Here is a 55,384-nt window from a genome sequence, read left to right as displayed (position 1 = left end):
ATCACCGTCAGGAACGCCGAGGCCAGGCCGACGACGGAAAACAGCGCCATCTGCCGCAGGCCGGGGAACGGCGCCAGTCCCAGCGCCAGGTAGGCAAGCGCGCTGGTCAGCAGCGCCAGCCACAGGCCCGGCAGCAGATGGCGCAACAGCGACCATCGCCGTTCGCTGGCCACGCCCTGCCGTGATGCGAACCAATGGATACCGTAGTCCTCCGCCACGCCCACCAGGCTGGCGCCGAAGATCAACGTCAGCAGGTGGATCTTGCCGAACACCAGCACCGTCACGCTCAGCGCCACCGCGCAGCCGACCAGCAGCGACAGCGCCACCAGCAACAGCGGACGCAGCGAACGGAACGCCAGCCAGACCAGCAGCAGCACCGCCGCCAGCGAGCCCCAGCCGATCGTGTTGACCTCGCGGCTGGCCTGTACGGCGGCCGATTCCGCATGCAGCGGCACGCCGGCCTTCAGTACGCGCAGATCCGGCGTCACCGCGCCGGCTGCGGCGGTCGCCGCATCCAGTGCGTCCCGCAGATGGCGCTCGCCATCCAGACGAAACGCCGAGGTCCGCAACGTGTACTGGAGCACGGCCCAGTGGCGGCCTTCTGCCTGCAGCAGGCCGTCGCCATCCAGCGCCACGCCGGACACCACGGCCTGCGCCTGCCACCATTGCGGCCACAGTCCGAGCGGATCGCTGCGCCAGTCGGTGAGCCGGGGTGCGCCCATCGGGCCATACAGCGCGGCCAGGGCCGACTCGGCCAGCGCATCGGCCGGTGTGCGCAGGAGCATGTCGCGCTGCGCCGGCGTCAGCAGGCGGTCGCGATACGGCGCCAGCGTGTCGCGCGCCTGGACGAACCAGTCCTCCGGCGATCCGGCCGTCGCCAGCATGGCCTGCGCGGCGGGACCGGAGAGCGCGGCCTCGAAGGCTTCGCGCGCCTTCAGCGTGGCTTGGGCATCCTCTGCGCCGAGCAGGACCACGATATCGCGCGCACTGTTCCCGGCGATGCGCCGGGTCGCATCGGCGACCGCGGGATCGCCCGCTTCTTCCGGCAGCAAGGCCAGCACATCGGTGTCGATGCGCGGCGCCTGCCAGAACCGCACGTGGTGCCACACCACGGCGGACAGCACCAGCAGCCACGCCAGCGCGAGCCAACGCCAGCCACGCAGTGGCCGGCCGGGTGCGGCGGGGAGCGCGGACTCACTCAAGCCGGGCCGCCTCGTCACGCGACAGCGTGGCCGGCGCCTCGCTCATGCCGCTGAAACGCAGTCGGGTGAGATCGCCGTTGGCCTCCCGCAGCTCGACCTCGCGCACGTAACGGTCACCCGACAGGCGCACCGACGTGAACGCCTGCGCCAGCTGGCGCGAGCGCGGCACCAGCGTCATCGCCCAGCCGGTCGTCGCCGGCTCGCTTTTCACGTCGAACGCCGAGGTCAATGCCTTCATGTCGCCGCTCATCAGGGCGAACATCATCGCGTTGACGCTGCGCAGTCCGGGCTGCTGTTTGCCGTCCACTTCCACGCGACGGCTGCCGTCGCGCTGGCGGCTGAGGATGCGGTCGCGCGTGATGACGAGTTCGGACGGAAACGGTGCGGTCGTGGTCCAGACCACGCCCTTGTCGCGCGCGAGCAGGAAACGGCCACTCGAGCGCAGCGGATTCCTGAAGCCGGCGACCTGCTTTTCCTGGGCAAAGTCGCCGCGCAACACCGGCACCTGCGCCACCTGGTCGCGCACCTGCAGCAGCGGATCGGCCGCGATGGCCATCGGCACGGCGCCAGCCGCCACCAAGACCAGCACGAACGCGAACAGACCTGCACGGGCCCTCTTCATGGCGCCTGGACTCCCAGCCGTTCCCACAGCACAGGCGGGCACTGATAGCGCATCTCGCCTGAAGCGGCGTCGACCGCCACCTGGATCGTGTGCGCACGCGTCAGCACCTCGTCGCTGGCGGCGTCGCGGATCCGGTAGTCCAGTTTCAGCCGGTTCTCCCACTCGCTGATGCGGGCGGCCACCACCAGCGGCTGCGCGTACCGCAGCGGCCGGATGTACTTCACCCGGGCATCGACGACCGGCCACAGATAACCGGAGGCCTGCATCTGCGGATAGTCGTAGTCGAAGCGCTGCAGCAACGCGCAACGGGCGATCTCCAGGTACTTGAAGTAGTGCCCGTGCCACACCACCTGCATGGCATCGCAATCGTGGAACGCCGGACTGAGCCGGATCTCGATCGCCAGGTCGTCGCGCAGGTCAGTCGGCATAGACATCCCAGCGTTCGTCGCGGATGTCGACCAGCAGCTGCCGCAGCTCGCCGTCCAGCGCACGGTCCTCCTCCACCAGCGCGATGCGCGCCTGCAGGTCGGCGTACATCGTCGCCGGCCCCTCACCGAGGGTGGACTGCAGGCCGACACGCTCGCGCAGCGCCAGCGCCTGGCGCGCGGCGATCAGCATGCCGGCCACGACCTGTTCGGTCAGTTCGATCACGCGCAGGCAGTCGCGTGCGGCAATCGTGCCCATGCTGACCTTGTCCTGGTTGTGGCATTCGGTGGACCGCGAGAACACCGACGCCGGCATCGTCAGCTTCAAGGCTTCGGCGGTCCACGCCGACACGCTGATCTGCAGTGCCTTCAAGCCGTGATTGATCGCCGCACGCGGGCCGGTGGCGCCCGACAGGTTGGCCGGCAGGCCATGGTTGTAGCGCGCGTCCACGATCAGGGCGAGCTGGCGGTCCAGCAGGTCGGCGACATTGGCGACGGTGTTCTTCAGCGAATCCATCGCGAACGCGATGTGGCCCCCGTAGAAATGGCCGCCGTGCAGGATCTGCTCGCGTTCCGGATCGATCAGCGGATTGTCGTTGGCGCTGTTGAGTTCGGTCTCGATCAGCTGGCGCAGGAACGGCAGCGCGTCTTCCAGCACGCCGATCACGTGCGGCGCGCAGCGCAGCGAGTAGCGGTCCTGCAGGCGCTGCTCGTTGCGCGGCGGACGGTCGCTGTGCAGGTCCTCGCGCAGCCGCTGCGCCACCCGCGACTGTCCGGGATGCGGCTTGGCGGCGAACAGCACCGCATCGAAGTGGTGCGCGTTGCCGTCGCTGGCCAGCACGTTGAACGCGGTCAGCCGGGTGGCCAGCCGCGACAGGTACGCCGCACGGTGGAAGGCCAGGCACGCCAGCGCGGTCATGACGGCGGTCCCGTTCATGATCGCCAGCCCTTCCTTCGGACGCAGCGTCAGTGGCGTCATGCCTATCTCGGCCAGCACTTCGCGTGCGGGCCGCTGGCGGCCCTCGTGCAGCACTTCGCGTTCGCCGCACAGCACCGCCGCCACGTAGGACAACGGCGTCAGGTCGCCGCTCGCGCCGACGGAGCCTTCGGCGGGAATCAGGGGCAGCACGTCGTGCCGCAGCAGCGTGGCCAGTCCTTCCAGCAATGGCAGACTGACGCCCGACATGCCGCGTACCAGCGAGGCCAGCCGCGCGGCGAGCACGGCACGCGTTTCGGCCGGGTCCAGGAAGCGGCCCAGTCCGCAGCCGTGGTAGGTGTACAGGTGGTGCGGCAGTTCCGCGACCAGCGCGGGCGGAATGTTGACCGTGCAGGAGTCGCCATAGCCGGTGGTGACGCCGTAGATCACGCCCTCCTCTTCCAGCAACCGGCTGAGGAAATCCGCACCCTTGGCGATCCGCGCGCGGAACGCCGGGTGCGTCGACAGCACCGCGGGTACCTGCCGTCGCGCCAGCGCCACCACGTCCTCGATGCTTAGCGGTGCATCGCCGAAGACGGGCGCCGCGGGGTCATTCATTGCGGGCGTCATGCGTTACCTGATCCCAGAAAGGGTAGAAGTTGAACCAGTCGTACGGGGAGCGGCGGACCTGCTGTTCCATCCATGCCGAGAACTGCGCAGCGTAGCCGGCCAGGGCCGCATCGCGCGAGCCGCGCGGCAGTTCGATGCGCTCGGCGAAGGTGTCGAACTGCACGGCATAGCCGTCGCCCTCGTGCAGGCAGGCCATGACGAACACCGGACAGCGCAGTGCCGCGCCCAGCACGTAGGCCCCGATCGGGAAGCGCGCCTCATGACCGAGAAAGGGGGCGCTGACGCTGCGGCCACCGCGCAGCGGGACGCGGTCGCCGGCGATGGCGACGAACTCCCCGCGCGCCACGCGCTCGGCGAGCTTCACCGCGTCGGCCGGCCCCAGGTCGGTGACCTGCAGCAGTTCGACCCGCGTGGTCTCGTCCAGCTGGCGCATCATCCGGTTGAAGCGCTCGGCGTGCGCCGTATGCACCAGTGCGGTCAGGCGCATGCCCGGCACCTGCTCGGCCATCACCTGGCACAGCTCAAGGCAGCCCAGGTGGCCGGTCACGATCAATCCGCCCTGCCCCGAGCGTACCCGCGCCAGCACGCCGTTGCGTTCCATCCGGACCTTGTCGACCGGATAGCGCTGGCCCAGGGCGAGGATCTTGTCGAGCATCGTTTCGGCGAACATCGCGAAATGGTGCAGGCTCTGCCCCATGCCGGGACGCCGCGCCGGCACGCCCAGATGAGCGTGCGCGCGACGCAGGTACTGCAGCGATGCGCGCCGCGCAGTGCCGTTGAGCAGCCAGTGCGCCAGCACCACCGGATACACGCAGGCGCGGAACGGCCAACGCCCCAGCCAGCGATGCACCGCGCACAGCAGCAGGATGCCGCGCACCGAGGTGGACTCGCCGAGGTCGGCCCAGTGCTGGCTGCGGGCGCTCATGCCGACGCCACCGGTCGACGCGCGAGCAGGCGCGGCAGCCGCCGCAGCATGCCGAAGAACAGGCGCGTGTGCATGCGGGTGATCCGCACGTTGTCGCGCCACAGGTCGAAGTGCGACACGCCGTCGAGCGGATAGGTCACGCGCGTGGGCAGGTTGCGCACCGCCAGGCCGCGCCAGAACAACCTGACCAGCACCTCGGAATCGAAATCCATGCGCCGCCCGAGGGTCTCCTCATCCATCAGGCGCAGCACCGGCGGCAGCGGATACACGCGAAAGCCGCACATCGAATCGCGGATGGCGAACGACAGCGTGTTGATCCACACCCACACGTGGGTCAGGTAGCGACCGTACAGCCGCCCCTTCGGCACACTGTCGTCGTACAGCGGCACGCCGCAGATCACGTCGTCCGGATGCGCACGGGCTTCGGCAAGGAAACGCGGGATGTCGGCCGGATCGTGCTGTCCGTCCGCGTCGATCTGCAGCGCGTGGGTATGGCCGTGCGCGGCGGCGTCGCGGAAACCGGCCAGCACCGCCCCGCCCTTGCCCTGGTTCACCGGCAGCCGCAGCAGGCGCACCTGCGGCGCGTGCAGGGCCGCAAGCCGGTCCAGTTCGCGCGCACAGGCCTCGCCCGAGCCGTCGTCCACCAGCAGGCACGGCATGCCGGTGGCGACCACGCCGGCCACCATCGTGGCGATGGCGTGCTCATGGTCGAACACCGGGATCACCACCAGCGGATGGAACGCGGCGGACGACGGCACGGATTCACTGCTCATCGGCAAACATTACCCGGCCGCTCGCATGCGGACCGTGCACGGAGGTGTAGCGGAACACCAGGGTGCTGCGGTCGGCCAGCCATTCGATCTCCAGCCAAATCACGTCGCCCGGCCGCGCCACGCGCTGGAACTTCAGCGCCTCCATGCGCAGGAAGCGCGGCGGCATGGCGAACACCTCCCGCGCCAGGTGCACCGCCCAGTCCAGCTGTGCGACGCCGGGCAGCACGGCGGCCTGGGTGAAGTGGCCATCGAACACCGCCAGGGAGGGGTCCAGCCGAAGCTCGGCCTGCGCCCGCGCGGCCTCGCGCAGCGTCCAGTTCGCCTCCGGACGCTCCGGCCGGAACAGCGCGGTCAACGCGGTTTCGGTCACCTTGCCCTGCGTATTCGACGGCAGCGCCACCACGAACCGCCAGCGACGGGGCCGCGTCACGGCGTCCTGGGTGTCGGCGAGATGCCGCGACAGCGCCTGCGACAACGCACGACGCGCGGCGGCATCGTCCGGGACCGGCACGCCGTCCGCCATCGCGACGACGGCGGCCAGGGCACTGCGCGCGCCGCCCAGCAACAGAACCCGGGCTTCCCTCACCGCGGGATGCGACTGGAGCCGGCGCTCGAGCGCGTCCAGCGAGACGCGACGCTCTTCCACTTTCACGATGCGGTCGGCACGCCCGAGCAGCCGGAACCCGCCATCGCCGTCCGCCTCGGCGCGATCCTGGCCGCGCCACCACGCCGCATCGGCCAGGTGCGGCGAACGCACTTCCAGCACACCGTCGTGCACGCGCCAGTCGACGCCGGGCAACGGGGTCCATGCCGGCTGCTCGCCATCCCAGCGGCGCCAGGCGATACCGCCGGTTTCACTGCTGCCAAGGATCTCGGTGGGCGGAACGCCAAGCAGGCGCGCGGTGTCGTGCGCCGCGTCCGCGGGCAGCGCACCGCCGGACGAGAACACGGCACGCAACCGCCCGTGCAGCGATGTCCACGGCAACTGCGCCGGCAAGCGCTTCAGGTGGGCCGGACTCGCGACCAGCACCGCATCCTGGCCCTCCATCGCGGCCAGCAGGTCTTCCGGGAAGAAGGCGCGCGGCACGATGGCGCGCCCGGCCGCCAGCGGCCACAGCACGCGGAACAGCAGGCCGTAGATGTGCTGGTGCGAGACGGTGCCGTGCACGGCCACCCCATCGAGGCCAGCACCCAGGGCGGTTTCCAGCGCATGCACTTCGGCATCCAGCTGGCGCAGCCGCTTCTCGATGGCCACCGGCTCGCCCGTGCTGCCCGAGGTGAAGACGATCAGCCGCGTGGCATCCGGGTCGAGCGGATCCAGGGTGGCTGCGGTTTCCGCCGCGTCGTCCGGCGACGGCATATCGCTTTCGGCCCAGTCGCCCGCGAAGCCATCCACATGCGTCCGCAGGCGCATCCGTGTGCCGCTCAGCGCATCGCCCGGCAGCACCACGGTCTTGCCCGCGTGCCATGCGCCGTACAGCGCCGCGGCGAACCGCGCGGCGTCGTCGAAATGGAGCGCCCAGACCTCGCCGGCACGCGCACGGAACGCCGCCCGCCAGCGCAGCATGTCGCGATGGAACGCCGCATGGTCCGCCGTGGCCGCCCCCGCAGACACGAACGCGCGACCGGGCACGGCGCGCACCGCGACGTCAGCGAGTGCGCGCCACTCAGCCATGCCGGTGCCCCGCCTTCACGTGCTGGCGCACCAGCCACTCGCCGCCGAACAACAGGCCAATCAGCCCATAGGCGATCAGGCCGTTGTAGAGCGCCCAGGCGCGGTCCGACATCCACAGCGCCGTGACCAGCGCCAGCGCACCGTTGAACACGAAAAACCCGCACCAGACCTGGGTCACCCGGCGCGTGTAGGCGACGCCGGCCGGCGGCAGGTCCGGCTCCGCGATCCGGGCGATGCGTTCGATCGCCGAGGGCGGAAACACCAGGCTGGTCGCGAACACCGCCAGCATCACCGCGTTGATCAGGGCCGGATAGAGCTTCAGCGGCAACGCTTCGTTGAAGACGGTGGCCAGCAGCGCCAGCAGCGCGGCACCGGCGGCCGCGACCAGCCACACCGGCTGGCGGGTGGCGACGGCACGCAGCAGGCCCAGCGCGAACAGCAGCAGCGCCAGCCAGCGCGGCTCGAAGCGTCCCATCGCCCAGTACACCACAAGCGGGTAGGCCAACGACAACGCCACGAAGATGGCCGCGCCTATCCGGGACACAGGGGCGCGCCCTGCGCTCAGGCGGCTTGTTCGCGGATCAGGCCGTACAGCACGTCCACGATGTCCTGCACCGTGCGCACCGACTTGAACGCATCCGGCTGCAGGCTGCGCCCGAGCAGCGGCTTGAGCTGCACGATCAGGTCCACCGCGTCGATGCTGTCGATGTCGAGGTCGTCGTACAACCGGGCCTCGGGCGTGATGCGTGCGGGCTCGATCTCGAAGCTGTCATGCAGGATCGTGGCGATCCGCTCGAAGAGTTCGTTCTTGGTCATCTTGCCAGTCCTGCCGTCCTGCGCTCAGGCCTTGCCCTGCGAGGCGACGAAATCCGCGAGGGCACGCACGCTGGCGAAGTGCCGGCGGGTTTCCTGCGAGTCTGCGGAGAGCGCCACGCCGTAGCGCTTCTGCAGCGCCAGGCCCAGTTCCAGGGCGTCGATCGAATCCAGCCCCAGTCCCTCCACGAACAGCGGCGCGGTGGTATCGATGTCGTCGGGGGAGATGTCTTCCAGTGACAGCGACGAAATGATCAATTCCTTGATCTCGTGCTCAAGTGCCTGCACGCGATGGATCTCCCGCAAAGTAGTTGGCCAGATGTTCCGTGAGTCGCCGGGCTGCCAGCGCTTCTCCCCCTGCCGATGGATCCGTCCCCGCCATTCCGTTCAGGAACGGGGCGATCGGCAGGTCTTCCTGAACATCGATCACCATGTGGAATCTCACCGGCGGCACACGATACCACTTCTCGCCTTTTCCCAGCGTCGGCGGCGTGCAGGTGATGCGCACCGGCGTGATGTCCAGTTCACCCCGCACGGCGATGTTGGCCGCACCCCGCTGCAGCTTCATTGGCCGCCCCGGCGTGGTCCGCGTGCCTTCGGGGAAGATCACCAGTGCGCCCCCCGCCCGCACGGCGGCGATGCAGTCCTCCACCAGGCCCGGCCCGTCGTCGTTGGCCACATAGCCTGCCGCCCTGACCGTCGCGCGCATGAACGGGTTGCGCGCCACCGCCGACTTCACCACGCAGTCCGCATTGGGCAACAGCGAGATCAACAGCACCACATCGATCAGCGTGGGGTGGTTGGCCAATACCAGCAGGCCCTCGCGGTCCAGCCGCTCGCGCCCCCGGATCTCGTACGTCATCACGCCAAGCCACCGCATCAAGGCGACATGGGCGGCGAAACTCCGCTGCACCAGGCGACGGGACCAGCGCTGACGTCGCGCCGGATCGCGCATCAGCCACAGCATCGGCGGCAGCACCAAAAGACCCAGGACCAGCCCGCCCAGCCCGAACGCCAGGAAGCTCAGGCCCGTGCCCAGCACGCGCCAGGCATGGTCGATGCGGTCACCCATCGCGCCGCCAGTGCCAGTCCAGGTCGTCGCATCGCCATTGCAGCGTCCGATCTCCCGCCAGCAGGAAACGCAGTACCTCAAGGCCATGCGGCAGTGTCGCGGCGGGGCCCGGCTCCGGGTCGTCGCCGCTCCAGGCCAGCCGCAACGTCAGCAACGCCGCGTCCGCCGGACCGATCCTCCAGCACCAGGCGAAGCCCGCATCGGGCTCGTCGGCGAAGTCGGTATAGATGATGGGCAATGGCGCGTCGTACACCACCAGCATCACCTCGTCCGCGCCGTCGGCCAGCAACGCCGCCGCTTCGACGCAGGCGGCCTCCACCGTCGCCATGCCGCCGGCCAAGGCGATGTAGTTGCCGCGTTCGCGACGCAGGATGGAGTACAACGCGGCGATCGCGTTGTGCACCGACAGGCCGAACGTGGTGGGCGACACCGGCTGCCCGGTCGCCAGCGCTTCCAGCAGTTCCATCGAACGGGAGACGTCGCCGTGCCGCGAGGCGAAGATGAGGGGCATGCCGTTCTCCTCCGCGCGCTGGCACCAGCATGCGGTCTGGATCGCCATCCGGCCCAGCCGCTCGATGCGCCTGCGCTGCATGGCCGGTACTTCGGCCAGCGCCGGGGTGTCATCGCCGGTCGGTATCCAGGGCGCGGCCGCCCACGCGCGCCATGCATCCTGGTCCACCAGACCGGGCGCCCATGCGGACCACTCCTTCACTGAAAACGCGATCATCCGCCGTGCGCCGCCTTTCTATGTCCGATGGCGTATTTCAACCGCATGCACTTTCTTCCGCCAGTCGTGAAAATTTTCGTAAGGGATGCTTGCGCATCGGAAACAGGCTGGCTATTATTTCGCTCCTGCCAGCACGTGGGGCCATAGCTCAGCTGGGAGAGCGCCTGCATGGCATGCAGGAGGTCGGCGGTTCGATCCCGCCTGGCTCCACCAACTTCCGGACAATAGGCCGTCCGGAAAGAAAAACCGGCAACAACTTTCGTGCGTCCCCATCGTCTAGAGGCCTAGGACATTACCCTTTCACGGTAGCGACCGGGGTTCGAATCCCCGTGGGGACGCCAATCTTTCAAGGCCCGGGAAACCGGGCCTTTCTTTTGCCCGTCATTCGGCTGGACGGTCGCCTTCGCCCGCATTTACAAGAACCTCACGGGTTGCGGCGTACAAGCTGCCGCAATGCCTGTGCTGTGACCCTCCCGCCAACACGCGGAACAGTCAGTCGGAGTGGTGCCCCTCCCGCGGAGCCGCGACATGACCCACGATGCCCTTGCAGACGAACTGGTCTCGCAACTGCCGCTTCATCGCGACACGCGATGGACGGCGGGATCGCTGGGACTGGACGCCGCTGCGTTCGATGCCGTCGCGCAGCGCCTGCTCGAACTCGAGACACAGGGTTCGGTGGACGTGATGAACCTCTCGCGCGACGCCAGCCACGGCCTGCGCCGGCTCAACGCCATCCGATTCGTCCGGGTGGCATGAGCCGCCCGGGAAGGATGCTCACGCGACGTCGCGTGCGACGCCCGCCGGACGCAGCGTCGCCACCCCATGCCCCTGCTCGCCCAGGTACTCGAGCCATTTGCCCAGGAACGTGTTCATGCGCATGCGGTGGCTGATCACCTCGGCCGGCGGCGGATACAGGCCGATGACATCCTGCCAGCGCTTGCCCACGTAGCAATGCGTCGCCTCGGCCTGGTGCGCGTCACGGTAGAGGCGCACGAAGGCCGACGGATCCGGTTCGCCGGTCAGCGGATCATAGATGTCGTAGGTCAACCGCAACTCCACCGTGTAGCGATGGGTTTCGATGACCTCCAGCCGCAGGTCCAGGCCATCGCCGATGCTCGACACGTAGATGCCGACGGCAAGACGGTCCGGCGCGAACAGGCGGGTGAGCCGCGCGTGGTTCTCCGCGTACAGCGCCATCAGCCAGCCGAAACGGCCCAGACGGGGAATGCGCGCGGTACGTGCGAGGGCCTGTGACATGCGTCGATCCTACACGCGCACGCCCGCCGGCGGCAGCATTGACGCCCCGACGCGTGCGGCCTAAGTTAAGGATTCCCGGCCGAACACCAGGGCGTCCCCAAGGCCCTGTCCGTCAGTACATCTCGCGCTGCAGTCCCAGCGTGGAGAGCACCTTGCTGGAGATTTCCTCGATCGACTTGTTGGTGGTGCTGAGCGTGGGCAGCCGTTCCACCTGGAACATCGCCTCGGCCGCGGCGACCTCGCGCTTGCAGGTCTCCATCTTCGCGTAGCTGGAGTTGGGGCGGCGCTCCTGCCGGATCTGGTGCAGGCGGTCAGGATCGATGGTCAATGCGAACAGCTTGCGCCTGTAGGGCCGCAGGCGTACGGGCAACCTGTCGGTCTCGAGATCGCCATCGGTCAGCGGGTAGTTCGCCGCGCGGATGCCGTAGTGCAAGGCCAGGTACACGCAGGTGGGCGTCTTGCCTGCGCGCGACACCGCCACCAGGATCACGTCGGCCTCGTCGTAGTTCACCGCCATGCCGTCATCGTGGGTCAGCGCGAAGTTCATCGCGTTGATGCGGCGGTGATACGTCTCGAAGTCCACCAGGCCATGCGCCTGTCCCACCCGCGACTGCCGCTGCTGGCCCAGTTCGCGCTCCAGTGGTTCGATGAAGGGCGCGAAGACGTCGAGCATCAGCGCGCCACTTTCGGCGACCAGCGCACTCAGCGCCGGATCCACGCAGGAGTTGATGACGATGGGACGGCTGCCCAGCTTCTCGCCGGTACGCCGGATGCGATCGGCTGCGTCGCGCGCTTTTTCCTCGTCGTCGACGAACGACAGCCGGTCGGTCTGGAAGCGCATGCCCGCGAACTGGGTCAGCAGGCTGTGGCCGATGGTCTCGGCGGTGATACCGGTGCCATCGGAGACGTAGAACACCGGGCGCAGCTCAGACATGCGCTTCCCTTCCCTGCTTCACCATGGAAACCCCCGTCAGATCAAGCTTGTCTGCAATTGGTATGCACTGCATCATAGCGCCTCTTTCCCCATGGACACGGCACCCCACGCCGATGGTCATCGGCATGGCGCGGCCTGCTTCGGAGCATTGCGCTTGAACGAGAACATCCTGTGGTTGCACGAGCTGCGCCTGGCCGACCTGGCCCGCGTCGGCGGCAAGAATTCGTCGCTGGGCGAAATGATCGGCCATCTGGCCAATCTCGGCGTCTCGGTCCCGGGAGGCTATGCGACCACGGCGGAGGCCTTCAAGGCCTTCATCGCGCACAACGACCTGTCCACGCGCATCTTCGACAGGCTGGCCACGCTGGATGTCGAGGACGTGGCGGCGCTGACGGCGGCGGGCAAGGAGATCCGCGGCTGGGTGATCGACGCGCCCCTGCAGCCCGATCTGGATGCCGACATCCGCACCGCGTACGCGAAGCTCTGCGCGGACAACGGCGGCGGCGACGTTGCGGTGGCGGTGCGGTCTTCGGCCACCGCCGAGGATCTGCCCGACGCGTCGTTCGCCGGCCAGCAGGAGACGTTCCTCAACGTCACCGGCGCCGATGACGTGGTGCACAAGGTCAAGGAGGTCTTCGCCAGCCTCTACAACGACCGCGCCATCGCCTATCGCGTGCACCACGGCTTCAAGCACGAGGACGTGTTCCTGTCCGCCGGCGTGCAGCTGATGGTGCGCTCGGGCGTCGGTGCGTCCGGCGTGCTGTTCACGCTGGACACCGAATCGGGCTTCCGCGATGTCGTGTTCGTCACGTCCAGCTTCGGCCTGGGCGAGATGGTCGTGCAGGGCGCGGTGAATCCCGACGAGTTCTACGTCTACAAGCCCACGCTGAAACAGGGCAAGCCCGCCATCCTGCGCCGCTCGCTGGGCAGCAAGGCGATCCGCATGGTGTATTCCGACGTGCCGGGCGAGCGCGTGCGCACCGAGGATACGCCGGCGAACCTGCGCAACACCTTCTCCATCACCGACGAGGACGTGCACGAGCTGTCGAAGCAGGCGCTGGTGATCGAACAGCATTACGGCCGCCCGATGGACATCGAGTGGGCCAAGGACGGCGTGACCGGCAAGCTATTCATCGTGCAGGCGCGCCCGGAAACGGTGAGGTCGCGCGCCAAGGCCACGCAGATCGAACGGTATGCCCTCGAGAAGCGCGGCGAGGTGATCGCCGAAGGCCGCGCCATCGGCCAGAAGATCGGCAGCGGCGTCGCCCGCGTGGTGCGTTCGCTGGACGACATGGCGCGCGTGCAACCCGGCGATGTGCTGGTCGCCGACATGACCGACCCCGACTGGGAGCCGGTGATGAAGCGTGCCAGCGCCATCGTCACCAACCGCGGCGGCCGCACCTGCCACGCCGCCATCATCGCGCGCGAGCTGGGCGTACCGGCCGTGGTCGGTACCGGCAATGCGCTGGACCTGGTCGCGGATGGCGTGGAGGTCACCGTGAGCTGCGCCGAGGGCGACACCGGCTTCATCTATGCCGGTGCCCTGCCCTTCGAGCGCACCACGACCGATCTCGCGGCGATGCCGCCGGCGCCGCTGAAGATCATGATGAACGTCGCCAACCCCGAGCGCGCGTTCGATTTCGGCCAGTTGCCGAACGCCGGCATCGGTCTGGCGCGCCTGGAGATGATCATCGCCAGCCACATCGGCGTGCACCCGCTCGCCCTGCTGGAATACGATCGCCAGGACCTCGACGTCCGCAGGAAGATCGATGCCAAGACCGCCGGCTACGCCGACCCGGTCAGCTTCTACGTGGACCGGTTGGCCGAAGGCATCGCGACGATCACGGCCTCGGTCGCACCGCATCCGGTGATCGTGCGCCTGTCGGACTTCAAGTCCAACGAATACGCCAACCTCATCGGCGGCACCCGCTACGAGCCGCATGAAGAGAATCCCATGATCGGTTTCCGCGGTGCGAGCCGCTACGTCGATCCCTCGTTCGAGCCCGCGTTCGCCCTGGAATGCCAGGCCGTGCGCCGCGTGCGCGACGAAATGGGGCTGGACAACCTGTGGGCGATGATCCCGTTCGTGCGTACGCTGGAAGAAGGCCGCAAGGTCGTCGAGGTACTGGCCAGGCACGGACTGCGCCAGGGCGATGGCGCCGCCGATGGAAAGCCGGGGCTGAAGATCATCATGATGTGCGAGGTGCCGTCGAACGCCCTGCTGGCCGAGGAGTTCCTCGACATCTTCGACGGCTTCTCCATCGGCTCCAACGACCTCACCCAGCTGACGCTGGGCCTGGACCGCGATTCCAGCATCGTCGCCAATCTGTTCGACGAGCGGAACCCCGCCGTCAAGAAGCTGCTGTCGATGGCGATCAAGGCCGCCCGCGCGAAAGGCAAGTACGTCGGCATCTGCGGCCAGGGGCCGAGCGACCATCCGGACCTGGCGGAATGGCTGATGGCCGAAGGCATCGAGTCGGTCTCGCTCAATCCCGATACCGTCGTCGATACCTGGCTGCGCCTGGCGAAGACCAAGGCCGGCTGACGGCCGGGGACGCGTTCACGCGGACGCGGTTACCATGCTCCCGCAAACCCGGCACGCCCCTGATTGGGGCGTGCTGCATTTCAGGAGTGTCCATGTCCGCGCCCGCCACCCCAGCCCCCACCCTGCCCGCCATTCCCACCGAGCCCGAAGCCCTGCTCAACGAGTTGCGCGGCATCGACTGGCTGCAGTTCCTGGAAACCTGGGGCCTCAAGCTGCTCGCCGCGGCGGTCATCTTCCTGGTCGGCATGTGGCTTGCCAAGCGGCTGAGCGCGGGGCTGGAACGCGTGCTGATCCGTACGCAGGCCGACACCACGCTGGGCGGATTCCTGCGCCGCGTCAGCTACGTGGCCATGATGGTGCTGGTCATCATCACCGTGCTCACATCGCTGGGCGTGAATCCCACCTCGATGCTCGCGGTGCTGGGTGCCGCGGGACTCGCAGTCGGCCTGGCCCTGAAGGATTCGCTGTCGAACATCGCGTCGGGGGTCATGCTGATCGTGCTGAGGCCCTTCCGGGAAAGCGATTTCGTGCAGGCGGCAGGGCTGGAGGGCGTCATCGAGGAGGTACGCATTTTCCAGACCCGCATGCGGACGCTCGACAACCGCCTGATCGTGTTGCCGAACAGCCTGATCACCACCGCACCGATCATCAACTTCACGGCCAAGCCGCAGCGCCGCATCGACATCCTGGTGGGCGTGGGCTACGACGACGACCTCAAGCAGGCCAAGCAGGTGCTGCTCGATATCGCGCATGCCAATCCGATGGTGCTGAAGGATCCCGAGCCGTTCGTGTTCGTGTCGCAACTGGGCGAAAGCAGCGTCGACCTGACACTGTACGCGTGGGCGAAGACGAAGGATTTCGGCCAGGCCCGGAGCGATCTGACCGAAGCCGTGCGCACCGAGATCATCGGCAACGGCCTGAACATCCCGTACCCCCAACGCGACCTGCACGTGTATCACCACAATGCGGACGGCACGCCGCTCACGGACATCATCACCAAGGGCGTGGTCGACGACGGCGACATGCCCAGGTAGCGCGCGCCGCGCGCACGACGCGCAATACCTGCTTCAAGTGATCGTGTTCGACACGTGACGTGCACCTTTTGCATGGCGCGCGATGGTGGCCCTACAGGTGGTGCGCATGGCGCACGCTACGTCACTCGCCGGCGAGCGCCGCCATGTGCCTGCGGTAGTGGCGCAGTTCCTCGATGGAGTCGCGCACGTCGCTCAGCGCGGTGTGGCTGGCCTGTTTGCGCACACCTTCCAGCACCTGCGGCGCCCAGCGGCGCGCGAGTTCCTTCAGCGTGCTGACGTCCAGGTTGCGGTAGTGGAAGTACTTCTCCAGACGCGGCATCAACCGGTGCAGGAAGCGCCGGTCCTGGCAGATCGAATTGCCGCACATCGGCGATGCGCCGGCGGGCAGCCATTCATTGAGGAAGGCCACCGTCTGCGCTTCGGCCTGACCCATCGAGACCTGGCTCTCCACCACGCGCTTCCAGAGACCGGAACGGCCATGCTGGTTGCGGTTCCAGTCGTCCATCGCTTCCAGCACGGACACCGGATGCGCAATGGCGAACTCGGGCCCCTCCGCCAGCACGTTCAACTTCGAATCGGTGACGACCGTGGCGATCTCCAGGATGGAGTCGCGGTCGGTATCCAGCCCGGTCATCTCGAGGTCGATCCAGATCAGTCGGTCGTTGTGCGCGTTGTTCGAGGCCATGCAGCGGTCCGTGACGGGGAAAGAGCCCGGGAATGCACGCCGGGGATGCGGCGACACCGCATCATGTCATCATAACGCAGACCACCCCGACGACCGGCCCATGAATCCTTCCACCGACCATGCCGTGCTGACCGCGATGCTGGCGCCGGCATTCTTCCTGACCGCGACCGCGTCGCTGCTGCTGTCAGCCAACAATCGCTTGGCGCGCATCATCGACCGCGCGCGCACGCTTCTGCGGGAACTGGCCGATGCCGAGGACGAGGCGGATCGCTCGCTGCTGGAGAAGCGGATCGCGCTGCAGCGCCGGCGCAGCCTGATCATCCTGCGTGCCGGCCAGTTGCTGTACGCCGCGATCAGCTGCTTCGTCGGCACCAGCCTGGCCGTGGCCGTCGACACGTTCACGGGACACCGGCTGGGCTCGCTGCCGACCTGGCTGGCGGCACTCGGCGTGGTGGCGATGCTGGCGGCCAGCCTGCTGCTCGCACGCGAATCCACGCTGGCGGTCACCGCCATCAACGAGGAAATGGACCACCGCAAGGTGAAGCGGAAGTTCCCGACGCCCTAGACCAGCGGCCGGCCGCGCTTGGCGCGGAAGTAATTGGTCAGTCTGCGTCCGGCTTCGTCGCCCAGTACGCCGCCCACCACCTCGATCCGATGGTTGTGCCGCGGATCCGCGATCAGATCGAATACGCTGCCGCAGGCGCCGGTCTTGGGGTCGCTGGCGCCGTAGACCACGCGCGCGACCCGCGCATGCACCAGCGCCATCGCGCACATCGCGCAGGGCTCCAGGGTGACGTACAAGGTGCAGCCGACCAGCCGATGGTTGCCCACCGCCCTGCCCGCTTCGCGCATCGCCACGATCTCGGCGTGCGCACTGGGATCGTGGTCGGCGATGTTGCGGTTCCAGCCCTCGCCCAGCACCTGACCCGCCGCGCTCACCAGCACCGCACCGACCGGGATCTCGTCGAACTCGCGCTCGGCGCGGTCGGCCAGCGCGAAGGCGTGGCGCATCCAGTGCTCTTCCATGTCGTTGACTGAATCCGACACCTGCCTACCTCCGGAACCCGTTCGTGGTGAGCCTGTCGAACCACGCTCTTCGCAGGGTTCATCCATTCCGGCCGAAGGCGCTTGACCTGAGGTCCTTCCCTTGGCCAGTCCACTGAGCCTTTTCCAATCACCGGCGATCAAAGCCTGCTTTTTCGCTCTACTCCAGCCTTTGATCCGCCTCTCCGACGCGAGCGCTTCCACCCGGCTCGAAAATTCCTGCGACCAGACCAACGCCAATGGACGGCGTCTGAACGTATAACACCCGGGCGCATCACCCGCATGATGCTGGGCAACACGCCTTTCCAGGCAGTCTGTCTGGCCTACGTAGTACGAGCCATCCGCACATTCGAGCATGTAAACCCAGAAGCGCATCCCTGTGCCCCGGGGTCAGCGCCAAGAGCGTGGTTCGACAGGCTCACCACGAACGGGAACCGGATGGCGTGCAAACAACATGCCTTAACGCCTCACTCCCACTCAATCGTCGCCGGCGGCTTTCCGCTGATGTCGTACACCACGCGCGAGACGCCACGCAGCTCGTTGATGATGCGGTTGGACACGGTGCCGAGGAATTCGTACGGCAGGTGCGCCCAGTGCGCGGTCATGAAGTCGATCGTCTCGACCGCGCGCAGCGCGATGACCCACTCGTACGCGCGCGCATCACCGACCACGCCCACCGACTTGACCGGCAGGAACACCGCGAACGCCTGCGAGGTCCTGTCGTACAGGTCGGCCTTGCGCAGTTCGTCGATGAAGATCGCATCGGCCTTGGCCAGCAGTTCGGCGTACTCGGGCTTTACTTCGCCGAGGATGCGCACGCCCAGTCCGGGACCCGGGAACGGATGTCGGTAGACCATCGTGCGCGGCAGGCCGAGTTCCACGCCCAGGCGGCGCACCTCGTCCTTGAACAGCTCGCGCAACGGCTCGACCAGGCCCAGCTTCATGTGCGCGGGCAGGCCGCCGACGTTGTGGTGGCTCTTGATGACGTGCGCCTTGCCGGTCTTGCTGCCGGCCGACTCGATCACGTCCGGGTAGATGGTGCCCTGCGCCAGCCACTTGGCATTCTTCAGCTTGTTCGATTCTTCCTCGAAGATCTCGACGAACAGGTTGCCGATGATCTTGCGCTTGGCTTCCGGGTCGGCGACCCCTTCCAGCGCCTTGAAATAGCGGTCCGCCGCATTGACGCGCACGACCTTGACGCCCATGTGCTCGGCGAACATCGCCATCACCTGGTCGCCTTCCTGCCAGCGCAGCAGGCCGGTGTCGACGAACACGCAGGTCAGCTGCTCGCCGATGGCCCTGTGCAGCAAGGCGGCGACGACCGACGAATCCACGCCGCCGGACAGGCCCAGGATCACCTCGTCCGAACCGACCTGCTCACGCACGCGGGCGATCTGGTCGTCGATGATATTGGCGGCCGTCCACAGCGTCCTGCAGCCGCAGATCTCGGCGACGAAGCGGCGCAGCAGCGTCTGGCCCTGCTTGGTGTGCGTCACTTCCGGATGGAACTGCACGCCGTACCAGTGCTTCTCTTCCAACGCCATCGCCGCGACCGGGATGCGGTCGGTGGTCGCGGTGATCGTCCAGCCCGGCGGCGCCTTCGCGACGTGGTCGCCATGGCTCATCCACACATCGAGGCGCGGCTCGCCCTGGTGGTCGCTCAGGCCACCCAGCAGCGCGTCGTGCGCGACCAGTTGCACTTCGGCGTGGCCGAACTCGCGTGCGTCCGCGGCTTCCGTCGCGCCACCCAGCTGCGCGGCCAGCGTCTGCATGCCGTAGCAGATGCCCAGGATCGGCAGACCGCTGTCGAACACCTGCTGCGGCGCTTTGGGGGCACCGTGCTGCGTGGTGGACTCCGGGCCACCGGACAGGATGATGCCCTTGGCCCCGAACGTCGCGATCTCCTCCGGGTCGTGGTCCCACGCCCAGATCTCGCAGTACACACCGATCTCGCGGATGCGGCGGGCGATCAGCTGCGTGTACTGCGCGCCGAAATCGAGGATGAGGATTTTGTCGTCGTGAAGCCGTGATTGGGGATTGGGGATTGGGGATTCGGAAATGCTGGTCATGTGTGCTGGCGACGCCTCTTGCTCTTGTCGAATCTCGAATCCCGAATGTCCAATCCCGCGCATGGGCATCAGCCCATGCGATAGTTCGGCGGTTCCTTGGTGATCTGCACGTCGTGCACGTGGCTCTCGCGCTGGCCGGCGCCGGTGATGACCACGAACTTCGGCTTGGCACGCATCTCTTCGATGGTCGCGCAGCCCACGTAGCCCATCGTGGCGCGCAGGCCGCCGACCAGCTGGTGGATGATGCCGCCGACCGAGCCGCGGTACGGCACGCGGCCTTCGATGCCCTCCGGCACCAGCTTGTCGGCATCGCTGGCATCCTGGAAATAGCGGTCCTTGGACCCCTTCTCCATCGCGCCCAGGCTGCCCATGCCGCGGTAGCTCTTGTAGCTGCGGCCCTGGAACAGCTCGACTTCGCCCGGCGCTTCCTCGGTGCCGGCGAACAGGCCGCCGATCATGACCGTGGAGGCACCGGCGGCGATCGCCTTGCCGATGTCGCCCGAGTAGCGGATGCCGCCATCGGCGATCAGCGGAATGCGGTCCTGCAGCGCCTCGGCGACCATGTCGATGGCGGTGATCTGCGGCACGCCGACGCCGGCCACCATGCGCGTGGTGCAGATCGAACCCGGGCCCACGCCGACCTTTACCGCGTCGGCCCCGGCATCCATCAGGGCCAGCGCGGCATCGCCGGTGACGATGTTGCCGCCGATGACCTGCAGTTGCGGGAAGCGCTTCTTGACCCAGGCCACGCGGTCCAGCACGCCCTGCGAATGGCCGTGCGCGGTGTCGACGATGATGACGTCCACACCCGCAGCCACCAGCGCTTCGACGCGCTGGTCGGTATCGCCGCCCACGCCCACCGCGGCGCCGACGACCAGGCGGCTGGCGCTGTCCTTGGCGGCGTTGGGGTTGTCGGTCTTCTTCTGGATGTCCTTGACGGTGATCAGGCCGCGCAGGTCGAAGGCATCGTTGACCACCAGCACCTTCTCGATGCGGTGCTTGTGCAGCAGCTGCAGGACTTCGCCGTCGCTGGCGCCTTCGCGCACGGTGACCAGGCGATCCTTCTTGGTCATGATGTGGCGGACCGGATCGTCGAGCTTCGTTTCGAAGCGCATGTCGCGGCTGGTGACGATGCCGACCAGCTGGCCGCCGTCGACCACCGGCACGCCGGAGATGTTGCGGGCGCGGGTGAGCTTGAGTACCTCGGCGATCGTCGTCTCGGGCCCGACCGTGAAGGGCTCCTTGATGACGCCGGCCTCGAACTTCTTGACCTTGGCCACTTCGGCGGCCTGCTGCTCGACGGTCAGGTTCTTGTGCAGGATGCCGATGCCGCCCAACTGGGCCATGGCGATGGCCAGGCGCGCTTCGGTGACCGTATCCATGGCGGCCGAGACGATCGGCAACTTCAGCCGCAGTTCGCGCGTCAGGCGCGTTTCCAGACTGACATCCTTGGGCAGGACGGTGGAATGGGCGGGGACGAGGGAGACGTCGTCGTACGTCAGTGCTTCAGCCTGGATGCGCAGCATCGGCGGGCCCGGGACAGTTGGGGAAGCGCGGCATTATACCCTGATCGGCGCGGCTTCCGGCGGGTGCTCCGGACGGAACGATGCATTCCCGCCACGGCCCACGAGGATGAGTGTGTGGGAGCGACGTAAGTCGCGATGAAATCCTCGGACTCCCCTATCGCGACTTACGTCGCTCCCACCACCCGCAGAGAGCATCGCTCAGAGGCCCGCTTCGGCGGCTTCCAGCGTGTTCTGCATCAGCGTGGCCACGGTCATGGGGCCCACGCCGCCGGGGACGGGCGTGATCCAGCTGGCCCGCTCGAACGCGGCGTCGAAGCCGACATCGCCCACCAGCCGGCCGTCGTCCAGCCGGTTGATGCCGACGTCGATGACCACCGCGCCCGGCTTGACCCATTCACCGGGAATCAGGCCCGGCTTGCCGGCCGCCACCACCAGGATGTCCGCATCGCCGACCCGAGCCTGCAGCACGTCGCGGGGGGTGAACTTGTGGCAGCTGGTCACCGTGCAGCCGGCGATCAGCAGCTCCAGCGCCATCGGCCGGCCGACGTGGTTGCTGACGCCCACGATGGTGGCGTTGCGGCCCCGCACCGGCTGGTCCGTATAACCCAGCAGCGTGGTGATGCCGCGCGGCGTGCAGGGACGCAGGCCGAACTGGCGCAGCGCCAGGTGGCCGACATTGGCGGGGTGGAAGCCATCGACATCCTTGCGCGGATCGATGCGCTCGATCAGGCGGGTGGCGTCGGGAATGCCCGGCAGCGGCAGCTGCACGAGGATGCCGTGGATCTTGGGGTCGGCATTCAGCCGGTCGATCAGCGCGAGCAGCTGCGCCTCCGAGGTGCCCGCCGGCAGATCGTAGTCGAACGCCTCGATGCCGACTTTCTCGGCCGCGCGACGCTTGTTGCGGACGTAGACCGTGGAGGCGGGGTCGCCGCCCACCAGCACCACCGCCAGGCCCGGCCGGCCCTGGCCGGCGGAGACGCGCGCGTCGACCCGGACCTTCAGTTCGTCCAGCAGGTTTTCGGCGATACGGCGGCCGTCGAGGATTCGGGCAGTCATGGGGAGGCGCGGTGTAGAGTCCGCGCGTATTGTCCCCGATTCCCCCGCCCCAACGCGACCCATCACACCATGACCGATACCACCGCCCTCGACGCCGCCGCCTTCCGACGCCTGCTGCAGCATCTCAACCAGGATCGTCCCGACGTGCAGAACATCGACCTGATGACCCTCGCCGGCTTCTGCCGCAACTGCCTGGCGGACTGGTACCGCGAGGCCGCGCAGCAGGCGGGCATCGCGATGGACAAGGAGCAGGCGCGCGAGCGCGTCTACGGCATGCCGTTCGCCGACTGGAAGGCACGACACCAGCGCGAGGCCACGCCGGAGCAGTTGGCCGCCTTCAAGGCCGCGCAGGAACGGCATGGCTGAGCGTCGCGCGCGTCGCGTGATGGCGTGGCTCCTGGGGCTGGCGATCGTCGCCTACCTTGCAGTGTGCGCCCTGCTCTACGCGCAGCAGCGCCGCCTGATCTATTTCCCGCAGTTCACGCGGGTCGCCGCGGACCAGACCGATATCGCGATCACCCGACCCGATGCCGTCCTGCGTGGCTGGGTCGTCACCCCCGGCCGCCGCGATGCGGTGATCTACTTCGGTGGCAATGCCGAGGCGGTGGACGCCAGCCGCGGTGCGTTCGCGGAGTGGCTGCCCGACCGCACGGTCTATCTGGTGGCGCATCGCGGGTACGGCGCCAGTGATGGTGAACCCTCGGAAGCCGCCCTGCTGGCCGATGCGCTTGCGGTGTACGACGACATCGTGCATCGCCATCCGGAGGGCGACGTGGCCGTGATCGGCCGCAGCCTGGGAAGCGGGGTGGCGACCCACGTGGCGTCGGAGCGCCCGATCAGGCACCTGGTCCTGGTGACGCCGTTCGACAGCCTGGCCGCCGTCGCGCAATCCCACTATCCGGCATTCCCCGTGGGCCTGCTGCTGAAGGACCGCTACGATTCCGCGGCAAGGCTGCCGCGCCACGACGGGCGACTGCTGGTATTGAGAGCGGGCCGGGATAACGTCGTGCCGCCGCCGCACACCGACCGGCTGCTGGCATCGTTCAAGGGGCCGGCACAGGTCGTGGATTTTCCACGCGCCAGTCACGACGACCTGTCATCGGATCCCGGCTACTGGCCGGCGCTCCGGACGTTCCTCCAGCGCCCCGGCGACTAGTGCCGGCTACTCCTCTTCTTCCTCGCCGATGATCTCCGCGGCTTCCTCGTTGAGCGCCTTCGCTTCGCGCTTGGGCTTGGTGAACGGGGTCGGCGTGGGTTTGGTGTGCTTCGCATTGCCATACAGCGCCGGGATGCCGGAGCGCAGGTCGCCACCGGCGATCTCCAGCTCTAGGCGCTCGGCGTCGCGCCGGCGGATCTCCAGGGCGATGGCATCGGCATCCTCGCGCGCGATGCCGACGCTCATCAGCGCCGCCTTGCCGAACTCCACCGCGGACTCGAACGTCTCGCGGATCTGGTAGTCGACGCCTGCGCCGATCAGCGCCAGCGAATGCTCGCGGTCGAAGGAGCGCACCAGCACCTGGGCCTGCGGGAACTCGTGCTTGACCAGTTCCACGATGCGGCTCGCGGCCTCCTTGTCGTCGATGCAGATGGCGATGGACTGCGCGGTCTGCGCGCCGCAGGCCCGCAGCACGTCCAGCCGCGTGCCGTCGCCGTAGTAGATCTTGAAACCGAACTCCTCGGCGCTGCGGATCATCTCGATGTCGGTGTCGATGATGGTCACGTCCACGTCGCGCGCCAGCAGCGACTGGCTCATCACCTGGCCGAAGCGGCCGAAGCCGATGATCAGCACGCTGCCGCTGAGGCCCTGCGCTTCCTCGATGCCCTCCATCGAAGGCGTGTCCGGATGGGTGAAGCGGCGCAGCACCAGCACGAAGAGCGGGGTGAGCGCCATCGACAGCACGACGATGGCGGTCAGGTTGGCGTTGACCGTGGCGTCGATGATGCCCGCCGATGCCGCCGCGGCGAACAGCACGAACGCGAACTCGCCGCCCTGCGCCATCAGCACCGCGCGGTCGAGCGCCTCGGCGTGCGCGCTGCGCGTGACGCGCGCGACCGCGTAGATGCACAGGGCCTTGACCACCATCATCGCGAGCACGGCACCGACGATGAGCGGCCAGTTCTCGGCCACCACGCCCAGATCCAGCGCCATGCCGACGCCGAGGAAGAACAGGCCCAGCAGGATGCCGCGGAACGGCTCGATGTCGGCCTCGATCTGATGGCGGAAGGTCGACTCCGACAGCAGCACGCCAGCGAGGAACGCGCCCATCGCCATCGACAGGCCACCCAGCTGCATCAGCAGCGCCGCCCCCAGCACGACCAGCAGGGCGGCCGCCGTCATCACCTCGCGCGCCTTGGCGGCGGCGAGAATGCGGAAGAACGGATTGAGCAGCCAGATGCCGGCCGCGATCAGGCCACCCAGCGAAGCCGCCGCGATGCCGATGGACACCCAGCGCGATCCCTCCTCCGGCTGTACCACCTGCGGCGACATGAAAGCGACGAGCACCAGCAGGGGGACGATCAGCAGATCCTCGAACAGCAGGATCGAGACCACCTTCTGCCCGTTCGGCAGCGCCACGTCGCCGCGTTCGGCGAGCAGCTGCATCACCACGGCGGTCGACGTCAGCACGAAGCCCATGCCGCCGATGAACGACACCGGCAGCGGATAGCCGAACAGCAGGCCCACCCCGGTCAGCAGCAGCGTGCAGACGGCGATCTGCAGCGCGCCCAGCCCGAAGATCTGCCTGCGCAGGCTCCACAGGTGGCTGGGCCGCATCTCCAGGCCGATCACGAACAGGAACATCACCACGCCGAGTTCGGCGACATGCAGGATCGATTGCGGATCGGTGAACCACTTCAACCCGAACGGGCCGATGGCCAGGCCTGCGGCCAGGTAGCCCAGCACCGACCCCAGGCCGAGACGCCGGAAGATGGGAACGGCGACGACGGCGGCGCCCAGCAGGGTGACGACACTGACCAGTTGGCTGGCACCGGATTCTGCACTCATGCGGGGAGTCTACCGGATGCGCACGTCACGCCTGCGGGCGCGCGCGGGCCAACCATCGCGCGAGCGCGACCGGTACCACGAAGATCAGCAACTGGATGGGCAGTTCTTCGCGCAGGCTGTAGCCATGGGACATGCCGGTCTGCAGGTTCCACACCACCACGAGGGCCCACGCGACCGCGAAGCCCACCAGCATGCGGACACGCCACGCCGGACGCGCCGCGCCTACCAGCAGGCCGGCCAATGCCAGGCCGACGACGATCAAGATCAAGGTGCGCATGCGTCCTCTCCTTTGTTTCGCGTATGCAGGGCGCCCACGTTATCGCATGGGCGCCCTGCGCGACATCGACGGGCGCGTGCTGGCCGGGATCGCCTATTTCGTGGTGTAGCCGCCATTGATGAGGATGGTCTGGCCGGTGATCCACCAGCCATCGCTGACCAGGTGGCGGATGAATGGCACCACGTCCTCGATGTCGGTCAGGCCGGTCTTGCTGTGGGGCGACAGCGCCGCCGCGGTCTTGTGGTACGCCACGGCGTCCGCCCCTTCGGCAGGATAGAAGAAGGGCGTGTCCATCGGGCCCGGGCCGACGGCGGTCACCGAGATGCCGCGTGCACCGAACTCCTTGGCGGCGGCGCGGGTGAAGTGCTCCACCGGCGCCTTGGTGCCGGCGTACGACGCATAGAACGGTGTGAACGCGCCCAGCAGCGAGGTGACCAGCGTGACCACCTTGCCGTTGTCGTTGACGTGCTTGCCCGCCTCCTTGAGGAAGAAGAACGCGGTCTTGGCGTTCACCGCCGACATGTCGTCGTACTCGGCTTCGGAGATCTCCGCGATCGGCTTCTTCAGCACCTTGCCGACCGTGTTGATGGCGATATCGGGACGACCGACGGCGGCGATCGCGTCGGCGAACAGGCGCTCCATCGCATCGGCACGGGTCAGGTCGCCCTGCAGGGCGACCGCCTTCGCACCGGCGGCCCGGACGGCGGCGACCGTCGCCTCGGCGTCGGCCCTGCTGGCCGCGCTGTTGTAGTGGATGGCGACGGCGCGGGCGCCCTGCCCGGCCAGGTCGCGGGCGATCAGGCCGCCCAGGTTCTTGGCGCCGCCGGCGATCAGGGCGACCTTGCCGCGGATGGAATGATCGATCATGGAGTGCTCCTACAGGGGTTCAGGACAGGAAGGCTCCGCTCGGCGCGCCTCGAGTAGGCAGCCATGCGGAACGGTCCTAAGATGCGTGCGAAGCAGTCCGTCCGGCTTTCACGATGTCCGATCCACTGTCAAATTCTCCGGCGCACGATGGATGGGAATCCTCACGCGAGGCGACCGGAGTCGCACCGGCGGCGATGCCGCCCTACGCGGTGCTGGCGCAGGCGCATTGGCCGGGCGTGGAGTTTCTGGTCTGCCGCGAAGACATCCGGCAGCGCACGCTGTGGGCCATCGACCAACCGCGCCATACGGTCATCGTCCACCTGAGCGGCACGATGCGCGAGCTGGATACCGAGATCGATGGCGCCGGGGCGACGCACGCGCCGCCTTCGCCCGGCGACATCTGGCTGGTGCCCGCCACGCGGCGCTATGCGAGCCAGGCGCGCGGACAGGTGATCACCTACGCCGAGTTGCGCCTCTCTCCCCTGGCCGAGGTGGAAACGGGACACGAGACACGGATGCCACTCGAGGACCTGATGCCGCGGCTGGGCCACCGCGACGAGTTCCTGCACTACAGCGTGGCGCGACTGGGCCGGCTGAGCCAGCAGTGCGACGACTTGTCGGTAATGATGGCCGACCGGTTGCAGCGGGTACTGCGCCAGCATCTGTACGACGGCTACCGGTTGCCGGTAGCGGCAAGGCCAGCGCCGGCTTCGTTGTCACCGCAGGTGGCGCGTCGCCTGTGCGAGTACATCGAAAGCGCGCTGGACCAGCGCATCACGCTCGCCGGGCTGGCCACGCTGGCCGGCATGAGCGTGCACCGGTTGCTGATCGCATTCCGCCGCAACTTCGGCACCACGCCGGCGCAGTACATCCTGGCGCAACGGCTGCGCCGTGCCCGCTGGCACCTGCTCAACGGCAACGCCGATATCGCCGACATCGCCCTGGATTGCGGCTTTGCGAGCCATAGCCATCTGAGTGCCGCGTTCAAGCGCGACACCGGCATCACGCCCCGCCAGTTCCGCGAGGGGCTGCGCATGCGCGCCTTCGACTGATCAGGCGGGCCGGCAGAAGGCCGCGTAGTCGATGTAGCCGGGGAACGGTCGCCCGGCCGCGCAGACCGGGCAGTCCGGATCGTGGCGCAGGCGGGTCTCGCGGAAGCGCATGGCCAGCGCGTCGAAATGCAGCAGGCGGCCGGCGAGGGTTTCGCCGGTACCGAGCAGCAGCTTGATCACTTCGGTCGCCTGCAGCAGGCCGATCACACCGGGCAACACGCCCAGCACGCCCGCTTCGGCGCAGTTGGGTGCGAATTCCGGCGGCGGCGGTTCCGGGAACAGGCAGCGATAGCACGGCTGCCGGCCGCGATGCCGCCCGGCATCGAACACGCTCACCTGCCCCTCGAAGCGCTGGACGGCGCCGTACACCAACGGCTTGGCCAACTTCACGCAGGCATCGTTGAGCAGGTAGCGTGCCGGGAAGTTGTCGGCGCCATCCAGCACCACATCCACGTCCTCCAGCAGGCGCTCGACGTTGTCCGCGGTGACGCGTTCCGCCAGCGCCTCCACCTGCGTGCGCGGATTGAGCGCCGCCAGCGTCGCCTGCGCCGATGCGACCTTCGGCTCGCCGATGCGGGCTTCGGTATGCAGGATCTGCCGCTGCAGGTTGCTGCGGTCCACCACGTCATCATCCGCGATGCGCAGGTGGCCCACGCCGGCGGCCGCCAGGTAGAACGCCGCCGGCGACCCCAGCCCACCCGCGCCGATCATCAACACCCGCGATCGCTGCAGGCGTTGTTGCCCGGCGACGCCGACCTCGGGCAGCAGCAGGTGGCGCGAGTAGCGCTCGTTGAAGTCGCGAGCGTCGGCGGACAGTGCCGGAACGACGACCGGACGATGCTCTTCGATCCAGCGCGACGTGCCGCCGGCGACGGACGCAAGACGGGAATAGCCCGCTGCCTCGAGTGCGCGCGCCGCTTCCATCGAGCGGCCGCCCTTCTGGCAGATCAGCACGACGCTGGCATCGCGATCCGGCAGGTGCGCGGCGGGATCGCTCTCCAGCAACGCCTTCGCGATGCCACGCGCACCCTCGGCCTGTCCGCTGGCGCGTTCATGCTCCTCGCGCACGTCGATGAACACGCTGCCCTGCGCGAGCAGCGCGGCAACGTCCCGGGGTTCGATTTCGCGGATGGCCATGCGGCGATTATCGCGCAAGTCGCGACGCCGTCCGCTTCAGCAGGCGATCACGTCGACGACATCGCCCGCTTCGAACACGCGCGGGCCTTCCGGCAGCACGATCAGCGCATCGCTGTCGGCGGCGGCGCGCAGCTGGTGCGAGGCGTCGGCGGCGTTCGGCATCACCTGCAGCCGGCCGTCGGGCATGGCAGTCAGTCGGCCCCGCAGGAACTCCAGGCGTTCGTGCGTCTTGCGCCAGGGCGCGCCCAGCACTGCGGTCCACCGCGGGCGCGGCTCGCGGCGGCGCTGCAACCCGTCGAGCAGTTCGCGGCCGAGCGTCAGGAAGGTCGCCAGCACCGAGACCGGGTTGCCGGGCAGGCCCAGGAACAACGCACGGTCCATCTCGCCGAACAGCAAGGGCATGCCCGGCTTCATCCGCACCTTCCAGACATGGATGCGGCCATGCGTGGCCAGCAGGCCGGGCAGATGGTCCTTTTCGCCCGCCGAGACGCCGCCGCACGTGATGACCACGTCGAAGGCGGCCGCCGCATCGGTCAGCAGGGTGGCCATGCGTTCCGGATCGTCCGGCAAGGAGGGCCATGCTGTCGGCTCCAGGCCGTCGGCGCGGAGCAGGGCCATCAGCAGCTCGAGGTTGCTGTTGTAGATCTGGCCGGGTGCGAGCGGCAGGCCGGGCTCGACCAGTTCGTCGCCGGTGGTGAACACCGCGACGGTCGGACGCTGGGTAACGGCCAGCGATGCGGTGCCGAGCGCGGCGGCGAGCGAGACCCGGGCCGGCGTCAGCACCTGGCCTTCCTGCAGCACGCGCACGCCCACAGGTACGTCCTCGCCGGCCCGGCGCACATCGGCGCCGGGCGACAGGCCCGCCGGCACGCGGACGATGCCGGCGTCCTCGACACAGTCTTCCTTGATGGCAACCGTATCGGTGCCGGGCGGCAACGGCGCGCCGGTCGTGATGCGGACGCACTCGCCGACGCCGATGTGGCGTTCCCTCAGGCGACCCGCGAACTGCTCGCCCGCCAGCCGCAGCGACGTGGTGCCGCCGACCGACAGGCTGGCGTGCGCAAAGGCGAAACCATCCATGCGGCTGTTGTCGAATGGCGGCAGCGCGATCGGCGAGACGATGTCCTCGGCCAGGATGCGGCCGCCCGCACGCGTGACGGGTACGCGCTCGGCCTTCAGCATGCGGTTGGCGGCGACGTCGCGGACGATCCCCGCGGCGGCGGCGAAATCGACGCGGGTCGGATACTCCGTCACTTGCCGCGCTTGACGTGCCGGATCAGGCGGCGCTTCTTGGCGATCTGCTTCTCGGTCAGCACGTTCTTCTTGCCCTCGTAGGGGTTGGCGCCCTCACGGAACACGAAGCGCACGGGCGTGCCGACCAGCTTGAAGCGTTTGCGGAAGAAGTTCTCGAGGTAGCGCTTGTACGACTCCGGCAGCACCTTCAGGCGGGTGCCATGCACGATGAAGGTCGGCGGATTCGCGCCGCCCGGGTGCACGTAGCGCAGCTTGGAGACGTGTCCGCGGATGCTCGGCGGCGGATTGGTCTCGTAGGCGATCTCGAGCGCCTTGTTGACCTCGCTGGTGCCGAATTCCTTGGTCGCCGACGCATGCGCGCGGTGGATCGCCTTGAACAGTTCGCGCAGGCCCGAGCCGTGCAGCGCGGAGATCCGGACCACTTCGGCCCACTCCACGAAGCCCAGCTTGCGCGCCAGCAGGGCCTCGGCCTGCTCGCGCTGGTAGGCGGTCAGTCCGTCCCACTTGTTGATCGCCACGACCAGCGCCCGACCCGCATCCAGCACGGCGCCGAGCACGCTGGCGTCCTGGTCGGTGACGCCTTCGGTGGCGTCCAGCAGCAACACGGCCACCTGGCACTGTTCGATGGCCTGCAGCGTCTTGACCACGCTGAACTTCTCGACGGCTTCTTCCACCTTGCCCTTGCGGCGCAGGCCGGCGGTGTCGATCAGGCGGTACTGGCGGCCGTCGCGCTCCATGTCCACGGAGATGGAGTCGCGCGTGGTGCCCGGCACCTCGGAGGCGATCATCCGTTCCTCGCCCAGCAGGCGGTTCACCAGCGTGGACTTGCCCACGTTGGGACGGCCGACGAAGGCCACGCGCATGCGGTTGGGATCGGTATCGAGGCCGGCGGCAGCCCCCTCTTCCGGCAGCCGCTGATGTACTTCCTCAAGCAGATCGTCGAGGCCCTGGCGATGGGAGGCGGAGATGGTGATGACATCGGCGAAACCGTAGCGGGCGAAATCCGCGATCGCCGTGGTTTCGTTGATGCCGTCGATCTTGTTGATGACCAGCAACGTGGGGCGCGCGGCCTTGCGCAGCCAGGCCAGGATCTCGTCGTCGAGCGCGGAGGCCCCTTCGCGGCCATCCACGATGAACAGCACAAGGTCGGCTTCTTCGGCGGCCGCCCGCGCCTGGCGCGCCGTCGCGCCGGCCAGGCCTTCTTCCTCGCCGGCGATGCCGCCGGTATCCACCACCAGGAACGGCGCGTCTTCGTCCAGGCGGCAGACGCCGTAGTTGCGGTCGCGGGTCACGCCCGGCTGGTCGTGCACCAGCGCGTCACGCGTGCGCGTCAGCGCGTTGAACAGGGTGGATTTGCCGACATTGGGACGGCCCACCAGGGCGACGAGGGGCAACATGCAGGGAGCAACCGTGAGGATGAGGGGCGCCGAAGGCTCGCCGTCGCGCGGAGGGCGCGACCGCTCCGGTCGGTCAAGGGGCCGCCATGGTAGCGGAATACGCCCTGCTCCGCGAAAAAGGGCCGCAATGCGGCCCTTTCCGGAAGCACGAAGGGAGCGGCCGAGCCGCTCCCACCGCCGATCACTTGAAGCCGAATGCGGTCAGGCCGCCTTCCACGTCCTGCACCAGCAGGATGCCGTCGGCGACGACCGGCTTGCCGCGGATGGCCTTTCCACCGACGCGCGCGCGGGCCGCCGCCTCGCCATTGTCTGTCTTCAGCCAGTGCAGGTAGCCATCGTAATCGCCCACCACCGCGTAGTCGCCATGGATGGTCGGTGCCGTCAGCGAGCGCCGCGCCAGCGTGGTGTTCGACCACAACGCGCTGCCGCTGTACTTGTCCAGACCCCAGACCGTGCCCGCGGGGTCCGCGACAACGACCGCACTGCTGGTCACGCCCAAGCCGCCGGCACCACCGTTGTCGCGGGTCCACAACGGACGGCCGGACGGGCCTTCGAGCGCGACGGTTTCCTTCTTGAAGCTGGTGACATACAGGGTCGTGCCCTCGAGCACGGGGGCGCCATCGACGTCCGCCATGCGCTCCAGTTCGCTACGGCCTTCGGGCACGCCGACCGTCTGCGTCCACAAGGGGCGACCGTCGTTGCCCGCCAGCGCCGTGACCGTGCCGTCGTCGTTGCCGACGAACACCACGCCCGGACCCACGACCACGGGCGCGTTGCCGCGCACGGTCAGGCTGGGCAGCTCGTTGTTCCAGAACCAGCGGCGCTCACCCGTCTCGGAGGAGAGCGCCGTGATGCGGCCGTCGTTGGTGCGGACATAGACCATGTCCTGACCGATGGCGGGAGCCGCGATCACCTCATTCGGCACCTTGACCTGCCACTTCTCCGCACCGGTCGCGGCATCCAGCGCGATCACCTGGCCATCGAGCGTCCCGACGACCACCAGGCCCTGCCCGGCACCCGGACCGCCCGAGAGGCGGAGATCGGACTTGGCGTGCCACACCTGCTTGCCCGTCTGCAGGTCGAGCGCGCGTACGCCACCTTCGACCGCGGCGGCGTAAACGCGGCCGTCGTCGACCACCGGCACCTGCTGCAGGCCGAGGCGCTGCTCGCCCTTGCCGATATTCGCACTCCAGAGCTTGGCGACGGTTGCCGTCGGCGTGAAGTCGACGAGCTCGACCGGATCGACCGGCTTCTCGCCTTCCTTGTCCTTGCCGGAGAACCAGCCCTTCACGGTGCTGCAGCCACCCAGCGCGGCAATGAATACCGTGGCGGCGGCCAGGCGTACCAGCGCGCGCGTCATGCGGCACCTCCGGTCTTCGGTGGCGTGCCACCGGCGTCGATCAACTTCAGCTCGACCAGACGACGCTGCGGCGACACCGCATCCAGCGTGGTCAGCGCGCGGGTGTAGGCATCCTGCGCTTCCTTGGCCTTGCCGGCGGCCAGCAACGCATCGCCGCGCACTTCCAGACTGGAGGCATCCTCGGCCTTGTCCAGCGCCTTCAGCGCTTCGTCGTGTTTACCGGCATCGATCAGCAGGCGTGCGAGGCGCAGGTTCACCAGCGGCCGCAAGGCATCGTCGGGAGTCAGCGAACGCAAGGTGGCGATGGCGGCATCGCGTTCGCCCGCCTGCACCTGCGCCTTGGCCAGTTGCAGGCCGGCGACATCGGCATAGAGCTCGTCTTCCTTCATCAAGGCGCTCACCGCGCCCTGCGCCTGCTTGAGGTCGCCCTTGGCAAGACCTTCGGTCGCACTCTGGTAGCTCTGGTACGCCTGCTCTTTCTTGCCCGCCTGGTCCTTCTGCCACCACTGCCAGCCGAAGATCACACCCAGACCCAGGACCACGCCGCCCAGCAGGCCGGCACCGTTGCTCCTCAGCCAGCTGCGGACACGTTCGCTTTGTTCGTGCTCGTCGAGCAGATCATCAATCGCCATGCGCTCTCTTGCCCCGTCTCAGGCGGGGTCTCGGTCTAGGTTGGACAAACCCGCACGCGGGTCAGTCAACGACCGGCGCCAGGGAACCCTCAGAGGATACCGTAAAGCGTGCGACGTTCGCTCGCAGGTACGGCGCCAGATCCACCGTACTCCCCGCTTGCTGAACCTCGACCGCCGTCGCATCGCCCAGCTTCACGCGGCCGACTTCGCCCTGCGCATAGCGACGCTCGTCGCCGGCGCGCAGCAATGCGTGCTCGAGCTTGCGTCCGTCCGGAGCGTTCACTTCGACCCAGCTGTCGCCCTTGAACGACAGCGACAGCCACGGCGCCGACGCGCGCGCCAGCGGCGCCATCGACGCCACGAACGGCGCGGCCTGCGGACGCGTGCTGGCGCGTGGCGCTTCGGCGGCCGGTGCCTTCCCGGCTTCGGACGAACCAGGCACGACGTCGAGCGACGCTGTGGTCGCATCAGGATCGGAACCCACGGACTGACGAAGCCCCATCCACACCGGGGTCGCGATGACCATGGTCAGGACCACGTAGACAGCGCGCCGCTTGAAACTCTCGAAGAAGTACTGGAAGCGCGGCGTGTGGCTGTGGCTGACCAGTTCCGCCGGCCTGGCCACTGCCGCGTCGGCCTGCTGCAGAAACGGCTCCACGTCCATCTTCAGCAGGCGGCCGTAACTGCGCAGTTGCCCGCGCACGAACACGGCGCCACCGGACTGGTCCCACTGCCCTGCTTCCAGGGCCTGCACCACCTTCGCCGGCATCTTCAGGCGCTGGCCCACGTCCTGCAAGGACAGGCCTGCCTGTTCACGCGCCGACCGCAACGCCTCGCCGCACCCCTGCGGCGGGGACACATCCCCGACTACCGATTGCATCATGGCCCTGCATTTCCCCCGGTTGTGACGTCCTGCGCGTCGGGGAACTCCGCCCGATTCCGCTGAACATATCGACTGGCAGCGGCCTTGTCGCCGAGTCTGTCCTCGATTTGTGATGCGAGTTTCAACACGGCGGCCGTCGCCGGCCCCGCCGCCAGCCTGCGCTCCACGAAAGCACGGGCGGACATGTATTGCTGCCTGTCGAATTCCAGCTCGGCCATGGCCTCCAGCGCAACGGTATTGGCGGGCTCGATGGCGAGCACCTGCCGCAGATCGCGGGACGCCCGCTCGCTCTGGCCAGCCTTGAGCGCGCAACTGCCCGCATTGGCCATGGCCGCTGTCGGCGTGGCATAGCCCGGCGCCAGCACCGCGCGGTCGAACCAGACCAGCGATTCGGCGGCGAAGCCATTGGAGCAGAGCCAGGTGCCGTAGTTGTTCTGTGCTGCACCCTGCCCGGGAGCGAGTTCGGCCGCGCGCCGGTAGTGCTGGCCCGCCAGAACGGCATTGCCACGCCGGTCCTCGATGATGCCCAGCAGGGTCACCGCGTCGACCGAACCAGGATCGAGTTTCAAAGCGGCACGGACGTCCTTCTCGGCCGCCTCGGGCTGCCCCGACTGCAGCCGTTGCACGGCCCGCGCGAGCAGGGTCTGTACGGCCTGGCGCCGCTTCACTTCCGGACTGTCGCTGACCGCGTAATCCTGGGCGACCTGCTGGCCGGACAGATGCTCCATCCGGCCCTTGGTGCCCATGAAGGGAAGACGACTGCAGGCGGTCGCCAGCATCAGCAGGATCAGCAGCAGGCAGCGCGCCTTACGCTGCATCGTCGATGCCCTGTTCCTGCAGCTGCCGGCGGAACTCGGCCTGGCGACGGGTGCGGTCCATCACCTGCCCCTTCAACTGGCCGCAGGCGGCATCGATGTCGTCGCCACGGGTGCGGCGGACCATCGTGAGCACCTGCGCATCGAGCAGCAGCTTCTGGAAGGCACGGATGTCTTCCTCAGGCGCGCGCTCGTAGCGCGTACCGGGGAATGGATTGAACGGAATGAGGTTGACCTTGCCGGCATCCTTCAGCTGCGCGGCATTGCTGAACTTGCGCATCAGTTGCGCAAGCTGGCGCGCGTGCTCGGGCTGGTCGTTGACGCCCTTCATCAAGGTGTACTCGAACGTCACCGAGTCGCGCTTCTTGTTCGCACGCAGGTAGCGCACGCACGATGCCATCAGTTCCGCGATCGGATACTTCCGGTTGAGCGGCACCAGCTGTTCGCGCAACGCATCGTTGGGCGCGTGCAGCGAGACGGCCAGCGACACGTCGGTCTCGGTGGACAGCCGGTCGATCATCGGCACCAGGCCCGACGTCGACAGGGTCACACGCTTGCTGGCCAGGCCGTAACCCAGGTCGTCGCGCATGATGTTCATCGCGCGCACGACGTTGTCGAAATTGAGCAGCGGCTCGCCCATGCCCATCATCACCACGTTGGTGAGGCGGCGGTTCTGCGCGGGCACGTTGCCCAGGTGGCGCGCCGTCACCCAGACCTGGCCGATGATCTCGGCGGTGGTGAGGTTCCGGTTGAAGCCCTGCGTCGCAGTGGAACAGAAGGTGCAGTTCAGGCCGCAGCCGACCTGCGACGACACGCACAGCGTGCCGCGGTTCTTGTCGGGGATATAGACGGTTTCGACGGCGTTCTTGCCGTCCACGCCCATCCCGAGCAGCCACTTGTGGGTGCCGTCGGCCGAGGGTTTGTCGAACACGACCTGCGGCACCACCACCTCGGCATGTTCCTGCAGCTTCGCGCGCAGGTTCTTGCCGAGGTCGGTCATCTCGTTGAAGTCGGTGACGTACCGGTGATGGATCCACTTCATCACCTGGTGCGCACGGAACTTCTGTTCACCCAGCGTGCCGGTGAAGAACTGCTCCAGCCCTTCGCGATCCAGATCCATCAGGTTCTGCTTCGCGGACACGGGCACGCCGACAGCCACGGACGGTGCGTCCGTGGCCAGCTTCAACTCGATCGGCGGCAGTTCGTGGCTGCTCATCGCTATCGCTCAGCGCGAGAACACTTCGGTCGCGGCGAAGAAATACGCGATCTCGATGTTCGCGTTCTCGACCGAATCCGAACCGTGCGCGGCATTGGCATCGATCGAGTCGGCGAAGTCGGCGCGGATCGTGCCGGGCGCGGCATCCTTCGGATTGGTGGCGCCGAGGATCTCGCGGTGCTTGAGTACGGCGTTCTCGCCTTCCAGCACCTGGATGACGACCGGACCGGAAATCATGAACTCGACCAGCGCGTTGAAGAACGGACGCTCGCGGTGGACGGCGTAGAAACCTTCGGCCTCGCGGCGCGACAGGTGCTTCATCTTCGAGGCGATGATCTTCAGGCCGTTCTTTTCGAAGCGGGCATAGATTTCGCCGATGACGTTCTTGGCGACGGCATCGGGCTTGACGATCGACAGGGTGCGCTCCAGCGCCATGGGGATTCTCTCCGTTGGGCGGGCCACTGAGGACCCGAGGTTAACATGAAAAACCCGCGTCGAAACGCGGGCTTAGACCAGAAAGCGTAGCGAGATTCTAACGTATCCGCCGGAACTCTGCAGCCGCGCCATGAAGAAATTGCTGCTTAGCAGCATGACACTCCGGAACGCCGGAGGGAGAATGAGTCAAACAAGCGTTTGATTCAGTTTCCGGAGACTCCATGGGCAACACCACGCACTTCTCGACCAAGGAACGCATCCTGGGGGCGGCCGAGGAGCTGTTCGCCCAGCACGGCTTCGCCGGCACCTCGCTGCGGCAGGTCACCAGCCGCGCCGACGTCAATATCGCGGCGGTCAACTATCACTTCGGCAGCAAGGAAAACCTGGTCAACGAGGTGTTCCGCCGCCGCATGGACGACATGACCGCCGCGCGCCTGTCGCTGCTCGGGAAGGCGCTGGACGATCACCCGGGGGAACTGCAACCCATCCTCGCCGCCTTCGTCGAGCCCGCCCTGGCGCTGGCGCAGGACCGCCATGGCGGCGGGGCTTTCGTGCGCGTCATCGCCCGCGCCTACGCCGAGAAGAACGACGGCCTGCGCAAGTTCCTGTCCGACCACTACGGCCACGTGCTGCGCGAGTTCGGCAAGGCCATCGCCGCCTGCGTGCCCGGGCTGAGCAAGGAAGAGCTGTACTGGCGGCTGGACTTCTTCTCCGGCGCCCTGACCTACGCCATGGCCGATTTCGGCCTGATCAAGCGCCCCACGGGCGTCACCGAGGCCGCGCACCGTGAGCGAGCCGCCCGTGAACTGATCCGCTTCGCCGAGGCCGGCCTGCGCGCCGACCACACCTAACCCCTGCAATCCGAGGAAATCCCATGTCCAACCCCCTGCTTGTTCGCAAGGCGGCCGTGCTGGGCGCCGGCGTGATGGGCGCGCAGATCGCCGCGCACCTGACCAACGCCGGTGTCGACACCGTCCTGTTCGACCTGCCCGCCAAGGACGGCCATCCCGACGGCATCGTCCACAAGGCCATCGCCAACCTGGCCAAGCTCAGTCCGGCCCCGCTCGCCAGCAAGTCGCTGGCCGAGGCCATCACGCCGGCCAACTACGAGACGGGCCTGGAGCACCTCAAGGGCTGCGATCTGATCATCGAGGCCATCGCCGAGAGGATGGACTGGAAGCAGGACCTGTACCGGAAGATCGCCCCGTTCGTGGCCGATCATGCGGTGCTGGCGAGCAACACGTCAGGCTTGGGAATCAACACGTTGGCGGAAGTTCTTCCGGAACAACTTCGCCATCGTTTCTGTGGCGTGCACTTCTTCAACCCGCCGCGCTACATGCATCTGGCCGAGCTGATTCCGGCCAAGTCGACCGACGCGGCGGTGCTGGAAGGCCTGGAAACGTTCCTGACCACCACGCTGGGCAAGGGAGTGGTGTACGCCAAGGACACGCCCAACTTCATCGGCAACCGCATCGGCGTGTTCTCGATCCTGGCCACCGCCCACCACACCGGCGAGTTCAAGCTGGGCTTCGATGAGGTGGATGCCGTCACCGGCCCGCTGATCGGCCGCCCGAAATCCGCCACCTACCGCACCTCCGATGTCGTCGGCCTGGACACCATGGCCCACGTCATCAAGACCATGGCCGACACCCTTCCCGACGATCCCTGGCATGCCTACTTCAAATCGCCGAAGTGGCTGGACGCGCTGATCGCCAAGGGCGCGCTGGGCCAGAAGACCGGCGCCGGCATCTTCCGCAAGGTCGGCAAGGACATCGTGGTCCTCGACGTGCAGAAGCAGGACTACCGCGCCGCCGACCGTACGGCGGCACCCGAGGTGGTCGAGATCCTGAAGATCAGGAACCCGGCGGAGAAGTTCGCCAGGCTGCGCGAGAGCCAGCACCCGCAGGCGCAGTTCCTGTGGGCGGTGTTCCGCGACCTGTTCCACTACAGCGCGTACCACCTGGCCGACATCGCCGAGACCGCGCGCGACGTCGACTTGGCCATCCGCTGGGGTTACGGCTGGAGCCTGGGTCCCTTCGAAACCTGGCAGGCCGCCGGCTGGAAGCAGGTGGCGCAGTGGATCGCCGACGACATCGTGGCGGGCAAGGCCATGAGCTCCGCACCGCTGCCGAACTGGGTGTTCGACGGTCGCGAGGGCGTGCATGCAGCCGAAGGCAGCTACAGCCCCGGCAAGAACGCCAAGCTGCCGCGCTCGTCGCTGCCCGTGTACAAGCGCCAGCGCTTCCCCGATCCGCTGCTGGGTGAGGTCTTCCCGCAGGGCGAGACCGTCTTCGAGAACGATGGCGTGCGCCTGTGGACCGACGGCGACGGCATCGGCGTGGTCAGCTTCAAGACCAAGATGCATACCGTGTCCGACGCGGTGCTCGACGGCCTGCAGCAGGCCATCACCATCGCCGAGCAGCGGTTCAAGGGCCTGGTGATCTGGCAGCCGAAGGAGCCGTTCTCCGCCGGTGCCGATCTGGCCGGCGCGCTGGGCGCGCTGCAGGCGGGCAGGATCGCCGAGTTCGAAGCGATGGTCGCCAACTTCCAGGCCACCAGCCAGCGCATCAAGTATTCGCTGGTGCCGGTCGTGGCGGCGGTGCGCGGGCTGGCGCTGGGCGGTGGCTGCGAGTTCCAGATGCACAGCGCCCGCACCGTGGCGCACCTCGAGAGCTACATCGGCCTGGTCGAGGCCGGCGTGGGCCTGCTGCCGGCCGGTGGCGGCCTGAAGGAAATCGCCGTGCGCGCCTCACAGGCCGCCGGCCCCGGCGGTGACGTGTTCGCCGAGTTGAAGAAGACGTTCGAAACCGTCGCGATGGCGAAGGTGTCCGCCTCGGTCGTCGAGGCCAAGGAACTGGGCCTCGTGCGCGCCGGCGACAAGATCGCCTTCAACGCCTATGAGCTGCTCCACATCGCCAAGCAGGAAGCGCTGGCCCTGGCGGAGACCGGCTACCGCCCGCCCCTGCCCGCCCGCCGCATCCAGGTGGCCGGCGATGTCGGCATCGCCACCTTCAAGATGATGCTGGTGAACATGCTGGAAGGCCGCTTCATCAGCCCGTACGACTACGAGATCGCGGTGCGCATCGCCACCGTGCTGTGCGGCGGCGAAGTGGACCGCGGCGCGGTGGTCGACGAGGAGTGGCTGCTCAAGCTGGAGCGCAAGCATTTCGTCGAACTGGCCCAGCAGGAAAAGACCCAGGCCCGCATCGCGCACATGCTGAAGACCGGCAAGCCCTTGCGCAACTGACGTTGCGCGGGATTAGGAATTGGGGATTCGGGACTCGCGACAGCGGACTCCCGGCTCCCTCCAACACCACATTCCGCCGGGGGCGGGGCATTGTTCGGACAAGGCGATCCGCTCTGGCGAATCTCCAATCCCGAATCCCCAATCCCGGCTTTCGGAGAAAGCCATGAAACAAATCCAGGACGCCTATATCGTCGCCGCCACCCGTACCCCGGTCGGCAAGGCGCCGAAGGGCGTGTTCCGCAACACCCGTCCCGACGACATGCTGGCGCACGTGCTGAAGTCGGTCGTGGCGCAGGCCCCGGGCATCGACGTCAACCGCATCGACGACGCCATCATCGGCTGCGCGATGCCGGAAGCCGAGCAAGGCATGAACGTGGCACGCATCGGCCTGCTGCTGGCGGGCCTGCCGAACACGATCGCCGCGCAGACGATCAACCGCTTCTGCTCGTCCGGCCTGCAGGCCGTGGCGATGGCGGCGGACCAGATCCGCCTCGGCAACGCCGACCTGATGCTCGCCGGCGGCACCGAGAGCATGAGCATGGTGCCGATGATGGGCAACAAGATCGCCATGGCGCCCAGCGTCTTCGACAACGACCATGTCGCGATCGCCTACGGCATGGGTATCACCGCCGAGAAGGTCGCCGAGGAATGGAAGATCTCGCGCGAAGACCAGGACGCGTTCGCCGTGGCATCGCATCAGAAGGCGCTGGCGGCGCAGGCTGCGGGCGAATTCCGCGACGAGATCAGCCCCTACGAAGTGATCTCGCGTCAGCCCGACCTTGCCGGCAACACCGTGCGCCTGAAGAAGCTGCTGGTCGAGCAGGACGAAGGTCCGCGCGCCGACACGTCGCTGGAGGGCCTGGCCAAGCTGCGTACCGTATTCCGAAACCCGCAGTTCGGCGGCACCGTCACTGCGGGCACGTCGTCGCAGATGAGCGACGGTGCGGCCGGCGTGCTGCTGGCCTCGGAGCAGGCCATCAAGGACTACGGCCTGACCCCGCTGGCGCGTTTCGTCAGTTTCTCGGTGGCCGGCGTGCGGCCGGAAGTGATGGGCATCGGCCCGATCGCCGCGATTCCGAAAGCCCTGAAGCAGGCCGGCCTGACCAAGGACCAGCTGGACTGGATCGAGCTCAACGAAGCCTTCGCCGCGCAGGCGCTGGCGGTGATCCGTGACAGCGACCTGGATGCGTCGAAGATCAATCCGCTGGGCGGCGCCATCGCGCTGGGCCACCCACTCGGCGCGACCGGCGCGATCCGCACCGCCACCATCGTCCACGGCATGCGCCGCCACCAGAAGAAGTACGGCATGGTGACCATGTGCATCGGCACCGGCATGGGTGCGGCGGGCATCTTCGAATCGCTCTGAGCGGCAGATTGATGCACAGAAAAAGAAATGGCGCCGTCCGGCGCCATTTCTTTGTGCGTCCGATGGCCGTCAGGCCATGCGCGTGCCGTCGGGTACCCGACGCTCGATCGTGGTGACGACGACGCCCTCCTCGGTGTGGAATCCCGTCAGCAGGAATTCGGAGAGAAAAGGGCCGACTTGCTTGGGCGGGAAGTTGATCACGCCCACCACCTGTCGCCCCACCAGATGCTCGGGCGCGTAAAGCGCGCGTACCTGCGCGCTGGTCTTCTTCACCCCATGCGGTCCGAAGTCGACCCACAGTTTCCACGCCGGCTTCCTCGCCTCCGGAAAAGGCTCGACGCGCAGCACCGTGCCCGCGCATAGCTGCACGCGCAGGAAATCGTCCCATGCGATCACATCGCCCGCGCCGCTCATGCGCGCATACTCCGCTCGGCACGCGCCTTCCACGCATCTTTCGCCTGCGCCCACCAGTAGCCCAGCTGCGCGCCGAGAAAGCCGGCCGGCTTCATCGCCGATACCAGCCCGTAGGCGGAGAACTCACGCCAGCGTCCGTCTCCCTCCGCGATGGCGGCGGCGACGATCTCGCCCGCGAACGTGGTGGGCGCCACACCATGCCCGCCGAACGCCTGCGCGAGCCACAACCCCGGCTCGACCTGGCCGATCTGCGGCATCTCATGGCGGGCATAGCTCATCAGCCCGGACCACGCGTAGTCGATTCCCACACCCTCGAGTTGCGGAAAGACCCTCATCAGGTCGCGGTACAGCAGCCGCCTGACGGCCTGTGGAGAACGGTCCAGGACGGAAATCCGACCTCCCCACAGCAAGCGCGAGTCCGGCAAAGGCCGGTAATAGTCGAAGGCAAAGCGCGTGTCGTAGACGGCCGCACGCGTGCGCATCGCCTCCTCCATCCGCGCGCCGAGCGGTTCGGTGACCATCACGTAGGTCGCGATGGGCAGCACGCCCGCATCCACCCGCCGATGCAGTCCCGCCAGATAACCGCCGCAGGCCAGCACCACCTGCCTGGCGTCGACCCTGCCGGACGGAGTGGCCACGCGCCACCCGTCGCCTGCGCGCTGCATCGAAACGGCGGGCGACTGTGCGAACAGCGACACGCCCCGTTCGCGCAGCGCGCGTACAAGGCCGTTCGCGTACTTCAGGGGATGGAAGTGGAAGGCCTGCGGCTCATACAAGGCATCGTGGTAGCGCGTGGTCAGCAGCTGTCGCCTGACATCGTCGCGGTCCACCCAGCGCCAATCCTGATCGAAGGCCCCGGCGAGCAGCGCCTGGCGATCACGCAGCACGCGCGGATCGCGAAACCAGTTGGCCCACAGGATGCCGGCATGGGTGGCATCGCACGCGATGCCGTGGCACGCGATCCTGTCGCGGATGAGCGACACCGCCTGCGTCGTCCCCGCGTACAGCGCCTTTGCCCGCGACGGTCCGAGGTCGTGCAGCAGCGACGCTTCGCCGCGCGAAAAGCCGCCGAACACGAAACCCCCATTGCGCCCCGAGGCACCGAACGCCGGCGTTTCCGCTTCCAGCAACACCACATCGCGGACGCCACGCTCCGCCAGCCCCAAGGCAGTGTTCAATCCGGCGAAGCCGCCGCCGACGATGCACACGGCCGCCTCGACGCGCGACGCGAGCGAGGGCAGTGGATCGACAGCCCCTGCCGTATCCACATAGTAGTTTCTGCCTGATATGCGCACTGGACGTCGGCTCTGCCGGAGCGTGCGATGGACGTGCGACCGACGCCGTCAGCCGAGATCCTGCACGCCGAGTTCGTTCAACGCATTCTGCATCATGTCGCGCGCGGCATCGCTGAGCTTCTCATGGTCGAGCGCATAGCGGATGGTCGCCTCGATCAGCCCGATATGGGTGCCGCAGTCGAAGCGCGTGCCCTGGAAACGGTAGGCGTGGACGGGCTTCTCCGACAGCAGTGTCGCGATCGCGTCGGTCAGCTGGATCTCGCCACCCGCGCCCGGCGTGGTGCTTTCCAGCAGGGAGAAGATGCGCGCATCCAGCACGTAACGCCCCACCACGGCCAGCGTGCTGGGCGCCACGTCCGGCTTCGGCTTCTCGACGATGGCGTGGATGCGGCCCTCCCGGCCCGAGAAGGCATCGGTCGCCACGATGCCGTAACTGCCGGTCTGGTCGCGCGGCACGTCCTGCACGGCGATGACGCTTCCGCCGCTGGCTTCGGCGGCATCCGCCATCTGCTTCAGGGCGCCCGGCCCACGATTCCAGATCAGATCATCGGGCAGCAGCACGGCGAACGGCTCATCGCCCACGATGGGCTTGGCACACAACACCGCGTGACCAAGACCCAGCGCCTCTGCCTGGGTGACGAAGACGGCACGGACATGCGGCGGCAGCACGTTCCGGACCAGTTCCAGCTGCTCCGTCTTGCCTGCACGCTCGAGCTTCTGCTCGAGTTCGTAGGCCTTATCGAAATAATCCGCGACCGCATGCTTGTAGCGGTTGGTGACGAAGATCAGCGTATCGCACCCCGCCTCGATCGCCTCGTCGACGGCGTACTGGATCAGCGGCCGGTCGATGATCGGCAGCATCTCCTTGGGCACGGTCTTGGTGGCCGGGAGGAAGCGCGTGCCCAGGCCGGCCACGGGGAACACGGCCTTGCGGATTCTTGCTCGAGTCATCGGATCCTGCGCGCTTCACGGCCTGGAAAGACCACGATATTAGCCGAGGATGCATCGTGTCCGGCTGACAGCGGCGCGAATTCGGGAACGGCGACCTTGAGCACTTCCGCCAGTTCGGCGGTGTCATAGCGGGCGTGCGCTGCCCGCAGGCGCTGCAGTGCAAGCTCCAAGAACTCCGGCGATACCTCGCGGGCCAGTGCCTTCATGATCTTCGAGTGCGACGTGGGCTGATAGCGCTCGTCCGCATGGAACAGCGTCTCGTGCAGCTTTTCGCCCGGACGCAAGCCGGTGTAGACAATCGCGATGTCACGGCCGGGCTGCTTGCCCGCCAGGCGGATCATCTGTTCGGCCAGCAGACGGATCGGCACCGGATCGCCCATGTCCAGCGTGTAGATCGACGCGTGCGCTGCGCCGGAGGCGGCCTGCAAGATCAGCTGGCAGGCCTCGGGAATGGTCATGAAATAGCGCGTCACATCGGGGTCGGTGACGGTGACGGGCCCGCCCTTGCGGATCTGGTCGCGGAACAGCGGAACCACACTGCCCGCCGAATCCAGGACATTGCCGAACCGCACGGTCACGTAGCGCGTGCTGGAGCTGCCGTCGTCGAGCGCCTGGCACGCCATTTCGGCCAGTCGCTTGGTCGCCCCCAGCACGTTCACGGGATCGACCGCCTTGTCGGTCGAAATCAACACGAATGTGCCAACCCCGGCTTCGCGGCACGCGCGGGCGACGGTCTCTGTCGCGAGCACGTTGTTGCCCACGGCTTCACGAAGATGCCCTTCCAGCAGCGGCACCTGCTTGTAGGCCGCGGCATGGAACACCGCGCCGGGCTCGGCCAGGCGCATCGCGTGGGCGATGACAGCCGGATCGCCGCAATTGCCCAGCACGGGCAAGACCTCGAGATCCGGGAAGGCGCGACGCAGGTCGCCCTGGATGGTGATCAGCGCAAGTTCGTCGATCTCGACCAGCGCGATCCGCTGGGCGCCATGCCGGGCGCACTGCCTGCAGAGCTCCGAACCGATCGATCCGCCGGCACCGGTCACCATGACGGTACGCCCGCCCAGCCAGCCGCGGATGAGCTTCCAGTCCGGCGTCACCGACTTCCGGCCGAGCAGATCCTCGATCGCGACCTCCTTGAGGTCGCCGGGCATCGATTGCCCTTCCAGCACATTCACCAGTCTCGGCACCATGCGGAACGGCAACCCGGTGCTCTCGCAGATCGCCACGACGCGCTGCATGGCCGGCGCGTCGAGCGACGGCATCGCAATGACCAGCATCCGTGCAGCGGTCTCGCGAGCGACGGCAGCGGCGCTTTCCAAGCCGCCCAGGACCGGAACACCCAGCAATTTGGAACCGTGCAACCGCGAGGCGTCGTCGAGGAAGGCCACGGGGTGATACACCCCCGTCCGGCGCAGTTCCCGCACCAACGCCTCACCGGCCCTGCCCGCCCCCAGCACCACGACACGCGACGCGCTCTCGCTGCTGCGTTGCAGCTGACTGTCCTTCCACGCCCGGTAGGCCAACCTCGGCAAACCGAGAAAGCCTACCAGCGCGAACGGATAGAAACCCAGCACGGCACGCGGCGTCGACCCGAAGCGGTTATAGAAGAACAGGCCAAGGACGATGCCCAGGAACCCCAGCGCACAGGCCTTCACGATGTTCCAGAGGTCGGGAAGGCTCGCAAAACGCCAGAGGCCTCGGTACAGGCCCATCCACCAGAAGACGGCGCCTTGCGCGAGCAGCACGATGGCGATCTCATTCGACCAGAGCGGAAACTCCGGCGCATGGGCCAGCATCGAATAACGGAACCGGTGCAGCGCCTGCCAGCACAGCCAGACCATGGCCAGATCATGGATGGCCACCAGGGCACGAGGCATGAATCCGCCCAGTCGATCCCGCCAAGACTCCATCAGTTCCCTCTCCCAGTGCTAACTGCGCCATCCCCGGCGCAATAAAAACCACAATGCCGCGCCTGTACCGAATACCGCCATCGTCACGCACACGGTGACGACGTAATCAGCCCGCAATGCCGCATAGCTTAACAATAAGCTAATGCCTCCAAACGCCATGTAAATCACGGTTACAAAGGTGTGCCCCCGCTTTCTGGCACCCATTTGATAGACATGACCCACATGGGGGGCCCACCACCGCTCCCCGCGGAGCATGCGCCCCAGGAGCGTGAAGCCGGCGTCGATGAGAAAGGGACAGAGCGGGAGCAGCAGCAGGGGAATCTGGGAGGGCGGGCGCGTGATCAAGGCCGCCACCGCCAGCCCCGCCAGTGCAAACCCCAGCGCCCCGCTCCCCACGTCGCCCAGGAAGATCCGGGCCCGGGGGAAGTTGAACGGCAGGAAGCCCAGGCAGCCCGCCAGCAGCGCCAGTGCCAGCCAATGCCAGGCCCCGTCCAGCAGCAACGCGTAGGCGAACGCGGCCAGCGCCGCCTGGCTGGCCGCAAGTCCATTGATCCCGTCCATGAAGTTCCAGACGTTGACCAGCGCCATGGCCGCACCGAACGCGAGCGCCGCGGGCAGCCAGTGGCCGCTCTGCCCGGCAGCCGCGGTCGCCAGCATCGTGGCCGCCACCGCCTGCACCCCCAGGCGCAGCCAGGGCGACAGCGGGCGGTGGTCGTCCCACCAACCGATCCCGGCGACGAGGAGCAGGCCAGGGAGGAAGCCCAACCACAGCGCATCCACGGGCGCCTGCCGCGTCATCAGGAAGAGTCCCGCGCAGGCGATCACCAGGACGATGGCGATCCCGCCCCCTCGCGGCGTCGCGATCGTGTGGCTGCGCCGCTCGCCCGGCTGGTCCATCAGGTTGCCACGCAGCGCGTAGCGCCGCGCCAACCAGGTGGCCGCCGCAGCCGCAGCGGCCAGGCCACCCACCCAGGCGTACGCGTTGAGCATCACACCACCGCGTAGTTCAGCAGCGGCTTGACCGTTCCCCACTCCTTGCAACTCGGGCATTGCCAGTGATGGGTACGGGCGCCGAAGCCGCAGCGGGTACAGCGGTAGCTCGGATTGCGTACCAGCAGCTGGTCGGTGATGTGCTTGAGATCGTGCAGGGTGGCCGCCGGATCTGCGCCTTCGGCCAGCGTCAGGTCGATCAGCGACGCTTCGCCCCTGACCGAGGGCCGGTCCTTGAGCTGTCGCGCCAGGTAGGCGCGCGCCGCGGCCACGCCTTCCTGGCGCTCGACGAGTTTGGTCAGGGCCAGTACCGGTGCGATCCCCCGGTAGTGCTCGCACATCTCGGACAGGAAGGCGCGCGCGCCGGAAAGATCGCCGACCTGCTCGTAGCTGGCCAGCAGGCTCGGCAGCACCTCGGGGAGATAGTCGGGATCGTGCCGTGCCGCCCGCTCGAACGCACGGATCGCCGCATCCGGATTGCCCGCATCCGTCTCGATGCGTCCCTCGATGATGCCGGCACGCACACTGCCCGCGTCGGCCTGGTAAGCCCGTCCCACCGCGGCGCGTGCTGCGTCGATGTTGTTCGCCGTGCGTTGCCGCTCCGCAAGTTCGCACTCGAACTGGGCGATCAGCTTGCCCATCGGCTCGGCGGTAACCTCTTCGTAGCGCCGCGCATTGTCGATGGCCTTCTCCCAGTCGCGCTCCGCCTGGTAGATGCCGATCAGGTGCTTGAGCGCCTGCGGCGCGCGCTGGTCGATCTGCGCCAGATCGGTGAACACCGTCTCGGCGCGGTCCAGCAACCCGGAGCGCATATAGTCTTCGCCCAGCGCCAGCAGCGCCTGCACCCGCTGTGCGTCACTCAAGTCGCTGCGTTGCACCAGCCCCTGGTGCAGGCGGATGGCGCGGTCCACTTCGCCACGGCGGCGGAACAGGTGCCCCAGGGCGACCTGGGTCTCGAACGTTTCCTTGTCCAGCTCGGCGATGTGCAGGAACAGCTCGATCGCCTTGTCCGGCTGTTCGTTGAGCAGGTAGTTCAGGCCACGGAAATAGGTGCTCGACAGCCGGCTGACCTGGGTGTCGCCGTGCCGCTGGCCGCCGCGACGGCCGATGATCCAGCCACTGAGCGCCGCCAGGGGCAGGAACAGGAAGAACCAGAACCACTCGGTCAGGAAATCCATGCTCAGTGACCGCCGTCGACGCCTGGGGTGCCGACCGTCGCCGACGCGGCACGGTTGGCCTTGCGCAGCTTGGCGTAGAGCGGCCAGACCAAGGTGGCCAACACGATCAGCCCGCCCACCACCACGCCCAGCAGCAGGGACAGCATGATGCCGACGCCGGATGACGTCTGGAATTCGGTGAACAGAAGCTTCAGCGTGATCGGCTGCGTATTGAGCACACCGATGATGAGTCCGTAGGCCAGGAACAGCAGTGCGACGACCAGGCGGAACATGTTCATCAGGCGACTCCTTGCAGGACGGCGCCTAGCTTAACGGACTCGACGCGGAACGACACGCGCCGGAGCGGGCGGGATTACTCCCCGCTTTCCTCGATGGGCGTGACGTCGCTGACGCGTTCGCGCAGCTCCTTGCCCGGCTTGAAATGGGGAACGTGCTTGGCCGGCAGCGCGACCGATTCGCCCGTCTTGGGATTGCGCCCCATGCGCGGCGGACGGTAATGCAGCGAAAAACTGCCGAAGCCACGGATCTCGATGCGATCACCCTGCGACAGGGCGCCACCCATCATCTCCAGCAACGCCTTGACGGCGAGGTCCACGTCCTCCGCCTTGAGGTGCGGCTGGCGGCGGCTGAGGATCTCGATGAGTTCGGATTTGGTCATCGCATGCGGAATGAGGGCGGAAGTACCCGCACCGGCCCGGGGTTTCCGGGCCGGCGGGAAACGTTACAACCAGAACTGAAGCAACGGCGCGAGCCGCTTACTCGGACTTGCCACCGTCCAGCTGTGCACGCAGCAGCGCGCCCAGGCTGGTGGTACCGGTGGACGCTTCGGCGGCCGACTTGTTGTACTCGGCCAGCGCCTCGGCGGTCTCGGCTTCGTCCTTGGCCTTGATCGACAGCTGCAGCGTGCGGCCCTTGCGGTCCATGCCGATGAACTTGGCTTCGACCTTGTCGCCGACCTTCAGGTGCTGGCTGGCGTCGTCCACGCGGTCGTAGCTGATGTCGCGCGCCATCACGTAGCCTTCGATGCCGTCGGCCAGTTCGACCGTGGCGCCCTTGGTGTCCACTTCCTTCACCGTGCCTTCGACCTTCGAGCCCTTCGGGTGCGCGGCCATGTACTGGCCGAACGGATCCTGCTCCAGCTGCTTCACGCCCAGGCTGATGCGCTCGCGCTCCGGGTCCACGGCCAGCACCACGGCTTCCAGCGTGTCGCCCTTCTTGAAGTTACGCACGATGTCTTCGCCGGTGGTGTTCCAGCTGATGTCGGACAGGTGGATCAGGCCGTCGATGCCGCCGTCCAGGCCGATGAAGATGCCGAAGTCGGTGATCGACTTGATCTGGCCGGACACCTTGTCGTTCTTCTTGTGGGTGGCCGCGAAGGTCTCCCACGGATTGGCGGCGACCTGCTTCATGCCCAGCGAGATGCGGCGACGCTCTTCGTCCACGTCCAGCACCATCACTTCGACCTCGTCACCGACCTGCACGACCTTGGACGGATTGACGTTCTTGTTGGTCCAGTCCATCTCGGACACGTGCACCAGACCTTCGACGCCCGGCTCGATCTCGACGAACGCGCCGTAATCGGTGACGTTGGAGACCTTGCCGAACACGCGGCTGTTGGCCGGGTAACGGCGGGCGATGTTGTCCCACGGATCCTCGCCCAGCTGCTTCAGGCCCAGCGAAACGCGGTTGCGCTCGCGGTCGTACTTCAGCACACGGACGTCCAGCTCCTGGCCGACTTCCACGACTTCGGACGGATGGCGCACGCGCTTCCACGCCATGTCGGTGATGTGCAGCAGGCCGTCGATGCCGCCCAGGTCGACGAACGCGCCGTAGTCGGTGAGGTTCTTGACCACACCCTTCAGCACCACGCCTTCCTGCAGCTTGTCCATCAGCTGCTCGCGCTCTTCCGAATGCTCGCTCTCGACCACCGCACGGCGGGAGACGACGACATTGTTGCGCTTGCGATCCAGCTTGATGAGCTTGAACTCGAGTTCCTTGCCTTCCAGGTAACCCGGGTCGCGGACCGGACGCACGTCGACCAGCGAGCCCGGCAGGAACGCGCGGACATCCTTGATGTCGACGGTGAAGCCACCCTTGACCTTGCCGCTGATGCGACCGGTGATGGTCTCGTTCTTCTCCAGCGCTTCTTCCAGCTCGTCCCACACCATGGCGCGCTTGGCCTTCTCGCGCGAGAGGACGGTTTCGCCGAAGCCGTTCTCGAGGGAGTCGAGCGCGACCTTGACTTCGTCGCCCACGCCCACGTCGATTTCGCCGGCGTCGTTCCGGAACTGTTCGATCGGCACGATGCCTTCGGACTTCAGGCCGGCGTTGATCACCACCACGTCGTTGCGGACTTCCACGACGACGCCGGTGACGATCGCGCCCGGCTTCAGCTTGGCCAGGTGGGTCTGGCTCTGTTCAAACAGTTCGGCAAATGATTCGGTCATTGAAAAAATACTCGGTTGATGACACAGACCGGCACGCACAAGCGCGGACGGTCCACCCGTTGTCGGCCTGCGCGGGATGCGTATGACCGTGAGTGTTGTGGTTGGAAAACCGCGCGGAGGATTCCGCACGGACCTTCTGCAGCGCCAGGCTCAACCTGCGCGTGCGGGCACCAGGGCCAGCACGCGCTCGACGACGGCGTCGATGCCGAGGCCGGTGGTGTCGATGAGCACGGCGTCGTCGGCCGGCCTCAGGGGCGCCACCGTGCGCTGGGCGTCACGGGCATCGCGGGCGAGGATCTCGCGCAGCAGACCGTCGATTGTGACCGAAACCCCTTTGTCTTTCAACTGCTTATAGCGCCTTTCCGCCCGTTCGTCGGCACTGGCGGTCAGAAACACCTTGTAGGGCGCATCCGGGAAGATGACCGTCCCCATGTCGCGGCCGTCGGCGACCAGCCCCGGCGGCTGCCGGAACGCCCGCTGGCGCTCCTTGAGCGCCGAACGGACCTCGGGGATGGCGGCGATGGCCGAGGCCAGCGCCCCGGTCGTCTCCAGGCGCAACTCGTCGGTGGCGTCCAGATCGTCCACGATCACCCGCAATCCCTGCCCCGACTCCCGGAAGCTCACGCGCGTATCGAATGCGCAGCGCACCAGCGCCGCCGGGTCGGAAATGTCCAGGTCCGCCCAGCTCGCTGCCACCCCCACGGCCCGGTACAGCGCGCCCGAATCCAGGTAATGCCAGTCCAGACGGGCAGCGACGAGCCGGCTGACGGTACCCTTGCCGGCGCCAGAGGGACCATCGATGGTGAGGACGGGGGCGAGGTCGGACATGGGGGCTCCACAGGATTCCAGCCACCATTATGGCGACCGTGACGGCCACGAGGAGCGCGCTTCGGACCCCGGACATGGCCACAGGATGCAACCGCTTGATAAGCCAACGGAATTGCCGCTAGAATAGCGGGCTTCGCTTCACCCCATACTTTTACGCCGAGGTTTCAACTCATGAAGGTCCTGTCCTCCCTGAAGTCGGCGAAGGCCCGTCACCGCGACTGCAAGGTGGTCCGCCGCCGCGGCAAGGTCTTCGTGATCTGCAAGTCCAACCCCCGTTTCAAGGCGCGCCAGCGCTGAGAACGGCACTGCCGGCTCCGGCCGGCAATGCGCGAAAAGCCGCCTCCGGGCGGTTTTTTGTTGCCACTCTCCGGGGCGGCAACCGTCCGAACCATCGGCAAGCCATGTAAAAAGCGGCTCTCGGCCGCCTTTTTGTTGCCCGCCTTTTGTTATAAAAGGCAGCTCACCCAGGGGAACTCCACCATGAGCCGTCGCGCCCTCGCACTTCCGTTGATCGCCCTGCTCGGCCTGGCCGGCACGGCCTCCGCCGATACGCTGCTGATCGAACGCGCCCAGGAAAAGCCGGCCGCGGCCGCGCCCGTACGCGGACAGACCGCCGCCGATGTCGAGGCCCGTTTCGGTGCGCCCCAGCAGAAGCTGGAGCCGCGCGGCGGCCAGAAGCGCCAGTGGCCGGTGATCCACCGCTGGGTGTATCCCGCTTTCACCGTCTATTTCGAGAAGAACCGCGTCATCGACGTGGTGCTGAACCAGGCCTCCGCCGACGAGATCGGCCCCAAGCCCCCCATCCGCTGACCGGCGCCCGCTGCGCCCCGCAACCCGATGACCGACGCCTATCGCTTCCCCGCGGAGTGGGAACTCCAGTCCGCGATCCTGATCGCTTGGCCGCACGCCGACACGGACTGGGCCGATCGCCTGGCCGAGGTCGAGGAAACCTATGTCGCGCTGGTGGCCGCCATCACCCGGTTCCAGCCGGTCGTGGTGTGCGTGGCCGACGACGACTTGCAGACCTATGCCGAGGCCCGGCTGCGCTCGGCGCGGGTGGACATGGAACGGGTACGCTTCGTCCCGGCCGAATACGACGACACTTGGCTGCGCGACTCCGGCCCGATCACGCTGCGCGACGGCGACCGCTTCAAGCTGCTCGATTTCCGCTTCACCGGCTGGGGCGGCAAGTACGAATCCAGCCGCGACGATCGCCTGGTCGGCGAGTTGTCCGGCATGCAGCTTTTTCACAACTATTTCGTCCAACGCATTGATTTTGCGTTGGAAGGCGGCGCCATCGAGACCGATGGCGCGGGCACGTTGCTGACCACGTGGCAATGCCTGCACGAACGCCATCCCGACGCCTCCCGGGCAGAACTGACCGACAAGCTCGCACGCTGGCTGAAGCAGGACCGCGTGCTCTGGCTCGACCACGGCTATCTGGAAGGCGACGACACGGACGCCCACATCGACACCCTCGCCCGCTTCGCGCCGGGTGACGCCATCGTCTACCAAGCCTGCGATGACGCCGGCGACGCGCATTTCGCGGAACTGCAGGCCATGGCGGCTGACATCGCCGCCCTGCGCACCGCCGACGGCCGCCCGTATCGCACCTTCCCCCTGCCGTGGGCGCAGCCGGTCATCGATGACGGCCGACGGCTGGCGGCCTCGTATGCGAACTATCTGATCGTCAACGGCGCCGTGCTGATGCCGGCGTATGGCGACCCCGCCGACAACCGGGCGGCCGCCGTGCTGGCGCAGGCCTACCCGGACCGCGAGATCGTGCAGGTGCCCTGCCGCGCGCTGATCTGGCAGAACGGCAGCCTGCACTGCATCACCATGCAACTGCCGGCGGGCCTGCTCGGCTGAGGCCCCCGGCGACCTCACGGCTCATGGCACCGTGACATCAGTTGGGCGCGGATTGAACGTTTCGTTTACATCTCGCGCTTCCTGATCCCGGATAACCACCGTTTCCCTTCACTCGAGGAGACGGCCGTGTACTCACGACGCAAGTTCCTGACCACCACTGCGCTGGCCACCGCGGGCCTTGGTCTGGCGGCGTGCCGCGATGCCGCCCAGGCCGGCGGTGTAGGCGCAGCAACGCCCATGCCTGCCGCCGCCGCGGCGTCCAGCACGATCGGCCCTCTGAACACCCGCGCCATCCCGTCCTCCGGCGAACGCGTGCCCGTCATCGGCATGGGTACCTCCGGCAGTTTCCAGGTCGGCGAAAGCGCCGCCGAGCGGGATCCGTTGCGTGAGGTGCTGAAGCGGTTCTTCGCCGCCGGCGCCACGCTGATCGACACCGCCCCGACTTACGGGACTGCCGAGGACGTGATGGGCGCCCTGCTGGCCGAGCAGAACCTCACCGCCAAGGCCTGGCTGGCGACCAAGCTGTCCGGGGTGACCGGGCGCGAAGCCGGCATGGCGCAGTTCGAAGACACCCTGCGACGGCTGAAGACGGACAAGGTGGCGCTGCTGCAGGTCCACAACCTCGGCGACCTGAAGACCCAGATGGCCGTGGCCCGCGAACTGAAGGCCCAGGGCAAGGTGAAGTACGTCGGCGTGACGCACTATGTCGAGCGTGCGCAGGACGAACTGGCGGATGTCGTGCAGGCGGAAAAGCCGGACTTCCTGCAGATCAACTATTCGGTCGTCAGCCGGGGCGCGGAGAAGCGCGTGCTGCCGCTGGCGCAGGACCTGGGAGTGGCGGTGCTGATCAATCGCGCGTTCGAGGACGGCAAGCTGTTCGCGCAGGTGAAGGACAAGCCGGTGCCGCAGGAACTGGGCGACGCTGGCGTGACCTCGTGGGCGCAGGCCTTCCTCAAGTTCGCGCTCAGCCACCCGGCGGTGACCGCGGTCATTCCGGCCACCGGCAAGCCCGACCGTCAGACCGACAACCTGCGCGCCGGCACCGGTCCGGACCTGACGGCCGCACAGCGCGACGCGCTGATCGCCGCCGTCGCCTGAGCGCATGTCGTCCGCCCCCTCGCCCGGCCCCGCCGGCTGGCTCGCGCGCCTGTTCAACGTCCGCCCCCACGAGGCGCCCGTGGTGGGCGCCGGGCTGGCAATGTTCTTCCTGCTGTTCGCCGGCTATTTCATGCTGCGGCCGATCCGCGAGACGATGGGCGTCGCCGGCGGCGTCGACAACCTGCAGTGGCTGTTCACCGGCACCTTCGTCGCCACGCTGGCGGTGTTGCCGCTGTATGGCTGGATCGCGTCGAAGGTGTCGCGCCGGCGCATCGTGCCGTGGGTGTTCGGCGTGGTCGTGGCCAGCCTGCTCGGCTACGGCGCGGCGATGGTGGCGCGACCGGACGACCTCTGGCTTGCACGCTCGTTCTACATCTGGGTGTCGGTCATCAACCTGCTGATGATCTCGCTGGCGTGGAGCGTGCTGGCCGACGTGATGGAGAGCGGCGAGGCCAAGCGTCTGTTCGCGCTGATCGCCGCGGGCGCCAGCCTCGGCGGCCTGGCCGGCCCACTGCTGACCACGCTGCTGGTCAAGCCGCTGGGACATGGTGGCCTGATGCTGCTGTCGGCCCTGCTGATCGGTGCCAGCGCCGCCACCGCGACCTGGCTGCACCGCTGGCGCGACCGCCATCCGCTGCCCGCCGGCGCCAGTTCGGCCGAGCTCCGGCAGCGTCCGCTGGGCGGCAATCCGTTCGCCGGCGCGACCGCCGTGTTCCGCTCGCCCTACCTGCTGGGCATCGCCTTCTTCGTGCTGCTGCTGGCGACGGTCACCACCTTCCTCTATTTCGAGCAGGCCAAGCTGGTCGCCGAACGCTTTGCCAGCAAGGAAGAACAGACCCAGGTCTTCGGACTGATCGACACGGTCGTGCAGACGCTGGCCATCCTCAGCCAGTTGTTCATCACCGGGCGCATCGCGCACAAGCTGGGCGTGGGCGTGCTGCTGGTGGCCGTGCCGGTGATCATGGCCGGCGGCTTCCTGTGGCTGGCGCTGTCGCCGGTCTTCGCCGTGTTCGTGGTGGTGATGGTGGTGCGGCGCGCGGGCGAATACGCCTTCGTGCGGCCCGGCCGCGAGATGCTGTACACCGTGGTCCCCGCCGACCAGAAGTACAAGGCGAAGAACTTCATCGACACCGTGGTCTACCGCGGCGGCGATGCGCTGAGCGGCTGGGTGAAGCGGGCGCTTGACGTGCTGGCCGAGCATCCCTCGGCGGCGATGTTCATCGGCGCCGGTGTGGCGGTCGCATGGGCATTCACCGGCGTCGCGCTGGGACGACGGCAGCGGCGGCTGGAGGCGACGCGCGACACGCCCTGAGCGCGCGTGTTCACGCCCGGGACGCCTGCCGTCACGGAGGACGCGGTACCATGCGCCCTTCCCTCGATAGCCCCTGCCTCGCACGATGAGCCGCACCACCCTGCCCGTTGCCCTGATCCAGGAAAAGAACCACGGCGATGCCGACGCCAACCTGTCGGTCATCGAGGCACGCGTCGCCGAAGCGGCCAAGCAAGGCGCCAAGCTCGTGCTGCTGCAGGAA

57 protein-coding genes, 2 tRNA genes and 1 pseudogene (2 of these 60 running past the window's edge) are annotated in these 55,384 nt (G+C 67.6%); 18 read left to right on the top strand and 42 right to left on the bottom strand.

The annotated features are described in order from the left end of the window. The 12 genes in view from VGN58_RS07840 to VGN58_RS07785 are tightly spaced (at most 56 nt apart) and all read right to left on the bottom strand, a layout consistent with a single transcriptional unit that may run on beyond the window. On the bottom strand, window positions 1-1,202 hold the 5' portion of the coding sequence (locus VGN58_RS07840; protein ID WP_327482733.1) for a hypothetical protein. The gene continues 1,165 nt to the left of window position 1, outside the view; 1,202 of the gene's 2,367 nt are visible here — the first part of the coding sequence; the start codon lies at window positions 1,200-1,202; its stop codon lies beyond the left edge, outside the window. Then, window positions 1,195-1,824, bottom strand: coding sequence for an outer membrane lipoprotein carrier protein LolA (locus VGN58_RS07835; protein ID WP_327482732.1), 630 nt, complete (start codon window positions 1,822-1,824; stop codon window positions 1,195-1,197). The genes VGN58_RS07840 and VGN58_RS07835 overlap by 8 nt, the downstream gene beginning before the upstream one ends. Next, window positions 1,821-2,252, bottom strand: a complete 432-nt coding sequence (locus VGN58_RS07830) for a thioesterase family protein (protein ID WP_327484603.1) — start codon at window positions 2,250-2,252, stop codon at window positions 1,821-1,823. Before VGN58_RS07830 ends, VGN58_RS07835 begins: the two co-directional genes overlap by 4 nt. Continuing rightward, on the bottom strand, window positions 2,242-3,783 hold the full coding sequence (locus VGN58_RS07825; protein WP_327482731.1) for an aromatic amino acid ammonia-lyase: 1,542 nt from the start codon (window positions 3,781-3,783) through the stop codon (window positions 2,242-2,244). Before VGN58_RS07825 ends, VGN58_RS07830 begins: the two co-directional genes overlap by 11 nt. Beyond that, the gene (locus VGN58_RS07820; RefSeq protein ID WP_327482730.1) at window positions 3,776-4,720 is read right to left on the bottom strand and encodes an acyltransferase; all 945 of its coding nucleotides are present in this window, start codon (window positions 4,718-4,720) and stop codon (window positions 3,776-3,778) included. The genes VGN58_RS07825 and VGN58_RS07820 overlap by 8 nt, the downstream gene beginning before the upstream one ends. Then, entirely contained in the window at window positions 4,717-5,493 is a 777-nt protein-coding gene (locus VGN58_RS07815; RefSeq protein WP_327482729.1) for a glycosyltransferase family 2 protein, read from the bottom strand. The genes VGN58_RS07820 and VGN58_RS07815 overlap by 4 nt, the downstream gene beginning before the upstream one ends. Continuing rightward, window positions 5,483-7,168, bottom strand: a complete 1,686-nt coding sequence (locus VGN58_RS07810; protein ID WP_327482728.1) for an AMP-binding protein — start codon at window positions 7,166-7,168, stop codon at window positions 5,483-5,485. Before VGN58_RS07810 ends, VGN58_RS07815 begins: the two co-directional genes overlap by 11 nt. Next, window positions 7,161-7,673 carry a hypothetical protein gene (locus tag VGN58_RS07805; RefSeq protein WP_327482727.1) on the bottom strand — a complete coding sequence of 171 codons (513 nt, stop codon included), beginning with the start codon at window positions 7,671-7,673 and terminating at the stop codon, window positions 7,161-7,163. Before VGN58_RS07805 ends, VGN58_RS07810 begins: the two co-directional genes overlap by 8 nt. A 56-nt stretch (window positions 7,674-7,729) precedes the next feature. Beyond that, the gene (locus VGN58_RS07800) at window positions 7,730-7,984 is read right to left on the bottom strand and encodes an acyl carrier protein (RefSeq protein WP_327482726.1); all 255 of its coding nucleotides are present in this window, start codon (window positions 7,982-7,984) and stop codon (window positions 7,730-7,732) included. 24 nt (window positions 7,985-8,008) lie between these two features. Beyond that, on the bottom strand, window positions 8,009-8,269 hold the full coding sequence (locus tag VGN58_RS07795; RefSeq protein ID WP_327482725.1) for a phosphopantetheine-binding protein: 261 nt from the start codon (window positions 8,267-8,269) through the stop codon (window positions 8,009-8,011). Further along, a complete protein-coding gene (locus tag VGN58_RS07790; RefSeq protein WP_327482724.1) occupies window positions 8,256-9,053 on the bottom strand; it encodes a lysophospholipid acyltransferase family protein in 798 nt (265 codons plus the stop codon). The genes VGN58_RS07795 and VGN58_RS07790 overlap by 14 nt, the downstream gene beginning before the upstream one ends. Continuing rightward, the gene (locus tag VGN58_RS07785; RefSeq protein ID WP_327482723.1) at window positions 9,046-9,780 is read right to left on the bottom strand and encodes a beta-ketoacyl synthase chain length factor; all 735 of its coding nucleotides are present in this window, start codon (window positions 9,778-9,780) and stop codon (window positions 9,046-9,048) included. Before VGN58_RS07785 ends, VGN58_RS07790 begins: the two co-directional genes overlap by 8 nt. A gap of 137 nt (window positions 9,781-9,917) precedes the next feature. On the opposite strand from VGN58_RS07785, the gene VGN58_RS07780 reads away from it, so the two are divergent. The 3 genes from VGN58_RS07780 (at window position 9,918) to VGN58_RS07770 (ending at window position 10,536) form a co-directional block, all read left to right on the top strand. Next, window positions 9,918-9,993: transfer RNA gene (locus tag VGN58_RS07780), tRNA-Ala, on the top strand. A 52-nt stretch (window positions 9,994-10,045) separates the two neighbouring features. Further along, window positions 10,046-10,121, top strand: a tRNA-Glu gene (locus VGN58_RS07775). A gap of 187 nt (window positions 10,122-10,308) precedes the next feature. Next, window positions 10,309-10,536 (top strand): hypothetical protein, encoded by a 228-nt coding sequence (locus VGN58_RS07770; RefSeq protein WP_055944856.1) that lies wholly within the window; start codon window positions 10,309-10,311, stop codon window positions 10,534-10,536. Window positions 10,537-10,554: 18 nt separating this feature from the next. On the opposite strand, the gene VGN58_RS07765 is transcribed toward VGN58_RS07770, so the two are convergent. Both VGN58_RS07765 and ppsR read right to left on the bottom strand, forming a co-directional pair. Then, window positions 10,555-11,037, bottom strand: a complete 483-nt coding sequence (locus VGN58_RS07765; RefSeq protein ID WP_327482722.1) for a DUF1249 domain-containing protein — start codon at window positions 11,035-11,037, stop codon at window positions 10,555-10,557. A 112-nt stretch (window positions 11,038-11,149) separates the two neighbouring features. Beyond that, window positions 11,150-11,971: a posphoenolpyruvate synthetase regulatory kinase/phosphorylase PpsR gene (gene ppsR, locus VGN58_RS07760; RefSeq protein ID WP_327482721.1), complete on the bottom strand. Its 822-nt coding sequence runs from the start codon at window positions 11,969-11,971 to the stop codon at window positions 11,150-11,152. A 154-nt stretch (window positions 11,972-12,125) separates the two neighbouring features. Between ppsR and ppsA the strand changes: the two genes are divergently transcribed. Next, complete coding sequence (gene ppsA / locus VGN58_RS07755) at window positions 12,126-14,516, top strand: phosphoenolpyruvate synthase (RefSeq protein WP_327482720.1); 2,391 nt, start codon at window positions 12,126-12,128, stop codon at window positions 14,514-14,516. Window positions 14,517-14,608: 92 nt separating this feature from the next. Further along, the gene (locus VGN58_RS07750; protein ID WP_327482719.1) at window positions 14,609-15,550 is read left to right on the top strand and encodes a mechanosensitive ion channel family protein; all 942 of its coding nucleotides are present in this window, start codon (window positions 14,609-14,611) and stop codon (window positions 15,548-15,550) included. A 121-nt stretch (window positions 15,551-15,671) separates the two neighbouring features. On the opposite strand, the gene orn is transcribed toward VGN58_RS07750, so the two are convergent. Beyond that, window positions 15,672-16,235, bottom strand: a complete 564-nt coding sequence (orn, locus tag VGN58_RS07745) for an oligoribonuclease (RefSeq protein WP_327482718.1) — start codon at window positions 16,233-16,235, stop codon at window positions 15,672-15,674. 100 nt (window positions 16,236-16,335) lie between these two features. On the opposite strand from orn, the gene VGN58_RS07740 reads away from it, so the two are divergent. Continuing rightward, window positions 16,336-16,800: a DUF2721 domain-containing protein gene (locus tag VGN58_RS07740; RefSeq protein ID WP_327482717.1), complete on the top strand. Its 465-nt coding sequence runs from the start codon at window positions 16,336-16,338 to the stop codon at window positions 16,798-16,800. Here VGN58_RS07740 and tadA read toward each other — a convergent pair. From tadA to folD, 5 genes and pseudogenes are all read right to left on the bottom strand, one after another. Continuing rightward, complete coding sequence (gene tadA, locus VGN58_RS07735) at window positions 16,797-17,261, bottom strand: tRNA adenosine(34) deaminase TadA (protein ID WP_327484602.1); 465 nt, start codon at window positions 17,259-17,261, stop codon at window positions 16,797-16,799. The two genes, VGN58_RS07740 and tadA, sit on opposite strands and share 4 nt — an antisense overlap. A 180-nt stretch (window positions 17,262-17,441) precedes the next feature. Continuing rightward, window positions 17,442-17,636, bottom strand: a pseudogene (locus tag VGN58_RS18330) (GIY-YIG nuclease family protein); the annotation flags it as partial. Window positions 17,637-17,746: 110 nt separating this feature from the next. Beyond that, window positions 17,747-19,348, bottom strand: coding sequence for a glutamine-hydrolyzing GMP synthase (gene guaA / locus VGN58_RS07725; protein ID WP_327482716.1), 1,602 nt, complete (start codon window positions 19,346-19,348; stop codon window positions 17,747-17,749). 68 nt (window positions 19,349-19,416) lie between these two features. After that, window positions 19,417-20,874, bottom strand: a complete 1,458-nt coding sequence (guaB, locus tag VGN58_RS07720) for an IMP dehydrogenase (protein WP_327482715.1) — start codon at window positions 20,872-20,874, stop codon at window positions 19,417-19,419. A gap of 198 nt (window positions 20,875-21,072) precedes the next feature. Then, the gene (folD, locus tag VGN58_RS07715) at window positions 21,073-21,930 is read right to left on the bottom strand and encodes a bifunctional methylenetetrahydrofolate dehydrogenase/methenyltetrahydrofolate cyclohydrolase FolD (RefSeq protein WP_327482714.1); all 858 of its coding nucleotides are present in this window, start codon (window positions 21,928-21,930) and stop codon (window positions 21,073-21,075) included. Window positions 21,931-21,999: 69 nt separating this feature from the next. On the opposite strand from folD, the gene VGN58_RS07710 reads away from it, so the two are divergent. Then, window positions 22,000-22,296: a DUF1244 domain-containing protein gene (locus VGN58_RS07710; RefSeq protein ID WP_327482713.1), complete on the top strand. Its 297-nt coding sequence runs from the start codon at window positions 22,000-22,002 to the stop codon at window positions 22,294-22,296. Beyond that, window positions 22,289-23,086 (top strand): alpha/beta hydrolase, encoded by a 798-nt coding sequence (locus VGN58_RS07705; protein ID WP_327482712.1) that lies wholly within the window; start codon window positions 22,289-22,291, stop codon window positions 23,084-23,086. Before VGN58_RS07710 ends, VGN58_RS07705 begins: the two co-directional genes overlap by 8 nt. Window positions 23,087-23,092: 6 nt before the next feature. Here the strand turns inward: VGN58_RS07705 and VGN58_RS07700 are convergent, their stop codons facing one another. The 3 genes from VGN58_RS07700 to VGN58_RS07690 all read right to left on the bottom strand — a co-directional run bounded on the left by VGN58_RS07700 (window position 23,093) and on the right by VGN58_RS07690 (window position 26,078). Further along, on the bottom strand, window positions 23,093-24,934 hold the full coding sequence (locus VGN58_RS07700; protein ID WP_327482711.1) for a monovalent cation:proton antiporter-2 (CPA2) family protein: 1,842 nt from the start codon (window positions 24,932-24,934) through the stop codon (window positions 23,093-23,095). 25 nt (window positions 24,935-24,959) lie between these two features. Then, on the bottom strand, window positions 24,960-25,211 hold the full coding sequence (locus VGN58_RS07695; protein WP_327482710.1) for a hypothetical protein: 252 nt from the start codon (window positions 25,209-25,211) through the stop codon (window positions 24,960-24,962). Window positions 25,212-25,304: 93 nt separating this feature from the next. Beyond that, entirely contained in the window at window positions 25,305-26,078 is a 774-nt protein-coding gene (locus VGN58_RS07690) for an SDR family oxidoreductase (RefSeq protein WP_327482709.1), read from the bottom strand. 194 nt (window positions 26,079-26,272) lie between these two features. Here VGN58_RS07690 and VGN58_RS07685 point away from each other — a divergent pair, with 194 nt between their 5' ends. Beyond that, the gene (locus VGN58_RS07685; RefSeq protein WP_327482708.1) at window positions 26,273-27,130 is read left to right on the top strand and encodes an AraC family transcriptional regulator; all 858 of its coding nucleotides are present in this window, start codon (window positions 26,273-26,275) and stop codon (window positions 27,128-27,130) included. On the opposite strand, the gene moeB is transcribed toward VGN58_RS07685, so the two are convergent. The 9 genes from moeB to ndk all read right to left on the bottom strand — a co-directional run bounded on the left by moeB (window position 27,131) and on the right by ndk (window position 36,259). Beyond that, entirely contained in the window at window positions 27,131-28,285 is a 1,155-nt protein-coding gene (gene moeB, locus VGN58_RS07680) for a molybdopterin-synthase adenylyltransferase MoeB (protein WP_327482707.1), read from the bottom strand. It abuts the gene before it with no gap. An 18-nt stretch (window positions 28,286-28,303) separates the two neighbouring features. Continuing rightward, window positions 28,304-29,521, bottom strand: a complete 1,218-nt coding sequence (gene glp / locus VGN58_RS07675) for a gephyrin-like molybdotransferase Glp (protein WP_327482706.1) — start codon at window positions 29,519-29,521, stop codon at window positions 28,304-28,306. Beyond that, window positions 29,518-30,918, bottom strand: a complete 1,401-nt coding sequence (der, locus tag VGN58_RS07670; protein ID WP_327482705.1) for a ribosome biogenesis GTPase Der — start codon at window positions 30,916-30,918, stop codon at window positions 29,518-29,520. The genes glp and der overlap by 4 nt, the downstream gene beginning before the upstream one ends. Before the next feature lie 181 nt (window positions 30,919-31,099). Continuing rightward, a complete protein-coding gene (gene bamB / locus VGN58_RS07665; RefSeq protein WP_327482704.1) occupies window positions 31,100-32,278 on the bottom strand; it encodes an outer membrane protein assembly factor BamB in 1,179 nt (392 codons plus the stop codon). Beyond that, entirely contained in the window at window positions 32,275-32,910 is a 636-nt protein-coding gene (locus VGN58_RS07660; protein WP_327482703.1) for a YfgM family protein, read from the bottom strand. Before VGN58_RS07660 ends, bamB begins: the two co-directional genes overlap by 4 nt. A 61-nt stretch (window positions 32,911-32,971) precedes the next feature. After that, a complete protein-coding gene (locus VGN58_RS07655) occupies window positions 32,972-33,793 on the bottom strand; it encodes a RodZ domain-containing protein (RefSeq protein ID WP_327482702.1) in 822 nt (273 codons plus the stop codon). Then, on the bottom strand, window positions 33,790-34,569 hold the full coding sequence (gene pilW, locus VGN58_RS07650; protein ID WP_414710816.1) for a type IV pilus biogenesis/stability protein PilW: 780 nt from the start codon (window positions 34,567-34,569) through the stop codon (window positions 33,790-33,792). Before pilW ends, VGN58_RS07655 begins: the two co-directional genes overlap by 4 nt. Window positions 34,570-34,600: 31 nt before the next feature. Further along, complete coding sequence (gene rlmN / locus VGN58_RS07645) at window positions 34,601-35,824, bottom strand: 23S rRNA (adenine(2503)-C(2))-methyltransferase RlmN (protein ID WP_327482700.1); 1,224 nt, start codon at window positions 35,822-35,824, stop codon at window positions 34,601-34,603. Window positions 35,825-35,833: 9 nt separating this feature from the next. Next, window positions 35,834-36,259, bottom strand: a complete 426-nt coding sequence (gene ndk, locus VGN58_RS07640) for a nucleoside-diphosphate kinase (RefSeq protein WP_327482699.1) — start codon at window positions 36,257-36,259, stop codon at window positions 35,834-35,836. A gap of 221 nt (window positions 36,260-36,480) precedes the next feature. On the opposite strand from ndk, the gene VGN58_RS07635 reads away from it, so the two are divergent. From VGN58_RS07635 to VGN58_RS07625, 3 genes are all read left to right on the top strand, one after another. Beyond that, window positions 36,481-37,110 carry a TetR/AcrR family transcriptional regulator gene (locus VGN58_RS07635; RefSeq protein ID WP_327482698.1) on the top strand — a complete coding sequence of 210 codons (630 nt, stop codon included), beginning with the start codon at window positions 36,481-36,483 and terminating at the stop codon, window positions 37,108-37,110. Window positions 37,111-37,133: 23 nt separating this feature from the next. Further along, window positions 37,134-39,506 (top strand): 3-hydroxyacyl-CoA dehydrogenase/enoyl-CoA hydratase family protein, encoded by a 2,373-nt coding sequence (locus VGN58_RS07630; RefSeq protein ID WP_327482697.1) that lies wholly within the window; start codon window positions 37,134-37,136, stop codon window positions 39,504-39,506. Between the two features lie 163 nt (window positions 39,507-39,669). After that, on the top strand, window positions 39,670-40,872 hold the full coding sequence (locus VGN58_RS07625; protein ID WP_327482696.1) for an acetyl-CoA C-acyltransferase: 1,203 nt from the start codon (window positions 39,670-39,672) through the stop codon (window positions 40,870-40,872). Window positions 40,873-40,941: 69 nt separating this feature from the next. On the opposite strand, the gene VGN58_RS07620 is transcribed toward VGN58_RS07625, so the two are convergent. The 10 genes from VGN58_RS07620 to cmk all read right to left on the bottom strand — a co-directional run bounded on the left by VGN58_RS07620 (window position 40,942) and on the right by cmk (window position 50,885). Next, a complete protein-coding gene (locus tag VGN58_RS07620; protein WP_327482695.1) occupies window positions 40,942-41,286 on the bottom strand; it encodes a tRNA-binding protein in 345 nt (114 codons plus the stop codon). Further along, window positions 41,283-42,581, bottom strand: a complete 1,299-nt coding sequence (locus tag VGN58_RS07615) for an FAD-binding oxidoreductase (protein WP_327482694.1) — start codon at window positions 42,579-42,581, stop codon at window positions 41,283-41,285. Before VGN58_RS07615 ends, VGN58_RS07620 begins: the two co-directional genes overlap by 4 nt. Window positions 42,582-42,629: 48 nt before the next feature. Further along, entirely contained in the window at window positions 42,630-43,532 is a 903-nt protein-coding gene (gene galU, locus VGN58_RS07610; protein ID WP_327482693.1) for a UTP--glucose-1-phosphate uridylyltransferase GalU, read from the bottom strand. Beyond that, entirely contained in the window at window positions 43,529-45,442 is a 1,914-nt protein-coding gene (locus VGN58_RS07605) for a nucleoside-diphosphate sugar epimerase/dehydratase (RefSeq protein WP_327482692.1), read from the bottom strand. The genes galU and VGN58_RS07605 overlap by 4 nt, the downstream gene beginning before the upstream one ends. An 18-nt stretch (window positions 45,443-45,460) precedes the next feature. Further along, window positions 45,461-46,432 carry a lipopolysaccharide biosynthesis protein gene (locus VGN58_RS07600; protein WP_327482691.1) on the bottom strand — a complete coding sequence of 324 codons (972 nt, stop codon included), beginning with the start codon at window positions 46,430-46,432 and terminating at the stop codon, window positions 45,461-45,463. Further along, entirely contained in the window at window positions 46,432-47,610 is a 1,179-nt protein-coding gene (lapB, locus tag VGN58_RS07595) for a lipopolysaccharide assembly protein LapB (protein ID WP_327482690.1), read from the bottom strand. Before lapB ends, VGN58_RS07600 begins: the two co-directional genes overlap by 1 nt. A gap of 2 nt (window positions 47,611-47,612) precedes the next feature. Then, on the bottom strand, window positions 47,613-47,888 hold the full coding sequence (locus VGN58_RS07590) for a lipopolysaccharide assembly protein LapA domain-containing protein (RefSeq protein WP_327482689.1): 276 nt from the start codon (window positions 47,886-47,888) through the stop codon (window positions 47,613-47,615). Between the two features lie 74 nt (window positions 47,889-47,962). Next, window positions 47,963-48,268: an integration host factor subunit beta gene (locus VGN58_RS07585; RefSeq protein ID WP_055944733.1), complete on the bottom strand. Its 306-nt coding sequence runs from the start codon at window positions 48,266-48,268 to the stop codon at window positions 47,963-47,965. 97 nt (window positions 48,269-48,365) lie between these two features. Further along, window positions 48,366-50,057, bottom strand: a complete 1,692-nt coding sequence (gene rpsA / locus VGN58_RS07580) for a 30S ribosomal protein S1 (protein ID WP_327482688.1) — start codon at window positions 50,055-50,057, stop codon at window positions 48,366-48,368. A gap of 150 nt (window positions 50,058-50,207) precedes the next feature. Further along, on the bottom strand, window positions 50,208-50,885 hold the full coding sequence (cmk, locus tag VGN58_RS07575) for a (d)CMP kinase (protein ID WP_327482687.1): 678 nt from the start codon (window positions 50,883-50,885) through the stop codon (window positions 50,208-50,210). A gap of 171 nt (window positions 50,886-51,056) precedes the next feature. On the opposite strand from cmk, the gene ykgO reads away from it, so the two are divergent. From ykgO to VGN58_RS07545, 6 genes are all read left to right on the top strand, one after another. Further along, a complete protein-coding gene (gene ykgO / locus VGN58_RS07570; protein ID WP_010342887.1) occupies window positions 51,057-51,182 on the top strand; it encodes a type B 50S ribosomal protein L36 in 126 nt (41 codons plus the stop codon). Between the two features lie 183 nt (window positions 51,183-51,365). Then, window positions 51,366-51,695 carry a hypothetical protein gene (locus VGN58_RS07565; RefSeq protein WP_327482686.1) on the top strand — a complete coding sequence of 110 codons (330 nt, stop codon included), beginning with the start codon at window positions 51,366-51,368 and terminating at the stop codon, window positions 51,693-51,695. 27 nt (window positions 51,696-51,722) lie between these two features. Beyond that, complete coding sequence (locus tag VGN58_RS07560) at window positions 51,723-52,754, top strand: agmatine deiminase family protein (protein ID WP_327482685.1); 1,032 nt, start codon at window positions 51,723-51,725, stop codon at window positions 52,752-52,754. Between the two features lie 126 nt (window positions 52,755-52,880). Beyond that, complete coding sequence (locus tag VGN58_RS07555) at window positions 52,881-53,852, top strand: aldo/keto reductase (RefSeq protein WP_327482684.1); 972 nt, start codon at window positions 52,881-52,883, stop codon at window positions 53,850-53,852. Between the two features lie 4 nt (window positions 53,853-53,856). Continuing rightward, on the top strand, window positions 53,857-55,164 hold the full coding sequence (locus VGN58_RS07550; RefSeq protein ID WP_327482683.1) for an NTP/NDP exchange transporter: 1,308 nt from the start codon (window positions 53,857-53,859) through the stop codon (window positions 55,162-55,164). An 85-nt stretch (window positions 55,165-55,249) separates the two neighbouring features. Further along, window positions 55,250-55,384, top strand: partial view of a carbon-nitrogen hydrolase gene (locus VGN58_RS07545; protein WP_327482682.1) — the beginning only. It continues 750 nt past the right edge of the window; only the first 135 of its 885 coding nucleotides appear in the window; the start codon lies at window positions 55,250-55,252; its stop codon lies off the right edge, out of view.

Source organism: Pseudoxanthomonas sp. (assembly GCF_035999195.1).
GTDB lineage: Bacteria > Pseudomonadota > Gammaproteobacteria > Xanthomonadales > Xanthomonadaceae > Pseudoxanthomonas_A.
Note: the sequence above shows the minus strand (reverse complement) of the source record. Positions and strands in the feature narration are given on the sequence as shown.

Excerpts from the sequence above, each read along its gene's own strand:
- rpsA (WP_327482688.1), bottom strand. The coding sequence starts at position 50,057 with ATGACCGAATCATTTGCCGAACTGTTTGAACAGAGCCAGACCCACCTG.
- ndk (WP_327482699.1), bottom strand. The coding sequence starts at position 36,259 with ATGGCGCTGGAGCGCACCCTGTCGATCGTCAAGCCCGATGCCGTCGCC.
- VGN58_RS07785 (WP_327482723.1), bottom strand. The coding sequence starts at position 9,780 with ATGATCGCGTTTTCAGTGAAGGAGTGGTCCGCATGGGCGCCCGGTCTG.
- tadA (WP_327484602.1), bottom strand. The coding sequence starts at position 17,261 with ATGGAAGAGCACTGGATGCGCCACGCCTTCGCGCTGGCCGACCGCGCC.
- guaA (WP_327482716.1), bottom strand. The coding sequence starts at position 19,348 with ATGACCAGCATTTCCGAATCCCCAATCCCCAATCCCCAATCACGGCTT.
- VGN58_RS07700 (WP_327482711.1), bottom strand. The coding sequence starts at position 24,934 with ATGAGTGCAGAATCCGGTGCCAGCCAACTGGTCAGTGTCGTCACCCTG.
- cmk (WP_327482687.1), bottom strand. The coding sequence starts at position 50,885 with ATGTCCGACCTCGCCCCCGTCCTCACCATCGATGGTCCCTCTGGCGCC.
- der (WP_327482705.1), bottom strand. The coding sequence starts at position 30,918 with ATGTTGCCCCTCGTCGCCCTGGTGGGCCGTCCCAATGTCGGCAAATCC.
- VGN58_RS07585 (WP_055944733.1), bottom strand. The coding sequence starts at position 48,268 with ATGACCAAATCCGAACTCATCGAGATCCTCAGCCGCCGCCAGCCGCAC.
- VGN58_RS07560 (WP_327482685.1), top strand. The coding sequence starts at position 51,723 with ATGACCGACGCCTATCGCTTCCCCGCGGAGTGGGAACTCCAGTCCGCG.
- VGN58_RS07660 (WP_327482703.1), bottom strand. The coding sequence starts at position 32,910 with ATGGCGATTGATGATCTGCTCGACGAGCACGAACAAAGCGAACGTGTC.
- ppsR (WP_327482721.1), bottom strand. The coding sequence starts at position 11,971 with ATGTCTGAGCTGCGCCCGGTGTTCTACGTCTCCGATGGCACCGGTATC.
- VGN58_RS07800 (WP_327482726.1), bottom strand. The coding sequence starts at position 7,984 with ATGACCAAGAACGAACTCTTCGAGCGGATCGCCACGATCCTGCATGAC.
- VGN58_RS07630 (WP_327482697.1), top strand. The coding sequence starts at position 37,134 with ATGTCCAACCCCCTGCTTGTTCGCAAGGCGGCCGTGCTGGGCGCCGGC.
- orn (WP_327482718.1), bottom strand. The coding sequence starts at position 16,235 with ATGGCCTCGAACAACGCGCACAACGACCGACTGATCTGGATCGACCTC.
- VGN58_RS07600 (WP_327482691.1), bottom strand. The coding sequence starts at position 46,432 with ATGCTCAACGCGTACGCCTGGGTGGGTGGCCTGGCCGCTGCGGCTGCG.
- VGN58_RS07705 (WP_327482712.1), top strand. The coding sequence starts at position 22,289 with ATGGCTGAGCGTCGCGCGCGTCGCGTGATGGCGTGGCTCCTGGGGCTG.
- VGN58_RS07690 (WP_327482709.1), bottom strand. The coding sequence starts at position 26,078 with ATGATCGATCATTCCATCCGCGGCAAGGTCGCCCTGATCGCCGGCGGC.
- galU (WP_327482693.1), bottom strand. The coding sequence starts at position 43,532 with ATGACTCGAGCAAGAATCCGCAAGGCCGTGTTCCCCGTGGCCGGCCTG.
- bamB (WP_327482704.1), bottom strand. The coding sequence starts at position 32,278 with ATGACGCGCGCGCTGGTACGCCTGGCCGCCGCCACGGTATTCATTGCC.
- VGN58_RS07820 (WP_327482730.1), bottom strand. The coding sequence starts at position 4,720 with ATGAGCGCCCGCAGCCAGCACTGGGCCGACCTCGGCGAGTCCACCTCG.
- VGN58_RS07620 (WP_327482695.1), bottom strand. The coding sequence starts at position 41,286 with ATGAGCGGCGCGGGCGATGTGATCGCATGGGACGATTTCCTGCGCGTG.
- folD (WP_327482714.1), bottom strand. The coding sequence starts at position 21,930 with ATGACTGCCCGAATCCTCGACGGCCGCCGTATCGCCGAAAACCTGCTG.
- VGN58_RS07695 (WP_327482710.1), bottom strand. The coding sequence starts at position 25,211 with ATGCGCACCTTGATCTTGATCGTCGTCGGCCTGGCATTGGCCGGCCTG.
- VGN58_RS07810 (WP_327482728.1), bottom strand. The coding sequence starts at position 7,168 with ATGGCTGAGTGGCGCGCACTCGCTGACGTCGCGGTGCGCGCCGTGCCC.
- VGN58_RS07710 (WP_327482713.1), top strand. The coding sequence starts at position 22,000 with ATGACCGATACCACCGCCCTCGACGCCGCCGCCTTCCGACGCCTGCTG.
- rlmN (WP_327482700.1), bottom strand. The coding sequence starts at position 35,824 with ATGAGCAGCCACGAACTGCCGCCGATCGAGTTGAAGCTGGCCACGGAC.
- VGN58_RS07750 (WP_327482719.1), top strand. The coding sequence starts at position 14,609 with ATGTCCGCGCCCGCCACCCCAGCCCCCACCCTGCCCGCCATTCCCACC.
- VGN58_RS07770 (WP_055944856.1), top strand. The coding sequence starts at position 10,309 with ATGACCCACGATGCCCTTGCAGACGAACTGGTCTCGCAACTGCCGCTT.
- guaB (WP_327482715.1), bottom strand. The coding sequence starts at position 20,874 with ATGCTGCGCATCCAGGCTGAAGCACTGACGTACGACGACGTCTCCCTC.
- VGN58_RS07550 (WP_327482683.1), top strand. The coding sequence starts at position 53,857 with ATGTCGTCCGCCCCCTCGCCCGGCCCCGCCGGCTGGCTCGCGCGCCTG.
- VGN58_RS07605 (WP_327482692.1), bottom strand. The coding sequence starts at position 45,442 with ATGGAGTCTTGGCGGGATCGACTGGGCGGATTCATGCCTCGTGCCCTG.
- VGN58_RS07740 (WP_327482717.1), top strand. The coding sequence starts at position 16,336 with ATGAATCCTTCCACCGACCATGCCGTGCTGACCGCGATGCTGGCGCCG.
- VGN58_RS07790 (WP_327482724.1), bottom strand. The coding sequence starts at position 9,053 with ATGGGTGACCGCATCGACCATGCCTGGCGCGTGCTGGGCACGGGCCTG.
- VGN58_RS07835 (WP_327482732.1), bottom strand. The coding sequence starts at position 1,824 with ATGAAGAGGGCCCGTGCAGGTCTGTTCGCGTTCGTGCTGGTCTTGGTG.
- VGN58_RS07825 (WP_327482731.1), bottom strand. The coding sequence starts at position 3,783 with ATGAATGACCCCGCGGCGCCCGTCTTCGGCGATGCACCGCTAAGCATC.
- VGN58_RS07565 (WP_327482686.1), top strand. The coding sequence starts at position 51,366 with ATGAGCCGTCGCGCCCTCGCACTTCCGTTGATCGCCCTGCTCGGCCTG.
- lapB (WP_327482690.1), bottom strand. The coding sequence starts at position 47,610 with ATGGATTTCCTGACCGAGTGGTTCTGGTTCTTCCTGTTCCTGCCCCTG.
- VGN58_RS07830 (WP_327484603.1), bottom strand. The coding sequence starts at position 2,252 with ATGCCGACTGACCTGCGCGACGACCTGGCGATCGAGATCCGGCTCAGT.
- ykgO (WP_010342887.1), top strand. The coding sequence starts at position 51,057 with ATGAAGGTCCTGTCCTCCCTGAAGTCGGCGAAGGCCCGTCACCGCGAC.
- VGN58_RS07815 (WP_327482729.1), bottom strand. The coding sequence starts at position 5,493 with ATGAGCAGTGAATCCGTGCCGTCGTCCGCCGCGTTCCATCCGCTGGTG.
- VGN58_RS07655 (WP_327482702.1), bottom strand. The coding sequence starts at position 33,793 with ATGATGCAATCGGTAGTCGGGGATGTGTCCCCGCCGCAGGGGTGCGGC.
- VGN58_RS07635 (WP_327482698.1), top strand. The coding sequence starts at position 36,481 with ATGGGCAACACCACGCACTTCTCGACCAAGGAACGCATCCTGGGGGCG.
- VGN58_RS07685 (WP_327482708.1), top strand. The coding sequence starts at position 26,273 with ATGCCGCCCTACGCGGTGCTGGCGCAGGCGCATTGGCCGGGCGTGGAG.
- VGN58_RS07765 (WP_327482722.1), bottom strand. The coding sequence starts at position 11,037 with ATGTCACAGGCCCTCGCACGTACCGCGCGCATTCCCCGTCTGGGCCGT.
- VGN58_RS07590 (WP_327482689.1), bottom strand. The coding sequence starts at position 47,888 with ATGAACATGTTCCGCCTGGTCGTCGCACTGCTGTTCCTGGCCTACGGA.
- VGN58_RS07625 (WP_327482696.1), top strand. The coding sequence starts at position 39,670 with ATGAAACAAATCCAGGACGCCTATATCGTCGCCGCCACCCGTACCCCG.